Annotated in this window: 48 protein-coding genes and 4 tRNA genes; 25 read left to right on the top strand and 27 right to left on the bottom strand. The window is 48.8% G+C overall.

The window, feature by feature from the left end; translation table 11 throughout:
• Positions 1 to 61 precede the first annotated feature (61 nt).
• The 3 genes from purU to ACN0TT_RS05050 all read right to left on the bottom strand — a co-directional run bounded on the left by purU (position 62) and on the right by ACN0TT_RS05050 (position 3,097).
• The gene (gene purU, locus ACN0TT_RS05060; RefSeq protein ID WP_417761051.1) at positions 62 to 898 is read right to left on the bottom strand and encodes a formyltetrahydrofolate deformylase; all 837 of its coding nucleotides are present in this window, start codon (positions 896 to 898) and stop codon (positions 62 to 64) included.
• A gap of 304 nt (positions 899 to 1,202) precedes the next feature.
• Complete coding sequence (locus ACN0TT_RS05055; RefSeq protein WP_417761050.1) at positions 1,203 to 2,651, bottom strand: PTS transporter subunit EIIC; 1,449 nt, start codon at positions 2,649 to 2,651, stop codon at positions 1,203 to 1,205.
• Complete coding sequence (locus tag ACN0TT_RS05050; RefSeq protein ID WP_417761165.1) at positions 2,648 to 3,097, bottom strand: flavodoxin; 450 nt, start codon at positions 3,095 to 3,097, stop codon at positions 2,648 to 2,650. The genes ACN0TT_RS05055 and ACN0TT_RS05050 overlap by 4 nt, the downstream gene beginning before the upstream one ends.
• 119 nt (positions 3,098 to 3,216) lie before the next feature.
• Between ACN0TT_RS05050 and ACN0TT_RS05045 the strand changes: the two genes are divergently transcribed.
• Positions 3,217 to 3,402, top strand: coding sequence for a hypothetical protein (locus ACN0TT_RS05045; protein WP_417761049.1), 186 nt, complete (start codon positions 3,217 to 3,219; stop codon positions 3,400 to 3,402).
• Here ACN0TT_RS05045 and truC read toward each other — a convergent pair.
• Both truC and ACN0TT_RS05035 read right to left on the bottom strand, forming a co-directional pair.
• Complete coding sequence (truC, locus tag ACN0TT_RS05040) at positions 3,392 to 4,201, bottom strand: tRNA pseudouridine(65) synthase TruC (protein WP_417761048.1); 810 nt, start codon at positions 4,199 to 4,201, stop codon at positions 3,392 to 3,394. The two genes, ACN0TT_RS05045 and truC, sit on opposite strands and share 11 nt — an antisense overlap.
• Positions 4,182 to 4,496 (bottom strand): YqcC family protein, encoded by a 315-nt coding sequence (locus tag ACN0TT_RS05035; RefSeq protein ID WP_417761047.1) that lies wholly within the window; start codon positions 4,494 to 4,496, stop codon positions 4,182 to 4,184. The genes truC and ACN0TT_RS05035 overlap by 20 nt, the downstream gene beginning before the upstream one ends.
• A gap of 99 nt (positions 4,497 to 4,595) precedes the next feature.
• Between ACN0TT_RS05035 and ACN0TT_RS05030 the strand changes: the two genes are divergently transcribed.
• The 3 genes from ACN0TT_RS05030 (at position 4,596) to ACN0TT_RS05020 (ending at position 7,026) form a co-directional block, all read left to right on the top strand.
• Positions 4,596 to 5,612 carry a DUF3549 family protein gene (locus tag ACN0TT_RS05030; protein ID WP_417761046.1) on the top strand — a complete coding sequence of 339 codons (1,017 nt, stop codon included), beginning with the start codon at positions 4,596 to 4,598 and terminating at the stop codon, positions 5,610 to 5,612.
• Positions 5,609 to 5,992 (top strand): DUF3301 domain-containing protein, encoded by a 384-nt coding sequence (locus tag ACN0TT_RS05025; protein ID WP_417761045.1) that lies wholly within the window; start codon positions 5,609 to 5,611, stop codon positions 5,990 to 5,992. The genes ACN0TT_RS05030 and ACN0TT_RS05025 overlap by 4 nt, the downstream gene beginning before the upstream one ends.
• A gap of 800 nt (positions 5,993 to 6,792) precedes the next feature.
• Positions 6,793 to 7,026, top strand: a complete 234-nt coding sequence (locus ACN0TT_RS05020; RefSeq protein ID WP_417761044.1) for a DUF2789 domain-containing protein — start codon at positions 6,793 to 6,795, stop codon at positions 7,024 to 7,026.
• Positions 7,027 to 7,031: 5 nt separating this feature from the next.
• Here ACN0TT_RS05020 and ACN0TT_RS05015 read toward each other — a convergent pair whose 3' ends face one another.
• Positions 7,032 to 7,391, bottom strand: a complete 360-nt coding sequence (locus ACN0TT_RS05015; protein ID WP_417761043.1) for a DUF3192 domain-containing protein — start codon at positions 7,389 to 7,391, stop codon at positions 7,032 to 7,034.
• Positions 7,392 to 7,535: 144 nt separating this feature from the next.
• On the opposite strand from ACN0TT_RS05015, the gene ACN0TT_RS05010 reads away from it, so the two are divergent.
• Positions 7,536 to 7,868: a hypothetical protein gene (locus ACN0TT_RS05010; protein ID WP_417761042.1), complete on the top strand. Its 333-nt coding sequence runs from the start codon at positions 7,536 to 7,538 to the stop codon at positions 7,866 to 7,868.
• Positions 7,868 to 8,641: a Zn-ribbon-containing protein gene (locus ACN0TT_RS05005; RefSeq protein WP_417761041.1), complete on the top strand. Its 774-nt coding sequence runs from the start codon at positions 7,868 to 7,870 to the stop codon at positions 8,639 to 8,641. Before ACN0TT_RS05010 ends, ACN0TT_RS05005 begins: the two co-directional genes overlap by 1 nt.
• 14 nt (positions 8,642 to 8,655) lie before the next feature.
• Here ACN0TT_RS05005 and syd read toward each other — a convergent pair whose 3' ends face one another.
• Positions 8,656 to 9,294, bottom strand: coding sequence for a SecY-interacting protein (gene syd / locus ACN0TT_RS05000; protein ID WP_417761040.1), 639 nt, complete (start codon positions 9,292 to 9,294; stop codon positions 8,656 to 8,658).
• A 58-nt stretch (positions 9,295 to 9,352) separates the two neighbouring features.
• Between syd and queF the strand changes: the two genes are divergently transcribed.
• Positions 9,353 to 10,216, top strand: a complete 864-nt coding sequence (queF, locus tag ACN0TT_RS04995) for an NADPH-dependent 7-cyano-7-deazaguanine reductase QueF (protein WP_417761039.1) — start codon at positions 9,353 to 9,355, stop codon at positions 10,214 to 10,216.
• Here the strand turns inward: queF and ACN0TT_RS04990 are convergent.
• Positions 10,195 to 10,953, bottom strand: a complete 759-nt coding sequence (locus ACN0TT_RS04990; RefSeq protein ID WP_417761164.1) for a 4'-phosphopantetheinyl transferase family protein — start codon at positions 10,951 to 10,953, stop codon at positions 10,195 to 10,197. The genes queF and ACN0TT_RS04990 overlap by 22 nt on opposite strands.
• Positions 10,954 to 11,123: 170 nt before the next feature.
• Here ACN0TT_RS04990 and ACN0TT_RS04985 point away from each other — a divergent pair, with 170 nt between their 5' ends.
• Both ACN0TT_RS04985 and ACN0TT_RS04980 read left to right on the top strand, forming a co-directional pair.
• Entirely contained in the window at positions 11,124 to 12,101 is a 978-nt protein-coding gene (locus ACN0TT_RS04985) for a DUF4382 domain-containing protein (RefSeq protein WP_417761038.1), read from the top strand.
• 500 nt (positions 12,102 to 12,601) lie between these two features.
• A complete protein-coding gene (locus tag ACN0TT_RS04980) occupies positions 12,602 to 13,708 on the top strand; it encodes a patatin-like phospholipase family protein (RefSeq protein ID WP_417761163.1) in 1,107 nt (368 codons plus the stop codon).
• Here the strand turns inward: ACN0TT_RS04980 and ACN0TT_RS04975 are convergent.
• Positions 13,705 to 15,642 (bottom strand): cation:proton antiporter, encoded by a 1,938-nt coding sequence (locus tag ACN0TT_RS04975; protein WP_417761037.1) that lies wholly within the window; start codon positions 15,640 to 15,642, stop codon positions 13,705 to 13,707. The two genes, ACN0TT_RS04980 and ACN0TT_RS04975, sit on opposite strands and share 4 nt — an antisense overlap.
• Positions 15,643 to 15,808: 166 nt before the next feature.
• On the opposite strand from ACN0TT_RS04975, the gene ACN0TT_RS04970 reads away from it, so the two are divergent.
• Positions 15,809 to 16,678 (top strand): GGDEF domain-containing protein, encoded by an 870-nt coding sequence (locus ACN0TT_RS04970; RefSeq protein WP_417761036.1) that lies wholly within the window; start codon positions 15,809 to 15,811, stop codon positions 16,676 to 16,678.
• A gap of 41 nt (positions 16,679 to 16,719) precedes the next feature.
• Here the strand turns inward: ACN0TT_RS04970 and sstT are convergent, their stop codons facing one another.
• The 5 genes from sstT to ACN0TT_RS04945 all read right to left on the bottom strand — a co-directional run bounded on the left by sstT (position 16,720) and on the right by ACN0TT_RS04945 (position 21,553).
• Entirely contained in the window at positions 16,720 to 17,943 is a 1,224-nt protein-coding gene (gene sstT / locus ACN0TT_RS04965; RefSeq protein WP_417761035.1) for a serine/threonine transporter SstT, read from the bottom strand.
• A 103-nt stretch (positions 17,944 to 18,046) separates the two neighbouring features.
• Entirely contained in the window at positions 18,047 to 18,934 is an 888-nt protein-coding gene (locus tag ACN0TT_RS04960; RefSeq protein ID WP_417761034.1) for a chemotaxis protein, read from the bottom strand.
• 91 nt (positions 18,935 to 19,025) lie between these two features.
• Positions 19,026 to 19,460: a hypothetical protein gene (locus tag ACN0TT_RS04955; RefSeq protein WP_417761033.1), complete on the bottom strand. Its 435-nt coding sequence runs from the start codon at positions 19,458 to 19,460 to the stop codon at positions 19,026 to 19,028.
• 85 nt (positions 19,461 to 19,545) lie between these two features.
• Entirely contained in the window at positions 19,546 to 20,079 is a 534-nt protein-coding gene (locus ACN0TT_RS04950; RefSeq protein ID WP_417761032.1) for a methylated-DNA--[protein]-cysteine S-methyltransferase, read from the bottom strand.
• Positions 20,072 to 21,553, bottom strand: coding sequence for an AlkA N-terminal domain-containing protein (locus ACN0TT_RS04945; RefSeq protein WP_417761031.1), 1,482 nt, complete (start codon positions 21,551 to 21,553; stop codon positions 20,072 to 20,074). The genes ACN0TT_RS04950 and ACN0TT_RS04945 overlap by 8 nt, the downstream gene beginning before the upstream one ends.
• A gap of 194 nt (positions 21,554 to 21,747) precedes the next feature.
• Between ACN0TT_RS04945 and ACN0TT_RS04940 the strand changes: the two genes are divergently transcribed.
• Positions 21,748 to 23,589 carry an ABC transporter ATP-binding protein gene (locus ACN0TT_RS04940; protein WP_417761030.1) on the top strand — a complete coding sequence of 614 codons (1,842 nt, stop codon included), beginning with the start codon at positions 21,748 to 21,750 and terminating at the stop codon, positions 23,587 to 23,589.
• A 145-nt stretch (positions 23,590 to 23,734) separates the two neighbouring features.
• Here the strand turns inward: ACN0TT_RS04940 and ACN0TT_RS04935 are convergent.
• The 5 genes from ACN0TT_RS04935 to gltX form a co-directional block, all read right to left on the bottom strand.
• A tRNA-Glu gene (locus ACN0TT_RS04935) sits at positions 23,735 to 23,810 on the bottom strand.
• A gap of 64 nt (positions 23,811 to 23,874) precedes the next feature.
• A tRNA-Glu gene (locus tag ACN0TT_RS04930) sits at positions 23,875 to 23,950 on the bottom strand.
• Between the two features lie 219 nt (positions 23,951 to 24,169).
• Positions 24,170 to 24,245 (bottom strand) — tRNA-Glu (locus ACN0TT_RS04925).
• 40 nt (positions 24,246 to 24,285) lie between these two features.
• Positions 24,286 to 24,361, bottom strand: a tRNA-Ala gene (locus tag ACN0TT_RS04920).
• Between the two features lie 98 nt (positions 24,362 to 24,459).
• The gene (gene gltX / locus ACN0TT_RS04915) at positions 24,460 to 25,869 is read right to left on the bottom strand and encodes a glutamate--tRNA ligase (RefSeq protein WP_417761029.1); all 1,410 of its coding nucleotides are present in this window, start codon (positions 25,867 to 25,869) and stop codon (positions 24,460 to 24,462) included.
• 392 nt (positions 25,870 to 26,261) lie between these two features.
• Here gltX and ACN0TT_RS04910 point away from each other — a divergent pair, with 392 nt between their 5' ends.
• The 5 genes from ACN0TT_RS04910 to ACN0TT_RS04890 all read left to right on the top strand — a co-directional run bounded on the left by ACN0TT_RS04910 (position 26,262) and on the right by ACN0TT_RS04890 (position 32,621).
• Positions 26,262 to 27,290: a TRAP transporter substrate-binding protein gene (locus ACN0TT_RS04910; RefSeq protein WP_417761028.1), complete on the top strand. Its 1,029-nt coding sequence runs from the start codon at positions 26,262 to 26,264 to the stop codon at positions 27,288 to 27,290.
• 51 nt (positions 27,291 to 27,341) lie between these two features.
• Positions 27,342 to 27,983, top strand: coding sequence for a TRAP transporter small permease (locus ACN0TT_RS04905; protein WP_417761027.1), 642 nt, complete (start codon positions 27,342 to 27,344; stop codon positions 27,981 to 27,983).
• A gap of 9 nt (positions 27,984 to 27,992) precedes the next feature.
• Complete coding sequence (locus tag ACN0TT_RS04900; RefSeq protein ID WP_417761026.1) at positions 27,993 to 29,384, top strand: TRAP transporter large permease; 1,392 nt, start codon at positions 27,993 to 27,995, stop codon at positions 29,382 to 29,384.
• A 75-nt stretch (positions 29,385 to 29,459) separates the two neighbouring features.
• Positions 29,460 to 31,247 carry an ATP-binding protein gene (locus ACN0TT_RS04895; protein ID WP_417761025.1) on the top strand — a complete coding sequence of 596 codons (1,788 nt, stop codon included), beginning with the start codon at positions 29,460 to 29,462 and terminating at the stop codon, positions 31,245 to 31,247.
• A gap of 6 nt (positions 31,248 to 31,253) precedes the next feature.
• Positions 31,254 to 32,621 carry a sigma-54-dependent transcriptional regulator gene (locus tag ACN0TT_RS04890; RefSeq protein WP_417761024.1) on the top strand — a complete coding sequence of 456 codons (1,368 nt, stop codon included), beginning with the start codon at positions 31,254 to 31,256 and terminating at the stop codon, positions 32,619 to 32,621.
• Between the two features lie 42 nt (positions 32,622 to 32,663).
• Here ACN0TT_RS04890 and ACN0TT_RS04885 read toward each other — a convergent pair whose 3' ends face one another.
• Complete coding sequence (locus tag ACN0TT_RS04885; protein ID WP_417761023.1) at positions 32,664 to 33,893, bottom strand: MFS transporter; 1,230 nt, start codon at positions 33,891 to 33,893, stop codon at positions 32,664 to 32,666.
• Between the two features lie 130 nt (positions 33,894 to 34,023).
• Here ACN0TT_RS04885 and ACN0TT_RS04880 point away from each other — a divergent pair, with 130 nt between their 5' ends.
• On the top strand, positions 34,024 to 34,905 hold the full coding sequence (locus tag ACN0TT_RS04880) for a LysR family transcriptional regulator (protein WP_417761022.1): 882 nt from the start codon (positions 34,024 to 34,026) through the stop codon (positions 34,903 to 34,905).
• Between the two features lie 46 nt (positions 34,906 to 34,951).
• On the opposite strand, the gene ACN0TT_RS04875 is transcribed toward ACN0TT_RS04880, so the two are convergent.
• Positions 34,952 to 36,709 carry a M61 family metallopeptidase gene (locus tag ACN0TT_RS04875; protein ID WP_417761162.1) on the bottom strand — a complete coding sequence of 586 codons (1,758 nt, stop codon included), beginning with the start codon at positions 36,707 to 36,709 and terminating at the stop codon, positions 34,952 to 34,954.
• 186 nt (positions 36,710 to 36,895) lie between these two features.
• Between ACN0TT_RS04875 and ACN0TT_RS04870 the strand changes: the two genes are divergently transcribed.
• Both ACN0TT_RS04870 and ACN0TT_RS04865 read left to right on the top strand, forming a co-directional pair.
• Positions 36,896 to 39,052 carry a tetratricopeptide repeat protein gene (locus tag ACN0TT_RS04870; protein ID WP_417761021.1) on the top strand — a complete coding sequence of 719 codons (2,157 nt, stop codon included), beginning with the start codon at positions 36,896 to 36,898 and terminating at the stop codon, positions 39,050 to 39,052.
• Between the two features lie 373 nt (positions 39,053 to 39,425).
• Positions 39,426 to 39,869, top strand: a complete 444-nt coding sequence (locus ACN0TT_RS04865) for an OsmC family protein (protein ID WP_417761020.1) — start codon at positions 39,426 to 39,428, stop codon at positions 39,867 to 39,869.
• 72 nt (positions 39,870 to 39,941) lie between these two features.
• On the opposite strand, the gene ACN0TT_RS04860 is transcribed toward ACN0TT_RS04865, so the two are convergent.
• Positions 39,942 to 43,196 (bottom strand): S41 family peptidase, encoded by a 3,255-nt coding sequence (locus ACN0TT_RS04860; protein WP_417761019.1) that lies wholly within the window; start codon positions 43,194 to 43,196, stop codon positions 39,942 to 39,944.
• A 232-nt stretch (positions 43,197 to 43,428) separates the two neighbouring features.
• On the opposite strand from ACN0TT_RS04860, the gene dauA reads away from it, so the two are divergent.
• Positions 43,429 to 45,201: a C4-dicarboxylic acid transporter DauA gene (gene dauA, locus ACN0TT_RS04855; RefSeq protein WP_417761018.1), complete on the top strand. Its 1,773-nt coding sequence runs from the start codon at positions 43,429 to 43,431 to the stop codon at positions 45,199 to 45,201.
• Between the two features lie 98 nt (positions 45,202 to 45,299).
• Here dauA and ACN0TT_RS04850 read toward each other — a convergent pair whose 3' ends face one another.
• Positions 45,300 to 46,382 carry an alpha/beta hydrolase gene (locus ACN0TT_RS04850; RefSeq protein WP_417761017.1) on the bottom strand — a complete coding sequence of 361 codons (1,083 nt, stop codon included), beginning with the start codon at positions 46,380 to 46,382 and terminating at the stop codon, positions 45,300 to 45,302.
• 319 nt (positions 46,383 to 46,701) lie between these two features.
• Here ACN0TT_RS04850 and purE point away from each other — a divergent pair, with 319 nt between their 5' ends.
• The 3 genes from purE to ACN0TT_RS04835 are packed head-to-tail and all read left to right on the top strand — an operon-like array spanning position 46,702 to position 49,511.
• Complete coding sequence (gene purE / locus ACN0TT_RS04845; protein ID WP_417761016.1) at positions 46,702 to 47,193, top strand: 5-(carboxyamino)imidazole ribonucleotide mutase; 492 nt, start codon at positions 46,702 to 46,704, stop codon at positions 47,191 to 47,193.
• Positions 47,193 to 48,272, top strand: a complete 1,080-nt coding sequence (gene purK, locus ACN0TT_RS04840) for a 5-(carboxyamino)imidazole ribonucleotide synthase (protein ID WP_417761015.1) — start codon at positions 47,193 to 47,195, stop codon at positions 48,270 to 48,272. The genes purE and purK overlap by 1 nt, the downstream gene beginning before the upstream one ends.
• Before the next feature lie 21 nt (positions 48,273 to 48,293).
• Complete coding sequence (locus tag ACN0TT_RS04835) at positions 48,294 to 49,511, top strand: sensor domain-containing diguanylate cyclase (protein WP_417761014.1); 1,218 nt, start codon at positions 48,294 to 48,296, stop codon at positions 49,509 to 49,511.
• Here the strand turns inward: ACN0TT_RS04835 and ACN0TT_RS04830 are convergent.
• From ACN0TT_RS04830 to ACN0TT_RS04815, 4 genes are all read right to left on the bottom strand, one after another.
• Positions 49,470 to 50,066 carry a hypothetical protein gene (locus ACN0TT_RS04830; protein WP_417761161.1) on the bottom strand — a complete coding sequence of 199 codons (597 nt, stop codon included), beginning with the start codon at positions 50,064 to 50,066 and terminating at the stop codon, positions 49,470 to 49,472. The genes ACN0TT_RS04835 and ACN0TT_RS04830 overlap by 42 nt on opposite strands.
• A 141-nt stretch (positions 50,067 to 50,207) precedes the next feature.
• Positions 50,208 to 50,627: a hypothetical protein gene (locus ACN0TT_RS04825; RefSeq protein WP_417761013.1), complete on the bottom strand. Its 420-nt coding sequence runs from the start codon at positions 50,625 to 50,627 to the stop codon at positions 50,208 to 50,210.
• Positions 50,624 to 52,213, bottom strand: a complete 1,590-nt coding sequence (gshA, locus tag ACN0TT_RS04820) for a glutamate--cysteine ligase (protein ID WP_417761012.1) — start codon at positions 52,211 to 52,213, stop codon at positions 50,624 to 50,626. The genes ACN0TT_RS04825 and gshA overlap by 4 nt, the downstream gene beginning before the upstream one ends.
• Positions 52,214 to 52,407: 194 nt before the next feature.
• On the bottom strand, positions 52,408 to 55,281 hold the full coding sequence (locus tag ACN0TT_RS04815) for a M16 family metallopeptidase (RefSeq protein WP_417761011.1): 2,874 nt from the start codon (positions 55,279 to 55,281) through the stop codon (positions 52,408 to 52,410).
• 551 nt (positions 55,282 to 55,832) lie between these two features.
• On the opposite strand from ACN0TT_RS04815, the gene ACN0TT_RS04810 reads away from it, so the two are divergent.
• Positions 55,833 to 57,098, top strand: coding sequence for a dicarboxylate/amino acid:cation symporter (locus tag ACN0TT_RS04810; protein WP_417761010.1), 1,266 nt, complete (start codon positions 55,833 to 55,835; stop codon positions 57,096 to 57,098).
• Between the two features lie 172 nt (positions 57,099 to 57,270).
• A complete protein-coding gene (locus tag ACN0TT_RS04805; RefSeq protein ID WP_238894724.1) occupies positions 57,271 to 57,438 on the top strand; it encodes a hypothetical protein in 168 nt (55 codons plus the stop codon).
• The last annotated feature ends 233 nt before the right edge of the window (positions 57,439 to 57,671 follow it).

Here is a 57,671-nt window from a genome sequence, read left to right as displayed (position 1 = left end):
CTTTATCTATGTGACCAAAAAACCGCCTATTGTGGCGGTTTTTTTATTTGGCGATTACCAGTTATTTAAATACCAACGTCTTATTACCGTTAACAACCACTTGGTTATTCACCACCAACGCCAAGGCTCGAGACAGCACGCTCTTTTCGACATCCCTGCCCGCTTTCGCCATATCTTCGGCACTGTAATTATGATCAACGGGGATCACGTCCTGCTTAATGATTGGGCCTTCATCAAGGCTGTCATTAACAAAGTGCGCGGTCGCACCAATGATTTTTACCCCACGTTCCCACGCTTGGCGATAGGGATTAGCGCCAATAAAAGCGGGTAAAAATGAATGGTGAATATTGATAATGCGATTCGGGAAGCGGCTAACAAAACCACTGGTTAACACCCGCATGAACTTCGCCAATACCACGTAATCAGGCGTATAAGATTCAACAATCTTGAGGATCTCTTGCTCGTGAGCTTCGCGGCTTAAACCTTCGTGGCTGACGTAATGAAACGGTAGCTCAAACTTACCGGCCAACGGTGCGAGCACGTCATAATTGCCCACCACTGCGGCTATCTCCACATCCAAGGCACCGTAGTAGGATTTCATCAACAAATCACCCAGACAGTGCGCCTCTTTGGTCACTAAGACCACTACGCGTTTGCGACCCGCATCAACCAAACGGGTACGGTTTTGTGATGGTAACACTTCGGCAAGATCAGCGAGAAAGCGGTCGCTATCCAATGCACCATCAAATTCGGTGCGCATGAAAAAGCGTTGCTGCTGATTATCAACAAACTCGCTATTTTTGATGATATTTAATTGATGTTTGAAACAGACACCGGTGATTTTAGCAATCAACCCCGGCTCATCAGCGCAGTCTGTCAGTAAAACTTTATGTGCCATATATCCCCCAAGCAACGATATGGTTGAAGAATATGCCATAAAATAAGCCTCTAGGCTGTACAAACATCAAATTTTATTGGATTTGATTAGGGGCTGGTTATTTTTGCAGTAGACAGAGCGTGATTTAGGCAAGGCAGGTGATGTGCCGTGTAGTTATTCTCCACAAATATCACCTAACGCTGAATAAATGACGCTCTGTCACTGCCCGAAGGGTCATTTAAACGCGGTGGCACATAATCAACGAAGTCATATGATGCTTTAAGATGACGCTTCGAGTGGTGGGCACAAAAACGCGCAACAGCCGCTATATAGCATTGCCATCCATATAGGACTGCATCTGTTGGCGCATATTTTCCGCTTGTGTGCCCAGTACCACCTGCACACCGTGTCCCACCACTATCACGCCTTTAGCGCCAAGCGCCAGCAACTTAGTTTTATCAACATGATCTGGCGCATACACACTCAAACGTAAACGCGTCATACACGCTTTAAGTTGCTCAATATTAGCTGAGCCACCAAGGGCATTGATCAGCAGTGCTGGTCGCTCTGTCGCACGGGTCGGTGTATTAAAATCCTCAATACGGCCAGGCGTTTTTAAGTTAAACACCCGAATCGATGAGGTAAACAAAGCGTAATATATCAGTGCCGTCATCGGTCCAAGAATAAGGAACCAACTGCTATTGGAGGAGTTATTCCACAGTAGTACTAAATCGATAGCCCCTTGAGAGAAAGTCACGCCGTAGTGAATATTCAGCATGACACATACCATGTACGCTAGACCGCACATGAGAGCATGCACTAAGTACAGTACAGGTGCGACAAACAGAAAGGCAAACTCAATCGGCTCGGTCACCCCAGTTAACCAACTAGTGGCCGCCGCCGATAGCATCACGCCAGTAATACGATTACGTTCAGATGGCGATGCACTGCGGATCATCGCCAGTGCCGCTGCGGGTAACCCCCACATTTTGATCAAATAGCCCCCCGCTAAGTTACCCGAGGTGGGATCACCAGCGAGATAACGCGCCACTTCGCCGCGCACCGTTTCCCCTTGAGCTTGATACTGGCCAAACTCTAAGAAAAACGGTGTATTCCAAATATGATGTAAGCCAATGGGCAGTAACAAGCGCTCCACCGTACCATACAGCGCAAACGCCCATTCGGGACGCTGATATACAGCCCAGTTTGCCACTTGGTCAATCCGCTCTGCGAGACTTGGCCACACGAAGGAAAAGCCCCAAGCCACCAACATTGCTAACGGCATGATCAGTAGCAAAGCACTGCGCGTCCCCTCAAAGAAGGACAACATCTGCGGCAATTTCACAAACTGGCTCAAATACATGGCGAAACAGCTGACTACGCCCATCAGCATACCACCGGCTATGCCAGTATCGAGCACTTGGAATTCAATAATGGCGGGCACTAACGTAGAGTTTGCGTTGGTTAGTACCGTTAATGAGGAGGTAAAGACACCGAAACCTAATACCGCCGTCAGCGCCGCTGTGGCGGGTTCCTTACAAAACCCTGCACTGATAGCCACCGCAAACAACATAGGCATAATGACAAAAGCAAAGTTGCCCACTTGCCACATCAGCGCGGCTAACTGCTCGGGTAGGTAAAGTTTCAGCGAGCTGGCTAATCCCAGCATGACCCCAGCTGCGGGCAGAATTGCGATGGGCGATAACAAGGTTTGGCTCAAGTTCTGCGCGAACTTAAACCACTGGACAGACCACCAAGAAAATGTGTTTCTCATTTAATTAGTTTGCACCACTTCTTCAGCCAAGACAGCGCTTCCTTCTCAGGATCCATCGTCTCACAAGCATCGATTTCAAACACATCACCGAGCCGCTTAGCGCCCAATTCAGTCATGAGTTCATCTAGTTGGTGACCTCCACCACAGAAATTATCATAGCTAGAATCGCCCAAAGCCACCACTGCATAACTGAGATCCGGCAGGTATGGCGCTTGCTGCTTCATCGCATGAAACCACGGAAAAATATTTTCAGGCAGATCGCCTTGCCCAGTAGTGGAACAGACTAACAGCAAAATCTCTTGTTGGTTAGGAATATAGCTGCTTAATGTTTCAGGTTGATGTAATTCAACGTTAACGCCTTGTTGGCTCAAGGCTTTCGCTAAAGTACGCGCGACAGATTCTGCACTGCCGTAGACTGATCCGAACACTAAGTTGATTTTTTTCATGCTATACTCGGCACCCACAAAAGTTGGAGAAACATTTTTCAACATACTTTATCCCCTGTGCAGCCTGCAAGTAGACCAAAGCAGTCGATAAAATCCAAGCTATTCAAGGACGCAAACCAATGCGACAAAGTAGTCGACAAAAATTGCTCAGACAACACCAACGTATCACCCATGTTCGCCGCGTGTGCTACTTCCGAGCAAATCAGCAGGAAATTCACCATCACCATTATCCATTAGCGGCATATCAGCCACTGATGGATATGATGGTTCGGCTGTCAGACGACAGCGATCACGTCAGCAAATAAACGTCGACGGCTGAGTGGCTAGCACATCATCATGCCAGCCTAACTCTGCAAATACCGTGGACCACTCCGCTTCTGGTTCCGTCACAATCGACAACGGCACGCCTGTTACTGGGTGTATCAGCGTCATTTTTTGCGCGAGTAACCACAAGCGGTTAATGCCAAAGTGCTCACGGAAAAAGCGATTCTGTTTACCATCGCCGTGCGTGGTGTCACCAATAATAGGATGACGCAAGTGTGCCATATGCCGACGTAACTGATGTTTACGACCGGTTAGCGGTGACAGATGCAGCAAACAAAAACGGCTGGTAGCATAACGGCCGGAAGGATACAGGATCTCACTGTTGAGCAAGGGGGCATACTGGGTCACCGCCTCTTGGGCGTCTTTATCTTTACGTGCATGTTTATCCGCGATGTCATCCAACTCCTCTCTGAGTGGATAATCAAGCTCACCGCCCTCCGACATATTGCCTCGTACCAACGCCAGATAATGCTTATGTACATCGCGACCTTCAAACTGTTGGCACAGGGTACGCGCGACTTCACTACTTTTAGCAAACAACAACACCCCAGATGTTGGACGGTCTAATCGATGTACCGGAAACACATGACAACCGACCAAGTCCCGCGTCAACTGCATGGCAAAAAAACGTTCTTTGCGGGCCAAATAGGTTTTATGTACCAGTAATCCGGCAGGCTTATGAATGGCAACCATATGCTCATCTTCATAAAGGATCTGGATGGTAGGCGCAACTTCGCGTTCTTCGGCTTCTGGCGCTGAGTTATCGACTGAGTAAGACATCCAATTGCTCCAAAGTAAGGACTATCGGTTCACGTTCAGGCTGTGCAGCCCACACATATTGTGCCATCGGCGCGATGGCCATATTGCTTGGCAACGGCGCTTGGATGGCGATCAACTGCTGCATCTTAGGGATAAAAATAAACTGCAACCATTGCTCAAACGGCAAGGTATCACAAGCAAACGGGGCGGTACTTGCCAGCGCGGCAGCCGACGGCGCCGTTGAAGCCCATAAATTCTGAGAGATTAATTGTAATTCAAGTAATTGCAGTAATTCTTGAGTCTGTTGATAGCGCATTAACACTCTACATGCCGATTTTTAAGGGGGCGTATCATACCATCTGACGCCAGATATCCCTATAATTGCGCCCCTTAGTGAATTATGAGAAGTAGGGTCATGAGCAACATCAACACATTGGGCGAACTTTTAGCAGCAGCAAACACGCAATACCGGGTGTTTGATTTGGGCCGTCGAGTGCGACCTATCAGTAATAGCGTATTCGATGCGTTTGAAACACTTGCCGCACCCTACCCTTATCCAATTCAAGGTCACGCCCAATTTGCCATGGTGTTTGGTGAAGACCCGCAGCAACCTTTTATTTGGTTTCTGAAATTTCCCCTTGATGAACGTGGGTTACTCAATCCTGCAGCACGTAGCCAGTTTATGCAGATGTTGTCCGATGCCATTGGCCAAGACATCACTAAACCGCTGACCGAAGAAGAGCAACAGCGTATGGCGAGTCATCCATTTCACGCTAAACCGTCACAAGAGAAACTCGCCATCTTCAATGCGCAGCTGCGTAAATCCCTGCATCAACCCGCATCAAGTCAATATGAGTTTGCTTGCCAATACCTGGCAGGAAATGCCAGCGATGACCTATGGCAAACGGTCGGTTTACAAGGCTTAGCGGATATCTGCGCGCGCGCGAGTGACTTTGAACATGCGCAACTTTTGAGTAATGCACTGACGACAAGCATCGCCGAAATCCACGTCGCCACATGCCAACTGTTAGAGCACGTGGAGGCGCCCACCTCAGTGCTGCGAACCATTACTAAGCTATTTACTGATATGGATGCTGAACGACACAGTTACCTGCTGCGCGCTAGCGCGTCTTCAGAAGAGACAACAGCACAGTTACTACAACAGCTGGCAGATAAGCAACAACCACTCGATCAACAGCAGTTGATTGCCGTAGCCGCACGGTGTTGGTCGGTGCTAAAGCGCGACGCCATTCGCAAGTTTTATCTTGAGTCGCTAGCCGCTCAACCGCAGCCCTTTTTTAATCAAATCTTTGCTGATATTGTGGCGATTCCCGAGATCCGAATGCCAATGCTAAGCGAATTGCGCAATCCAGAACGAAGTGCACAACTAGCAGCAGCCATTGGTGGACTATTTAAGGCCATGAATCAATGATGACCGATTTTTTAATGATTGCGGCGCTGGTATTGGTAGCTGCGTTCTTTTGGCAACTGCGACAGATGGCAGAGATTGCCAAACGCTTTATCGAACGCGAATGTAGCCGACAGCGAGTACAATTCCTTGCGGTAGCGATGGACAGCGCGCGGCCATCATTCGCCGGTAATACCGGCATTGGCTGGCGTGCAAGCTTTATGTTTGAATTCAGCACCGACGGTATTAACCAATTTAAGGGCACCGTTAAAATGCGCGGCAATCAGGTAGAAAAAATCGAGTGGCCTATTTTTCCAGAACCCGATTGGCAACAAGCGCCATCGGCAAGCGGAAAATTTGGTGGCGGCTGTGGTAGCAGCTGCGGCTCAGGCCGCTGCCATTAATTGAACAAAGCATACTACGCGGGTAAGACATTATGGCACTCTGATTTGCTGTAAGTGATACCCAAAAGAGAAAGGGCGCGACAAGTAGTCGCGCCCTTCTATTTTTTTGCTAAGCCTTCCAGCTATAACTTGTGCTTCCCTGCACCATCCATGCGAATGAATCGATCCTTCCGGTCCCTCTCGTTCCTTGATAATCCCTGTACCTAAGTACACTTCCCTTTAACTGGAGATTCCTTCTACCAGTCTTGCCTCGTCCTGAAGCGTGTCCTTATCGTCCTTGAAATTCCTTTTCCGATTTCCTTGGTCATCCTGACATCCCAGTCCTCGGGAAACTTTCCATGCTCAGCTAACTTCCTGTTAGCTTACTTTCCATGTAACATCATCGGATTGTGTCCCTACAAGTTCATCTTCCTGATGAATCGTCTTCCTGACGAGTCCCTGTGTGTCCAATCCTTCGATGAGTCAAATATTACTCGAAAGGGGTAATAATCCAAGTAAGGCTTACAACAAAAAAATAACGTCCTACTGCTACCCAACACCTACCACAAAACAATTATTAATTTAATTTCATGAAGTTATGAAAATAATAGAGATTTAAACGACATGTTTAAACAATCAATGTCTCACATTCTTGTAAGATATGTCTCACACGACGACTGGGTAAAACGGCAGAGCTATATATACTCAAGGTAATATCGGTTGCGGTAAATTTAGCCGCGGCGCTGTTAACCCCATAGTCAGCTGCTTCGCGCTATACTGAAAGCATCTTTAACCGCGCAAAAATCAACCAAGGAGCCAGTATGGATACGGTAAACCCGGCGTTCTCGTCATTGTTTTCGCAACTTGGATTAGATAACGGTGATGAAGCGATTCAGCAATTCATTGCCAGCCACCAGCTTCCATCGAATGTCAGAATCGCTGATGCGCCATTTTGGAATGCATCACAACGTGCATTTATTGAAGAAGCCATTTTAGAAGATGCCCAATGGGCTGAAGTTATTGGGCATCTCGATAGTTCATTGCATCAAAAGTGAGTGCTTTACAGCTGGCTGTAGGGCTTATCGCCCCAGCCAGTTAATGTGTCAGCGGTAAAAATCAGTGGTGTGCATTCATCTTTTGTGGTTTTGCCATCACTGTGCTGATGCTGAGTACGATAGAATAATACCTGCACGGCCTTCCCCTGTGATTCAAACGCTTCATTAAAGCTTGGTGTTCCCATCAACGCTTGCACTTGGTCAATACTCATCCCCAATTTTAACGAAGCTAGCTTTTGTTGATTTTGCTGCTGTACTTGCTGCCAAGATTCACTATCATTGCCTGAATCTCCGTGGCCGACACTGACCACACAGCCAGTTAACGTTAAGCTAGCGATGGCGATTAAAGGTAACAACTTATTCATAACACTTCCTTTGATTGTTATTAGACATCTTCAGAGATATAACAAAAGTTGTGCCAATTTATTTTTTTGTTATTTTTCAATTAGTTAAAATTGAATCTACGCTAGTTATTTTCAAAATCCTCACTTTTTAAGGAATTTCACTACATGTCTTCGGTGATTGACCAGATTATTCATACCGCGGCTAAACTATCGCAAGCAGGGATTACCCCCTCCACGGCCACAGTCAAAGCGAAAATGGGGGGCAAGATCCCAATGCCGCAGCTGATAGAAGGAATGGCGCGCTTTAAAGCGTTATCGAGTGAAGAAGTCACCCAAGCAGCCAAGGTCATGATAGGTAGTGATGACAAGCCATCTACCGCAGCAGAAACAGCCCGAGCCGATGACATACAACAGCAATTGAATCAACTGCAGCACGCGTACAAAACCTTGAGCGAGCGCGTTGCAGCGCTGGAAGCTAAGTTGGATGGAATCGCCTGATGTACGTTACCGAAGTCAGTTTTGAATGTTTTGCCGATACCACCATCAGCGAGGCTGAACGCGCAATCAACCAACTGTTAGAAGCATGGCGCCAGAATGGGCAAGTCCTCGGCAGAGAATTTGCCGTTGCCCTGAAAGATGGCGTATTTAAGGTGCGCTTACTATTGCCCGAAGAGCAGAGCCTAGCTAATCGTTTTAACAGCCCTTGGGCTAAACAAGCGGTTGATGCTTTAAAAGACGCCAAACTGCTACATCCGCGTGAGAAACTCATCGGCTTAGATATCAATTCGGAAACCAGCAACAGCGAGCCACCTAGCTGGCAGTTGCTGTATACCAGCTATGTGCATATGTGCTCACCGCTGCGTAGTGGCGATACCTTGCAACCCATTCCGCTGTATCGCGTCCCAGCCACCTTTAATGGTGATCATAAACAGCTGATCCGTTGGCAGACCGAGTGGCAGGCATGTGATGAAATCCAGATGGCGTCGGCGTCGGCTGCTGAATTTGCCGCCGTGAATGAATTAGCCAATGTTAACAGTGATCTCTTCCGCCGCGGCTGGGATTTACGGGGACGAGTGGAGTATCTGACCAAAATCCCGACTTACTACTATCTTTACCGCATCGGGGGGCACAATAAGCAGGAAGAGCTAAACCGTTGCTGTCCCCGTTGTGGCAATGAACATTGGCTGCAAGCCGAGCCGTTATTAGATCTATTCCACTTCAAATGCGACCAGTGCCGCATTGTGTCGAATCTATCGTGGGATTTTCAATAACGGCTGGATGGCGCTTATTTACTGCCAAACAAGTTATGCCACATGCGCCTAAGTGAAGCAAAAATCCCTGGATGTGACACTGCACTCATGTCCTCTTCAACATGTTCAACTGCGGGCGCCACGCGCGGTTGAATCTGTTGCAGAAAGGCACTAATTGAAGGGGCTAACAAGGTTAATGGTTCCTTGCCGGGTTGCTCTAGCCAGACACTGCCATCTTCATCCTTGACACAAATCATCTCGTCACCGGTTTCTGTGACGCCAATAAACCAGCTGGTTGCTTGTTTGAGCTTGCGCTTCATCATCAAATGGCCGATCAAGTTTTGTTGCAGGCGAATAAAATCGTCCTCGTTCCACACTTGAAGTAGTTCGCCTACGCCCCAGGCAGCATCAAAATGCAATGACCCAGCCCAATGGCTGCCGTAAAATGCTTCAATGTCACTGTGTAGTTCTATCCCTAGCGCCTGCCGCACATTATCAAATGACCCCGATTCTGAGCGAGCCACATGACACCACTGCACAGGTTCAGATTCATCCTGTTGACGACACAAAGATGGCTCCCCGTGACTATAATAACGGGGGCATTCGTGAAGCGTTTGCTGATAACGCTGTTGGTACTGAGCTAACCACTGCGACAATGCGACTGCGCAAGACACCTGATCTTTCCTTTATTTACGATATAATCTGGCTCTATTTTGCATGGAATAACTTGAGATGTCACAAAATCCGCACACTGAACCTTATCAGCAATCGCCAGCGTTAGCCGAGTTAACCCTCGGAAAATCTGTATCTTACCAGCAGCATTACGCGCCAGAGCTGTTGCAGGCGGTTCCTCGTAAGCTTAATCGTGATGCTATTGCGTTAGCCGCGCCACTGCCGTTTCACGGTGTTGACCTATGGACCGCTTATGAGCTGTCTTGGCTCAACAGCAAAGGCAAGCCTATGGTCGCGATAGCCGAAGTGCAGTTAGATGCCAACAGTGAAAACCTGATTGAGTCCAAATCATTCAAGCTGTATTTGAATAGCTTAAACCAGAGTAAATTTGACAGCATTGAAGCGCTACAACAGACGCTAAGCCAAGACTTAGCCGACTGCGCCAATGGTGCGGCTAAGGTGACACTGATTGAGCCAAAACAGTTTGGTTTGCAGCGGATTGTTGAACTACCTGGCCACAATATTGATGAGTTAGATATTGAAGTGACCGACTATCAATTTTCTACCGCTTGGCTGGAAAACAGCACCGACGACAAACAGATAGTGGCAGAAACGCTTAACTCTAACTTACTAAAATCAAACTGTTTGATTACCTCTCAACCTGATTGGGGTAGCGTGATGATCCGCTATCAGGGGCCAAAGATAAACCGCGAGCAGTTGCTGCGTTATTTGATCTCTTTCCGCCAGCATAATGAGTTTCACGAACAGTGTGTAGAACGCATTTTTACTGACCTGAAACAGTTTTGCCAGTGCAGTAAACTTACCGTATACGCGCGCTATACTCGCCGCGGCGGCTTAGATATCAATCCATTCCGCAGCGACTTTGAGCAAATCCCCGAAAGTCATCGCTTAGCGCGCCAATAATCCGCTAACGTGCTAGATGGCACCAATTGCCATGTCACAGATGTTTGCGCGGTGGCTAAAGTCACCGCTAGCAACAGTTGTGGTGTGGGTGCCATTAGCCAACTCTGCCATACCTGTGTGCTAGATTCTGGCAAACGATGTACCGGATGCAGCGCATTTGAACCAAGCCGATGTAACTGCATATCACTAAAATCATAATCCGCCAGCGACACCGTCAACCCATAGCCTTTGGCTTTTAGCAGCGCTTCTTTTAACACCCACAGCTGATAAAACAGGCTCACTTGCGTAGAAACTGGCTGATTATTTAACAAGCGCTGCTCTTGAGCAGTAAAGTACTGTGCTGCAATCTCCCGCCAGTGACGTTGAGGTTTTATTTGCTCAATATCAATACCAACCGCATCGTGACCAGTGGCGATAGCAATCGCCAGATAATCACCGCTGTGGCTCACATTAAACTGTAGTGGCGGGCCCTGATATGCAGCGGCCAACTGCGGCTTTCCTTGAGCATCATGCACAATCGGCCACGCATGAGCTGCCAATTCGCCGTGCTGTAAACTCAGGCATTGTCTCAGCCACCAGCGGCTTTGCAGCAATTTATCCTGAACCTGTGCCGAACGAGATCGCTCGATGCGTTCACGTTCTGCCGCGTTAAGATCTGCCAGCATTGCCATGCGTAACTCATCATCCAGTGGCTCAAACTGGCGTAAATAGACCAAATAATTTGCCGTGGAACTCACCTTAGCCAAGCTAATATTCCTTCATATAAATCCTGTGGTTACCATGTATCATCACAGCGTGCTCCATACAGTAATGAAACTTAATAGCAACATTGGTAAACACGATACAGCGGCAATTCAGCTACGCTTGTTAAGGTAATGCTACAAAATGGAGCTAATGGGAGAGCCCTATGAAACGCATATATTCATTACCAAGTTTACTGCTGACTGGCGGCGCGATGCTGCTACTTAATGGCTGTGGTGGTAGCGACAGCCCACCTGAACCTGAAGTCACCATGTCTCGTGTATCTTTTGCCGTATCTGATGCCCCCGTTGATAGTGCAGAGCAAGTGGTAGTTGCTTTTGATCAGATCGAGCTACTCAGAAACGGCCAAGAGAATATTGTACTTGATGTGCGAGGTGAAAACGGTGCCACTTTTCAACAAATTGATTTGCTGCAATATCAAGGCAGCGACAGCACCCTAATGGTGAGTGAGCAACCGATCCCCGCGGGGACTTACGATAACCTGATTCTGCACGTATTGGATGAATCGTCCGGCTCAGATCTCAGTTATGTGGTTAACGACAGTGGCCAACAAATCCCGCTCAAACAACCCAGTAACCGGTTGCAACTCGGTGGCTTTACCGTTGCTGCTGACACTGTGCAGCAATTTACCATTGAGTTTAATCTGCGCCAGTCATTGGTCGAAAACCAAAACGGTCAACGCTATAATCTCAAACCGCATGGCGTCACAATCGTTAACAACGCGGAAGTGGCTAGCATCACAGGCACTGTGGATGTGAGTTTGTTTGAGACTGAGGGGTGTAGTTTCGAGCAAGGTAACTTCGTTTATCTCTATCCCGGTCATGGGCTCACCAACACGTTAGCGGATCTGTATGATCCAGAGGTCAATACCACCGAAATTTTGGTGCCAACAGTAATAGCTTATGCTTCTGCGGCCGTCGCCTATACCGAAGGAAACTTTGCCGATTACCAATTTGGTTTTATTCCCGCAGGGGATTACACCCTAGCGTTCAGTTGCTCATCAATTGAAGATAATCCCGAGCAATATGATGGCATCACAATTCCTAATCCGGTTAGCCAAGTGCATGAGATCAGCATGAGTGCCGGTCAAACTGTGACGCAAGATTTCGTTCCGGTTATCTAATCGGCGACTTAGGGCTGTTTATCTTTAGTGTTTCATTTTTGTTCAAATTAAACGTGTTATGAGCAAGGCGCAGCCAGTGACGCTTAGTCAACTAAGCAAACTCGAGGCAACAAAGTTCAGGAGGCGTTTAAATGAACCCTTCGGGCAGTGACAGAGCGCCATTTATTCAGCGTTAGGTGATATTTATGGAGAATAACTCCACGGCACATCACCAGGCTTGCCTAAATCACGCTCGGTTTACTGCAACAACAACCAGCAAAGATAAACAGCCCCTAGCAGGTAAGGCACTTCAGCGTTACCCTGCCCTTGCTGCTTACACCTCAACGCGCACAGTGTGCGGTATCATTTGCCCATCGAACACGAATTGATTGCTCAAAATATCCGCAATCGATAAGCTATGCTGCAGATTTACCACAGGTTTTCAAGCGACTTGAGCAAACTTAGCTACGCTTAGTATTATGTTAGAAAGTGAGGTTTATCAGTTGGATAGCACAGCTCTTATGTTAGGTGGCGGTGGCGCTCGAGCAGCTTATCAAGTAGGCGTGCTCAAGGCTTTAGTACAGCATTATCCACGTAACCATGCTATTCCATTCAATATCATTTGTGGCACCTCCGCTGGAGCGATTAATGGCACCGCCATGGCAACTCACGCCTCCTGCTTTCATCTCGGGGTAAAAAAACTGGAGTGGATCTGGCGCCATATTGATACCAGTCGGGTGTATCAATCTTCACTGAGCCAAGTGTTAGCGCAGCTCGCGGGCATCTTGTTAAAGAGCCTGCAAAGTGATCGCGCCAATACCAATGCAGGCTGCTTGCTAGATAATGATCCGCTGCGACACCTGTTAAATGAACTTATCAACTTTGAACGAATTGACCGCAATATTCAGCGTGGCCACCTTACGGCGCTCAGTATTGATACCTCATGCTATAACAGCTCGCACTCAGTGAGTTTTTTCCAAGCTAGCGATGAAATTGCCAACTGGAAACGTGCGCGCCGCAGCGGTGAACGTTGTCGACTTAATACTGAACATCTGATGGCCAGTGCGGCGATTCCACTGGTGTTTCCCTCAATAAAATTGGGCAAGTGGTACTACGGCGATGGCTCCGTACACCAATTGGCGCCGTTGTCTTGCCCCATTCATCTTGGGGCAAACAAGATTTTAGTGGTCAATTTAGAGAGCCCACATAAACATCGACCTAAAGAATTAGAATACCACCCGAAGACCGCAACCGTGGCAGGCCATCTGCTTGATACCATCTTTTCTGACACACTCAATAGCGATCTGGAGCGCCTAAAACGGGTCAATAGTACCTTGGCGTTAATTCCCAAGGAGGTGCAGCAATCCGCGTCATTACGGGTGATTGAAACCTTAGTGATTAAACCCAGTGAAGATTTGAGTGACTTGGCCAAACGATATTATATGGATATGCCATTTGCGATTCGGCGCTTGTTAGGGCTCATCGGCATCAATAGCCAATCAGAATCGAGTATTTTGTCCTACCTGTTATTTGAAAAGAGTTTTACGGGCGCATTGATCGACTTAGGCTATCGCGATGCACAAAGACAGATGGACGAGCTGGCAAGCTTCTTTCAATTTCCGCATTAATTGCCAGTAATAAGCCAGCGCTCTGCCTGCGCAAAATGCTCGGCAATACCACACAGCAGCAGGATATCACCCGCCTGTAAGTTTGTGTCTTGGCTGGCGTCATGCTCAATATCAGCACGGCGCCATGATACAAGCTGCACCTGCAACTCAGCCCAAGGCACAGCTGACAGTAATAAGCCCACCGCTGCCGCATTGCTCGCTAATGGCAGCGCAAACAGCTGTTCAAAGCCCAACTCATCCGCCGAAGCCGCCATACTGCCATGCAGAGAGGGATAATGATTGCGGCGCTCATTCTCAAGTAACCGCAAGATTTTACTCAGCGGCACGCCCGAATGATGCAACACGTGCGACACTAACATCAAACTGCCCTCAAACACTTCGGGGATCACCTGATCAGCGCCCGCTTGCTTGAGTTGAGTCATCTGCCGATCATCGCTGGTACGTACTAAAATTTTACTGCGTGGCGCTAATTCACGACACAGCGCTAACAGTTGTTGAATATGCGGGTGGCGATGAAAAGTAATAATGATTATCGCCACTTCACTAATGCCAGCCTGCTGCAATATCGCTTGTTTGTCAGCATCACCAAAAAACAGCGGTTCACCTGTCGCCCGCCCCTGTGTCACTCTGGCGGGATCGATATCCAACGCCAAATAATGAATACCTTCCGCTTTAAGGAAACTGGCAATCACCTGCCCTACGCGCCCAAACCCCAGCAGTAACACTTTGGCCCCACTGGGCGGCAACGTTGGGGTTAAGGCCGTTTGTAAATCCTTAGCACTAAATAGCGGCTGGTGTTGACTAAGGAGCTTCATCATCCACGGCGTGAGCGCCATAGACAACACGCCTGCAACCACAAACAGGTTGGCCCACTGCGGTGCCAATAACTGTGCATCCACACCCACGGCAATAATAACAAAAGAGAATTCGCCCATCTGCGCCAAGGCTGCGGCAGTGGCTAGCGAGGTGGCTAAGCTCTCTCCGGCTAAACGCAATAGCATGATGATCAACAGACTTTTTAGTAGCATCAGCCCTGCAGTAATAAACAGAATTTGCCACCAGAAGCCGAGCAAACTGCCTAAGTCCAACAACATGCCGATGGAGATAAAAAATACCCCCATCAACAAATCACGGAAGGGACGAATATCGGCTTCAATCTGCCGCCGATACTGACTTTCGCCCAACACCATGCCCGCTAAGAAAGCCCCCAGCGCCATCGACAAACCAAGCCAGTAGGTCGCCACACCGGTCAGTAACGCAACCACCAACGCACACAGCACGAATAGCTCGCTACTGCGGGCACGGGCAACTTCGTCAAATAGCCGTGGCAGCCCCCATTTGCCAATACCCAGCACTAACACAAATGCCACCATGCCTTTCATTAACGCCACCAGCAGTACCGGTAAAAACTCACCGGGTGTTGCTGCGCCTAACAACGGAATCACAATCAGCAGCGGCACCACCGCAATGTCTTGAAACAGCAGTACGCCAACGGCGAGCTCACCATGTCGATGCGCTAGCTGACCACTATCGTTAAGCTGTTTAAGGACGATCGCCGTCGATGATAAGGCAACAGCAAAACCAAGCACGATGGTCTGCCCGATATCATTGATAAACAGCAAACCAAATACCGTCACAGTTAGAGCACACAACACCACTTGCAAGCTACCTAAGCCAAACACCGTTCGCCGCAGCGCCCACAGTTTGCCAATGGAGAACTCTAATCCAAGAGTGAACATTAGCAGCACCACCCCGAGTTCGGCGGTTAACTGAATGGAGGATTGCGAAATCCAGTTGAACCCTGCGGGGCCGCTAATAATGCCAGTAAACAGATATGCCAATAACGCTGACACCCGCAAACGGCGTAGCAAAACAATCGCTACGATGGCGATGAGCAACATCATCAACACTTGTGTGAGTAATTGATGGCCCAAAATGCGACTCCTTCATTGACTGCCGCGGTTCTGTCAAAAAGGTGACAACAGACGAAATCATGACACCGACAAGTGCTCACTAACTGCACCAATTCAACTAATTAGCATTATCGGCACACATATTGCTAAACACTGCTCACAACTGAGAGTTAACCGGAGTATCTTTATGGATTTTTTACCAACAGCCGAAGGATACGCTGACACCTACACGTGGCAGGACACGCCCCACAGAGCCATAAAGCTCGACCAACTGCATTTATTGCAGAAATTACATGCGAGTTTAGACCCTCGGACAGTATTTGCCAGTTACGGCAAACAACTGCAGGCAGTATTGCCGCTTTATGGTGTGCAACTGCATGACAAAACCTCATCGTTACAATGGGGACGCGCTAAGGGCCAAAAGCTTAGCCGTATGTTGTCGACGGAAGATGGTCAGTATTTGCTGGATTACTATATCTCGGTGTCATTATCACCGAGTGAGAGCCACCTGTTAGATAAAGTCGAACCCTTGCTAAGCCAACCGCTAAGCAACGCCAAAAAGCATCAGAAAATTGCTCAGCAAGTATTACTGGATTCATTAACCAGTCTTGGCAATCGTTTGTGGTTCAATCGAGCGTTAACGCATAGCATTGCGCGCCATCGCCGTGGACGCTCTGAACTTAGCTTGTTGATTTTAGACTTGGATAATTTCAAACAGCTTAATGACAGTAAAGGTCATCGAGAAGGTGACCGCGCACTGATGCTGTTTGCCGATATTATTCGCAGCAGTATTCGCAGCACCGACCAAGCCTTCCGCTTAGGCGGTGATGAGTTTGTCATTATTGTTGAAGGTAATGATGAGTCGGCGCGACATATTGCTGACCGAGTATTACAGCAAGGTAGGGAGCAGCCATTTTTTAAAGAAAACAATCTGTCCTGCAGTATCGGCATCAATACACCGCCAGCTAAAACAACGGCAGAACAACTATTTGAACACGCCGATAACGCACTCTACCGCGCCAAGAGTAGCGGCCGTAACCGTTACTGCGTGGCCTAGGCTTAGGCGTATTAACGGGAAGGCGCCATGCCTTCCCACAATTACGCTTGTGTTTTTTGCTCCTCCGCGATACACGCTGCCGCGGTGAAGATCACGTCGGTTGAAGAGTTAAGCGCCGTTTCAGTTGAATCCTGTAGCACGCCAATAATCATGCCCACTGCAACAACCTGCATCGCGAACTCATTATCGATGCCAAACAAGCTACAAGCCAAAGGGATCAACAATAACGAGCCACCGGCAACACCGGATGCACCACAGGCAGAGATAGCAGCGACAATACTCAACAGCAACGCTGTTGGCCAATCCACACTATAACCTAACGTATTCACCGCTGCTAACGTTAACACCGTGATGGTGATAGCCGCCCCGCCCATATTGATAGTGGCACCAAGCGGAATAGAAACCGAATAGGTATCCTCATGCAGTTTTAAGCGTTCACACAACGCCATGTTTACGGGAATATTGGCCGCACTGGAGCGAGTAAAAAACGCTGTGACACCACTTTCTTTCAAACACATCAGCACCAAAGGATAGGGATTACGGCGAATCTTGTAGTACACCAGCGCAGGGTTGATCACTAATGCCATAAACAGCATGGTAGCAATCAACACCGCCAACAGGTGCAGGTAACTCGCCATCGACGCAAAACCTGTACTCGCAATCGAAGCCGCCACCAAGCCAAATATCCCTATCGGTGCCAGATGAATCACAAAGCGCACCATATTCGACACGCCATGGCTCATATCCCAAAACACCTTTTTGGTGGCATCAGAGCCGTGCTTTAACGTCAGCCCCAGGCCGATAGCCCACACCAGAATACCGATATAGTTGCCACTCATCAGTGCGTTAATCGGGTTATCGACCATCTTAAACAACAGCGTATGCAACACTTCACCGATACCGTCAGGCGGGGTCATAGTTTGCTCAGAAGTTTGTAAGACCAGCGTGGAGGGGAACATAAAACTCATGCTTACCGCCGACAACGCCGCAAAGAAGGTGCCCAGCAAATACAGCACAATGACGGGACGTAAGTTGGTTTGAGTATTGCGCTTTTGATTTGCAATAGAAGCGGCCACCAGCAAGAACACCAAAATTGGTGCGATGGCTTTCAACGCATCAACAAACAGCTCACCTAAAAAGGCGATCCTTTGTGCCCATTCCGGGACTAACAGTGCGAATAGAATACCGGTGATGATACCGATGAGAATTTGCAGAACCAGACTCGTGCGAGCAATACGCGCAACCCAAAGGGAAAGAAGCTTCATTATGTTGCCTATCGTTATTATCGTAATGGCGGGCGCCATGGAATAACGTTTTTATCGAAGAAGCCCGCGGATGTCCAGTATCCGCGGCGATTCCCGTAAAAAATTAGCCAGAAACTTTATTCGCACCACGCAACATGGCTTGCACCAGTTCATGGGCATCAAATTTGGTGAGCGCTTCGTTAGCGCCAACTTGATGTGCTTGGCCGACACTAATTTCACTGGATAGTGAGGTATGCAAAATAATATACGCTTTGTCTAACGCCGGGTTATCACGTACTTCAAACGCCAGTTCATAGCCATCAAGCCCTGGCATTTCAATATCACTCACCAACAGATTCACAGGCTTTCCATCCAAGGCGCCCTGCTCCATGATGTCTAACGCTGTTTTACCGTTGGAGGTCACGTCATAACTAATATTCAGCGAATCTAGCGCATCACCAAGTTGCTTACGCGCCACGCTGGAATCATCTACCAACAGAATACGCATCGTACGCAGTTTTTCGCGCTGCACGTCAGTAACACTGACTAAACTCGCATGCTGCTGCGGGAAAATCTTTGCCATCAATAACTCAAGATCCAACAGTTGGATCAGTTGGTCGTTGTAGCGCGTGACACCAGTTAACAACGCATGATGTCCGACGCTACTAGGCGGTGATTCAATATCACGCCAGTTACATTCGATAATTTTATCAATGCCGCGCACCAAAAAACCGATCACCATACGCTGGCAATCCGTTACGATGATATAGCTGTTAGTTAACTCTTCTTCGGTAATAGACCGATAGCCAATGGCTGCGGCCATATCAATGACCGGAATGGTATGACCCCGAAAGGTCACAGTGCCTTTGATAGCGGAATGCGACTTAGGCAAGTGATTGAGTGGCTTATAGGGGATCAGCTCGCGGATCTTCAGTGTCCCCATAGCAAACATCTGCCGTGCCGACAGATGAAACAACAGTAATCCCTGAGACTGGTTCGCCTTGCTTTTCATAGAGTTCTAGCTTAACAATCCTAAACAATTTGGCTAAGCATAACATAATTAAGCACAATTGCTGTCGTTCGACAGCGAACAGGTCACATGTTTACGCTTGAAGTTGGTACAGCACATCGTAAACAAATTGATCCCAGCCGTCCTCGACGAAACACTGTTCACAAGTTGCTCTAACACGGGCCACCGCATGCACCGGGGCCGCGCCTTGCTGCATCAAATGGCAAGCTAACCACACACCTAACAGGTTATGTGACGGCGAGGCGATCAACATAGGTTGTGATACATCAGGGAGCGTGATGGCGGCGATCACTTCGGCGAATGAGGCGACAGCATTATCATTCGGCTCAGTGACCGCTGGGAATAACACTACGGCACATTGACCAGTAGAAGAAGATGTTGAGGAGGCGGCGTCATCGGTTAGCCATAAGCAGTGACCAAATTGACCGTTTTGCAGCTGTTTCCCTAGCTCGGATTGTGGCACATCAGGCCAAATCGCTAAATCGTCCTCTAACCAAATCAAATTCATTCTGAGATACCGTTACGTCAATAGCGGCGCATAAGATAACCGTCTCGGCACATAAAAACCATGATAACTCGCATAAATCTGCAGGTTAACTACGTTCAATATCGATAAGTTGTTGTTTCATGGTCAAACCCCAAGCATAGCCAGTAAGCGCACCTTGCTTACCAATCACGCGATGGCACGGAATAATAATTGCGATGCGATTGGCGCCATTGGCGGCACCAACGGCCCTTGCCGCCTTTGGATTGCCGATACGCTGCGCCAAATCGCCGTAGCAAGCGATGTTACCAAATGGGATTAACAGTAATTGCTGCCACACTTGCTGTTGAAACACCGTGCCGGTTGGCGCTAGCGGTACAGTGAACTGGCGCCGTGTTTTTGTAAAGTATTCATCCAGTTGCTGCTGTGCGACCACCAAGATGTTCTCGGCGGCAATTATGACATCATCTGCCACACGCGCGCGCCGCCGTTCATCCAGCATGGAGGGTTCCGGCGCCACTGGCCGTAACGAGCATAAACCGAGCTCGCTGGCAGTTAACCACAGTGGTCCAACAGGGGATGCAATTTCAAGGTAAGCAATTGCACTGGGGTTAGTCCCCGCTATCAAATAGTTGTCACTCATGGGGAGCCTCATTAACGTTCGGCACTGCCGCACTCGCGGTACGCCATAGAATAAAGGTGAGATAACTGCCCCAAGGGGCAACTAACTGCGCCAGCGTGGACAGCGCCTTGGCGTCATTTATGCCATAAGCAATCAGTTGTTTTTTAATGACTAAATCACTGCTGAGTAAGACATCCGGCCAACCTTCGCCACGCAATTGCGCATAAGCCACTGTCCACGGGCCAATCCCTTTTAGCTGCAGCCACTGTTCGGCCGGGCTATCAGGCTGCTGGTGATTGAAGTGAGCCAGATTATCGATAGTTTGCTGCCGCGATTTGGGCATCGCGAGCTGACACGGTTGAGCCGCCAGTTGCGATGCGGAAGGGAAAAACAGCCGCTGCTGTCCAGCAATCTCCCGCCATGTTCCCGTCTGTTGCACCAGTTGGTTAAGCAGTTTAATTGCTTGGGTAACACTCACCTGCTGACCAAGCACCGCGCGGATCCCTGCCTCAAAACGACTTGCTACGCCAGCAATGCGCGTGCCCAAATACGGTTCACTGATGTTTGCTAACGCTGGGATGTGGTTAAGCGCTGCGCGGATAATGTGTGGCTCTGCTTCTAAATCAAACATGCGCCGCAACTGCTTTACCAGTTGTGGCAGCAGCCGCATATCCGCACCCGCCGCCAAACTGATGGTGATACGCAGTTGGTGCCGCTGCGGCTCATCCACTGCAAATATCGCCGCCTCCAGCTGGCTTTGATGAGCACTGAGTGACAGCGTGCGACCATAACCCGCTTGGCCATCTTGTTCAAACCACTCCATCCCCGCCACTGCACGCATGCGATAGAACGCTAGCATCGCTTGCCAATCATAAGGCGGGCGATAGCTTTGGGTCAGCTGTAACGTGCCAGAAAAACCCGTGTCAGCATGGCGGCGCAGTGATGATGGCGACAACTGCAACGCCGACTGAAACACCTCATTAAAACGCCGTACGCTGTGAAAGCCAGCGGCAAATGCCACATCGGTAATGGGTAACTGCGTTTGATGCAATAACTGCTTGGCAAACATCAGTCGACAATAATTCACATAAGCGATTGGTGTGGTGCCCATCTTGTTGGCAAATAACCGTCTTAACCAGCGGGAGGAGATGCCAAGACGCGCACTGATCTGTTCAATATTCAACGGTTGCTGACTATCTAGTGCGGCCTGTTCAATAAGCGTTAACGCTCGTTGCATGGTGGTGTCGGTACCAAGCCAAGGATGAGATCCCGGCGCACTTTCAGGGCGACAACGCAAACAAGGCCGCAGTCCAGCGGCGGCTGCGGCACTGGCGCTCGAAAAATAGCGGACATTTTTCTCCTGCGGTGCAACTGCTGGACAGATCGGCCGACAGTAAATCCCTGTAGACAACACGCCGACGAAAAACACCCCATCAAAGCGCGCATCACGACTTAATCGCGCTTGGCGATATAGCTGATTGAATTGCGTATTCATTCATCAGGCTCACGTCAGTTATCAATTGCAGAGCAGAGTATCTAACTCACTGGCATACAACCAGCGGAATTCGGCACTGTACCGATGAAAAAATACCTGCGAGAAAATCGCAGGCTTTATCCAGTAATTTGCGCTGCAAAGCAGCAGTAACATTGGTTATGCTTAGCGGGATATTTATTACTCTAGAGTTTTACATGGTACACCGATTACTCACACTATTTGAATCTTGGACAAGCCCCCTGCCCGACATTGAACCGAGCACGCCACCTAAAGGGTTGTTAGCCTTCTGTCGTCATTACACCAAAGGGTTTGAAAAGCCGCTTATTATCATGTCGATACTCACCGCAACATTAGCGGTGTTGGAAGTCTCGCTGTTCGGTTTTATGGGGCAGTTAGTTGACTGGCTGGTGAGTAAAAATCCGGACACTCTGCTAGCAGAGGAAGGGACCACACTGTTGTGGATGAGCTTGATGGTGTTAGTGCTAATCCCCTTGCTCACCTTGCTGCATGCGTTGATTGTCTATCAGAGCCTACTCGGTAACTACCCGATGGCGATCCGCTGGTTAGCACACAAGTATCTACTCAAGCAAAGCATCTCATTTTATCAAAATGAATTTGCCGGACGGGTGGCAACTAAAGTGATGCAAACTTCGCTGGCCGTTCGCGAAACCGTGATGAAACTACTCGATGTACTGATGTACATTCTGGTGTATTTCACTTCTATGGTGGTGATGATGGCCAAGGCCGACTGGCGGTTGGTATTACCGATGGCCACTTGGTTACTGATCTACATCGGCTTGCAGTGGTATTTCATTCCTCGCCTCAAAAGTGTGTCGAGCGAACAAGCAGATGCGCGCTCTACCATGACCGGCCGTATTGTCGACAGCTATTCCAATATATCTACCGTCAAGTTATTTGCCCATACTCAGCAAGAAGCACAATATGCTCGCAGTAGCATGCGTGAGTTTCTGACGACAGTGCATAAGCAGATGCGCTTAGTCACAGGGATTAACGTCAGTGTGCAAGTGCTTAACTATCTATTAGCGTTTTCGGTGGCAGCGTTGTCTATTTGGTTGTGGATGGGCAGTGCTATCAGCGTCGGAGCCATTGCAATCGCCGTGAGTTTGGCGCTGCGCCTTAACGGCATGTCACAGTGGATTATGTGGGAAATCAGCGCGTTATTCGAAAATTTAGGTACGGTATCTGACGGTATGAACACCCTGTCTCAACCGACCAATATTGAAGATGCCGCAAATGCTAAACCGCTGGCGATTCCCCACGGTGGCATCCATTTCAATAATGTCAGTTTTGATTACGGCGAGAACAATGGCGTATTGCAACAGCTAGAACTCGATATCAAACCTGGCGAAAAGATTGGTCTGGTTGGCCGCTCTGGTGCAGGCAAGTCCACCTTAGTGAATCTGTTAATGCGGTTTTACGATATTGAGCACGGAGCAATACTCATCGACGGCGAAGATATCCGTAGCGTGATGCAAGATTCATTGCGCAGCAATATCGGCATGGTGACGCAAGATACCTCCCTGCTCCACCGTTCTATCAGAGAGAATATTCTATACGGCCGCCCTGATGCGACGGAAGCCGAGATGTTAGCTGCAATCAAAAAAGCCCAAGCTGATGACTTTATCGAACAGTTAACCGACCCACACGGAAATTGTGGTTTAGCTGCTCAAGTTGGCGAACGTGGTGTCAAACTTTCTGGTGGACAACGACAACGCATTGCTATCGCGCGAGTATTGCTCAAAGACGCGCCGATATTAGTGCTGGACGAAGCCACCTCAGCGCTCGACTCTGAAGTAGAAGCAGCCATTCAAGAAAGTTTATATCAGCTGATGGAAGGCAAAACGGTGATTGCTATCGCCCACAGGCTGTCCACCATTGCTGCTATGGATCGCCTGATTGTTTTAGACCAAGGCAAGATCGTTGAGCAAGGCTCTCACCAACAACTGATCAACCAAGGTGGCATCTATGCTCATCTGTGGCAACGTCAGACTGGCGGGTTCTTAGGGTTGGATTAATCCACCCTACCGTTTCCGCACAAGCAGGCTTGCGCCTGCTTTTTTACGTCAAGATAATTGCACAACTAGGTATTTGCGCCCAGTTGTAGCTTATCCGCAAATTTCAGGCATAAAAAAACCGCCCTGATAAGCGGTTAATTTAATGTGGCATCCCCTAGGGGATTCGAACCCCTGTTACCGCCGTGAAAGGGCGGTGTCCTAGGCCTCTAGACGAAGGGGACCCATGGACTGTGTTTCACTTCGCTGCCGAAGAACTTAACTTTATACTCTGCTCAGTTAAAGAGTTGGCATCCCCTAGGGGATTCGAACCCCTGTTACCGCCGTGAAAGGGCGGTGTCCTAGGCCTCTAGACGAAGGGGACCCATGGACCGTGTTTCACTTCGCTGCCGAAGAACTTAACTTTAGACTCTGCTTAGTTAAAGAGTTGCCATCCCCTAGGGGATTCGAACCTCTGTTACCGCCGACTCTTTATTAAAAGAAAGTGGGCGGTGTCCTAAGCTTCTAAACGAACGGAAGCAATGGACCGTGTTTCACTTCGCTGCCGAAGAACTTAACTTTAGACTCTGCTTAGTTAAAGAGTTGGCATCCCCTAGGGGATTCGAACCCCTGTTACCGCCGTGAAAGGGCGGTGTCCTAGGCCTCTAGACGAAGGGGACCCATGGACGTCACTTTTTATCGAAAAGTGATAAACGAATTTGGTGGAGCTAGACGGGATCGAACCGTCGACCTCTTGCATGCCATGCAAGCGCTCTCCCAGCTGAGCTATAGCCCCGTAGTCGCTTCACACTCAGAAACTGCTAGTTTTCACTGCCACGTCCCTGAGTGCGAGGCGCATTCTATGCAGCACACCCAAATGTGTCAACGCATTTTTTAGGAATTTATTCTGCTTGCTACAAATTCAACCGCTTGGGATATTCTTTGTTCACAACGGGCTTTTCCGATGAGAAACAGCGTGATATCCAATGACGGTGATTGACCTGCACCAGTTACCGCTACACGCAGAGGCATACCTACCTTGCCCATGCCAACTTCCAACTCAGCAGCGGTTGCTTCAATAGCATCGTGTATTGCTTCAGGCGTCCACTCAGTCAGTGCCGCAACTTTTTGCTGCACTAATTTCAATGGTTCTAATGCCACGCCACGCAGATGCTTTTTAGCCGCAGCTTCATCAAACTCGGTGAAGTCTTCATAAAAGTAGCGACTAGCCGCAGCCAACTCTTTCAGAGTTTTGGCACGCTCAGCCAAAGCAGAGACCACCTCTTTTAAAACCGGGCCATTGCTGGTGTCGATGTTTTGATCTTTCATGTGCCATGCAAGGTGAGATGCCACATATTCAGGATCCAGCGACTTAATATAGTGTTGGTTCAACCACTGCAGTTTTTCAGTGTTGAATGCAGAAGCCGCTTTATTGATGTCGTCGAGTTTGAAGTACTGCACCATTTCATCAAGCGAGAAGATCTCTTGGTCGCCATGAGACCAGCCCAAACGAACCAAATAGTTCAGCAACGCTTCTGGCAGGTAACCGTCATCACGGTATTGCATTACGCTTACGGCGCCATGACGTTTTGATAGCTTGGCACCATCATCGCCCAGAATCATAGCGACGTGCGCATATTCAGGGATAGGTGCGCCCAACGCGCGCAGAATGTTAATCTGTTTTGGCGTGTTGTTGATATGGTCTTCACCACGGATCACGCAAGTGATACCCATATCCCAGTCATCAACTACCACACAGAAGTTATAGGTTGGCGTAGTATCACTTCGGGCGATGATCAAATCATCCAGCTCTTCGTTAGAGATTTCGATACGACCGCGGACGTGGTCGTCAAACACCACACTGCCAGATGTTGGGTTTTTGAAACGCACCACATAAGGTTCATCAGTATCACGTGGCGCATGGTCACGACAGCAACCATCATATTTCTGACGCTCACCTTTGGCGGCTTGCTCTTCACGCAGTTTCTCTAAACGCTCTTTTGAGCAATAGCATTTATAAGCCGTGCCCTCTTCCAACATTTTGGCGATCAACTCTTTATAGCGATCGAAACGTTTAGTTTGGTAATACGGGCCTTCATCCCAATTCAGTCCCAACCATTCCATACCTTCCAGAATAGCATCGACCGCTTCCTGAGTTGAACGCTCCAAGTCCGTATCTTCAATACGCAATACAAACTCACCGTCATTAGCACGAGCATGTAGCCAAGAATAAAGAGCTGTGCGAGCACCGCCCACGTGAAGATAGCCGGTAGGGCTAGGAGCAAAACGCGTCTTGATGGTCATAATTGACTTTAAACCTTGAATTAATAAGAAGCCTACGTAGAGGCAAGTGATAAGGCGGATATTCTATCAGCCCTTAGCAGAAAAGGGCAAAATTCGACTGCAATAAGATCTACATCACACTAAGCCTTTGATGCCGTCACTTTTATGAGTGGATTTCCACCCATTTCATAAAAAACAGTGATTCACTTATCACACAAAAAACAAATAAGTGTGACACCCATCAAATAGCCTACACTTTAATAACCAATGAGTTACACCATGTTAAACAAATTGGCCTATTACTTGCCTTTATCGGTTTAACCATTGGGAAATTAAGCTGTTTTCCCGGGTGAGATGCGTTGTTATGGGGCACGTATCTAAACAACTTAAAAAGTGTCAGAAGGATATCCAAGATGACTATAAGAAATACCAAGCACATCAGTTTGTTCTCGCAACCTCTGAAAACGTTGGCAATGGCAGCTTTCGCTGCCGGGGCGATGGCCACCAGTTTTCTCGCAGCCGCTGAACCGGTAGAGATTAAGTTTTCGCACGTGGTCGCAGAAAATACTCCAAAAGGCCAAGCTGCGTTGAAGTTTAAAGAGTTGGTCGAACAACGTCTTCCTGGGGAATATAAAGTAAGTGTATTCCCCAACTCACAACTGTTTGGTGACAACAACGAACTGGCAGCATTGTTGCTGAACGATGTTCAATTTGTGGCGCCTTCCCTCTCCAAATTTGAGCGTTACACCAAACGTCTACAACTGTTTGACCTGCCATTCCTGTTTAAAGATATGGATGCAGTTGAAAAATTCCAGATGAGCGATGCCGGCCAATCGCTGCTGGGTTCAATGAAACGTAAGGGTATCGTTGGTCTTGGCTATCTGCATAACGGTATGAAACAGTTTTCTGCTAACGATCCGTTGAAGTTACCTAAAGATGCTTCAGGCAAGAAATTCCGTGTGATGGCGTCTGATGTATTGGCAGCACAGTTTGATGCAGTTAACGCAATGGCAGTGAAAAAGCCATTCTCTGAAGTGTTTACCCTGCTACAAACTCGCGCCATTGATGGCCAAGAAAATACTTGGTCTAACACCTACTCGCAAAAATTCTATGAGGTACAGTCTTACATCACCGAAAGTAACCACGGTGTATTGGATTACATGGTCGTGACCTCAGACACCTTCTGGAAAAGCCTGCCAGCCGACAAACGTAAAGTGCTGCAAGCGTGTATGTCCGAAGCGATCGCCTACGGTAATAGCTTGGCCAACGAGCAAAATATGAAAGACCGTCAATTGATCATTGACTCAAAAATGTCGCAAGTGGTGCAACTGACCGCTGATGAGCGCCAAGCATGGGTTGATGCCATGAAACCTGTTTGGGGCAAATTCGAAGATCAAATCGGTAAAGACATGATTGATGCTGCGGTAGCGGCCAATAACTAATCAAGAAGCATTTGGGGGCCACCGGCCCCCATTTCCGACTAGGATTACATTATGTTCTCTCGTATTTTCGCTTATGTGGAAGAGGGTGTACTCAACCTCGCCATTTCCCTTATGACGATCTTAGTGTTTGTTGAGGTTATTGCGCGCTTCTTCTTTAATACCGGCTTTTTGTGGATCCAAGAGTTAACCCTCACTATCGCTGGCTGGTTTGTGCTGTTCGGCATGTCCTATGGAGTCAAAGTCGGCGCCCATATCGGGGTGGACGCGTTTGTGACTAAACTGCCACGTAAGGGCCGTAAAGTTGCCGCACTGATAGCCGCAGCCATCTGTATTTTCTACTGTTTACTGTTTTTAAAAGGCAGTTGGGACTACTTGTCACAGATGTACAAGATTGGTGTGCCAATGGAAGATATTCACTTCCCACACTTCATCGTCTCGCAACTCGACCCAGACCAAGCATGGGAAATCTTACGTCTCGACGTAGAAGACCCTGCCGTGCCGTTGTGGATATCTCAAAGCATTTTATTGATAGGTTTCGCCCTACTTACTTGGCGGTTTATTGAGTTAACCATTGCCATTATTACCAACAAAGCCGTTGGTTTTAGCTTTCATGACGAAGCTAAAGAAAGCATGCATTTGGCTGATGAAGTCAAAGGTTCTGATAACGACGTCCAAAACAAACAGGATCAATAGGGTACTATCATGACCATTGCCACTCTTTTTATTGTGCTGTTGTTATGCATGCTATTGGGGATGCCGATCGCGATTGCCCTTGGTTTTTCCAGCATGTTGACCATTTTGCTATTTTCTAACGATTCGTTAGCTTCTATTGCGCTGAAACTTTATGAATCATCTTCCGAACACTACACACTATTAGCCATTCCGTTCTTTATTCTTTCATCTGCCTTCTTATCTACAGGTGGTGTTGCGCGCCGTATTATTGATTTTGCGATGGACAGTGTTGGCCACATTAAAGGTGGTCTCGCCATGGCGTCTGTCATGGCGTGTATGCTGTTTGCCGCGGTGTCAGGTTCATCCCCAGCGACGGTTGCCGCTATCGGTTCAATCGTTATTATCGGTATGGTGAAAGCGGGTTACCCAGAGAAATTTGCCGCTGGCGTTATTACCACCTCTGGCACACTGGGCATTTTGATCCCACCATCAATTGTGATGCTGGTATACGCCGCCGCGACCGAAGTCTCTGCTGCGCGTATGTTTATGGCGGGTCTTATCCCCGGTTTGATGATGGGCGGCTTATTGATGCTTGCTATCTACATCACCGCGCGAATTAAAGGCTTGCCATCACGGCCATTCCCCGGTGTTAAACAACTGGGTCTCTCTAGCGCCAAAGCGATTGGCGGCTTGATGCTGATTGTGATCGTGCTAGGTTCCATTTACGGCGGTGTCGCCTCGCCTACCGAGGCTGCGGCGGTTGCCTGTGTTTACGCTTATTTAGTTGCTGTATTTGGCTATCGTGATATTGGCCCTTTAAAAAACGTTGCTTGGCGTAATGAAGGTGAATCATTGCCTGCTGCTGTCGGCCGCAACCTGTTCCACGTAGTGTTAGGCTTGCTCAAAACGCCAGCGGATAAAGAGATCCGTAACGTGGTACGCGACGGCGCCAAAGTCAGCATTATGCTGCTATTCATCATCGCCAACGCCATGTTGTTCGCGCACGTACTGACCACGGAGCGTATCCCACATATCATCGCCGAAACGATTGTAGGCTGGGGCTTACCACCTTGGGCATTCTTAATCGTGGTGAACTTGCTGTTGTTAGCTGCAGGTAACTTTATGGAACCGTCGGCAATTCTGCTGATCATGGCACCGATCCTGTTCCCTATTGCGGTGAAGCTGGGCATTGACCCAATCCACTTAGGTATCATCATGGTGGTCAACATGGAGATCGGTATGTTGACGCCGCCGGTGGGGCTTAACTTGTTCGTGACAGCGGGGATCACCAATAAGAGTATTGGTTGGGTGATCAAAGCGTGTCTGCCGTGGCTATTGCTGCTGCTGACCTTCTTGATACTGATCACTTACATTCCGGCAATCTCCCTGGCATTGCCAGAATATCTCGACAGCCTACGCTGATCATAAGCCTTGAAAAGCAAACAACTTTCGGCGAGTCTACATCAGACTCGCCGTTTTTCAGGGCTACCGTTGGACATGCACTCTCCCACTTCTGAACGTAAACGTTGGTTTATCGGCTTACTGACACTACTTGGTTTAGCGCTCACGCTAGCCCTGTCCTACTGGCATCACCTTGAACAGGGGTTCGCCCGCGTTCAACCATTGGCGAATCGGCAGCTATCTGAAGTCATCAACTTTATCGATGGCGCATTGATCCGCTATGAAAGTATTCCGCATGTACTGTCGACCAACCCTATGCTTGCGCGCGCATTGGAACACAGCGGCAACACGGCAGAGATCGCCGCAATCAATCGCTACATTGAAGAGATCCAGCACGTCACCGAAGCATCAGATATCTACATTCTCAATAACCAAGGTACAGCAATCGCCGCTAGCAACTGGCAAAAGCCCTACTCTTTTGTTGGTCAAAACTATGCGTTTCGCCCCTACTTCAATGAAGCCATCGCTGGGAGATTAGGCCGCTACTATGCCGTGGGCACGGCGTCCAACGCTCGCGGGTTTTACTTCTCCTATCCCGTGGTTGATGCAGGTAAAATTCGCGGCATCATCGTGGTGAAAGTCGATATTAGTGATATTGAAGATCAGCTCACGGGCCTAGCAAAAGCCGGGCAATATGAACTCGCCATTAGCGGCAACGATAATGTGATTTTTCTTGCCAGCATGGCGAGCTGGCGCCTGAAATCGTTGACGCCACTGACAGCCGCTGACCAACAAGCCATCGTTCAGAGTCGCCGTTATGCCACACGAGAGGTTGGTTCATTAACGATCAGGCCACCGTATGATGTTGTGGCACAACCAGCGCGAGCGCTTTATAGCATCAGCCACGACGATGGCAGCGAGCAATTTCTCGACACCCAAAGCAGTATGATTAAAGCGGGCTGGCAAGTGCATATTCTCACCCCAACCAAACCGTTATATGCCTCGTTACCTGTGGTAATGCTGCTCTCCGCCAGTGTTTATCTGCTGCTAGCTTTGGCGTTGCTGTTTAGTTTAGAGCGCCGCAAAAATATGCTGCGCATGCAACAAACACATGAATTGTTGGAACTACGGGTCAAAGAACGCACTCAAGCGTTAGAAGACACCAACCATAAACTGCAAGAAACCCAAGATGAACTGATCCAAGCCGCCAAACTAACGGTGATCGGCAGTCTATCCGCCAGCATTAATCATGAAATCAATCAGCCTTTAGCCGCATTGCGCAGCTACGCCCAAAACACGCAAACTTTATTACAACGTAATATGCTGGATAAGGCGAACGACAACCTCGGCACCATAGTGTCGCTGGCTGACCGACTTGCAGAAATTGTGGCGCAGTTTAAAAGTTTTACCCGCAAGAGTCCGGGGCAAGATAAAGTAAATTCACTCAATGAGACGTTAGATGAAACGCTCACCATCGTGAAGCCAGAAATCGACAAGCAGCAGATCCGTTTAGTACTCGCACTACCGCAACAGCCGGTAAAATTTTTGGGCGATAAAGTTCGCTTGCAGCAAGTGTTAGTCAATTTATGCAGCAATGCCATTGTCGCAATGCAACAGGTAGAACAGCGCCAGCTCACCATCAGCGTTAGCGTGGCTGACAGCATATGTATTCAAATTAAAGACTCTGGTTCGGGCGTCAATGAGAGCCAGATGGAAAAGATTTTTGAACCCTATTTCACTACCAGCCAACGCCAAGGACTTGGATTAGGGCTTTCAATTTCGCGCCGTATCATCCAATCGATGAACGGCAGCATTAGCGTAGCCAATGCTGCCGAAGGCGGGGCGGAATTTAACATTTTACTGCCGTTGTGCTCCGAGGAATAAGCGCACATGATTGATGCTCCATACACAGTGCTCATCCTTGATGATGAGCCACACATTGGTACTGTGCTAACTCAACTGTTTGAGTTAGAAGGCATTGCCGCCAAAGCCAGTACCAATGCAGCGGATATTTTGCGCTTAGTAAAACCAAACTGGCTTGGCGTTATTATCACCGATGTCAACATGCCTTATCAGAATGGCATTCAGGTAATGCAACAAGTATTACAGATAGATGCCAATATTCCGGTCATCCTATTGACCGGTTTCGGCGACATTGCCACCGCCGTCAGTGCGGTCAAGCAAGGGGCGTATGATTTCCTCGAAAAACCGTTCAACAACGAACATATTCTCGATGTCGTGAAACGCGCCTTAGAAAATCGAGCGCTAACATTGGAAAACCGTAAACTCAAGCGAGAACTGGAATCACAAAGCTCGCCAGGGCCACGCATTTTAGGTAACAGCCCAGGTATGCAGCAGATGCGGCATTTACTGCATCAAGTGTTAGATACCCCCGCGGACGTATTGGTTGAAGGTGAAACTGGCACGGGTAAAGAGTTAGTCGCTCGCTATCTGCATGACCACAGCCCCCGTGGCAACGCCAACTTTGTCGCGATTAACTGTGGTGCCATTCCCGAAACCATCATCGAAAGCGAGTTGTTTGGTGCTGAAGCCGGGGCATTCACTGGCGCCGATAAAACCCGCGTGGGTAAGTTTGAATTTGCCAACGGCGGCACGATTTTTCTCGATGAGATTGAAAGCACGCCGATGTCATTGCAAGTCAAACTGCTGCGGGTGCTGGAAGACCGCAAAGTGGTACGCCTCGGTTCTAACAAGAGTATCGACCTAGATATTCGCGTGATAGCCGCCACCAAAGTCAATCTCAAGGACTTATGTGATCGTGGCGAATTCCGCCACGATCTGTACTATCGCCTCAACTTGGTCACCGTGGCCATCCCGCCACTGCGCGAGCGCCGCGAAGATATTGCCTTATTGTTCTTACACTTTGCCCGCGTTGCCTCAGCTCGCTATCACAAAGAGTTAATAGCGTTAGACAGTGAGCACCGCGCCATACTGAGTACCTACGAGTGGCCGGGTAACGTGCGCGAATTGCGCAATTTAGCTGAACGCTACGTCTTATTGGGGGAAGATGCTGCCTTTGCTGGCGCCATTGGCAATAACAGCAAACTACACAGTGGGATGTCGCTGACACAGCGAGTGGAGTTTTTTGAGCGGCTGCTGATCGAAGATGCACTGAACCACAATAAAGGCTCCATTAAAAACACAATGGAGCAACTGGAACTGCCACGCAAAACCTTGTACGACAAGATGCGTAAATATGGCTTAGAACGTAAAGACTACCTCAACGACGAACTGTAGCCACCGCGTGACCGCACTATTCTCAGGGAGACGCCACAACCTTTATGCAGGTTGTGGCAATGTAGCTTGCCGCTGACGAAAGCCCAAACGCAACACGCCGACAAAGATAATCGCTAGCAACAACATTGAACCTAAAATCACCCCTTGCCACTCCGCTTGATGCCAGAACAGCATTAAGTAAGGCCCGCCCAGCGCCGCACCAAGGTAGTAGCAACACAAATACAATGATGTAGCTTTAGCTCGATGACTGGTCGCACGCACCGCCACAAACGAATTGCAGCAACTGTGGGTGACGAAGAAGCCACAAGAACTCAGCAGGAAACCTGCACAAATTGCCACTTGCGTATCCAACAGCGTCAGCAACGAACCACTAAACATCAACACCAATGAGACAGTAAACAATGGCAACTGGCCATAGCGTTTAATCCATCGCGCGGAGAAGTAAGAAGCAATGGTGCCACTGGAGTAACACAGGAAAATCAAGGTCGCTTGAAAGCGGCTCCACTCAAACACATCCATCAAATGCAGTTGGATAAAGCTATATTGATTCACCATCATCATAAAGGTCACACCGCCAATCAAATAGGCGAGTCGCATCTGGCTGTCACGCAAATGGTGCACAAACCCCAGCATATCGGCGGCAAAATCACGCTTCAGTGACCAACGCCGTTCATTGCGCTCACGTTTCACCGCGTCACGTGTTTTGGGCAACAAGTAGTGGCTGATAGCCACGCAGATAACACTGAATACCAAGCTTGCGAGCATTGCCGTCTGCCAATCAAATAATTGCGCCATAACCCCACCAAGCAAGCGCCCCACAATACCGCCAAAACTATTGGCCGCAATATATACCGCCGCCGCGGTCAGCATGGTTTGCGGCTTTAACTGCTCTTTGAAATACGCCATGGCAATGGCAGGCAATGAAGCTAACAACACGCCCTGTAGTAAGCGCAACGCCATCAAGGTGTGGAAATCATGGATAAACATCAGCGGCACATTGGATAGCGCGAGTGCCCACAAGCTGATAACAATCGGACGGTGACGACCGATACGGTCAGACACAACGGCGTAAATCAACAGACTAAACGCCAAGGTAAAGCTGGTAACAGACAATACTAAGGTTGCCCGAGCGCTAGTCACCGCAAAGTGCTCCGCAATCAGCGGCAACATGCCCTGCATCATGTACAGATTGATGTAAATCACCAACGAGGCAATACACAGCGCCAAAATCAACCGTCGGTCACGCACTTGGCGCTTTGCCGCCATATTCATTAGTAACACCTGAAAAACCGAGTTACAGCAAGCTTAGCAGTGAATTCTGCATAACTATAATAGATAAAAAATATCAAACTGATTGATTTTTGTTATAGTTAAAAACTCACCACTCAAAGGTAATCTGCTGATGGAACTGCGCCAACTCAAGCACTTCTGCGCCCTGCTGCAATATGGCAGCTTTACCCGCGCCGCTGCCAAGCTGAATATTGCGCAGCCCGCGCTCAGCCAAAGCATCAAGCGTTTAGAAACTTCGCTAGGTGTCACCTTGGTGCAACGCCAAGCCCGCAAACAAACCTCCGCAATTACGCCTACCGCCGAAGGCAAAGTATTGCTGCAACATGCCGATTTGATCTTAAAACAGGTGACTCAGGCACAACATCACCTGAGAGAAATGGCTGCGTTAAGCCGCGGTGAAGTGCGGGTAGCGGTTCCCGGCATGCTAGGGTCATTTTATTTGCCCACGCGGTTAATGGCGTTTCGCCATCAATACGCAGATCTCAAACTGAGTTTGTTTGAAGGTGGCACCCGTGACGCATTACGGATGTTAGAGCAGCAAGAGGTCGACATCGCCATTATTACTAAGTCAGATCTCAAACCGGAGTTTGACTCCTGCTTGCTCGTGAATGAGGAAATTGTTGTTGCCGCCGCACACGACCATCCGCTATCGTCGCTGCCACAGGTGAGCTTATCGGAGTTTTTCGCCCATGAATTGGTGATGTTTAAACCCGGCTACTATCACCGTGAATGGATGCTGTCGCGCGCCAACGCGCTCGGACTCACGCCCAAAATTGCCTTTGAAACCAATCTAATTAACCTGATTAAGCAAGTGGTACAACAAGGTTTTGCCGTGGCAACCTTACTAAAAATGGTGATTCAACCCAACGACAACATCAATACCATTTCTCTCGAACCACCGGTATTTGTCGAACTGCACATTGCTTGGAAAAAGCATCGACCGCTCAGCCCAGCTGACCAAGCCTTTGTCGATTTTCTACTGCGAAATCGCTAACAAAAAAGAGCGATACTATCGCTCCTTTTTTGTTGAACTGTAGCCGTTACTTCTCAAACTCGCCATCTTTGGTAAACGGCCAATCAATGCCTAACCACGCTTTAAAGAACGCTTTTTGCGCCCGTGATGGTTTATCCACCGGCTTAAGCGCCAATTTGTCTTTGGCGGTAGCTGCCACCGTCAGTTGCTTGGTCTGCAGCGTGTTATTGACGAATAGACTGACATTGACCTCATCGCCCACGTTGAAGTCCTGCACCCGCTTGGCAAAACTCTTCGGTGTCACTTTAATGCCATCAATAGCCACTAGCTCATCGCCCGCAGCAATGCCGGCTTGCCATGCTGCGCCATTACGCGCAACCCACGACAGCTTGAGTGAATCACCCGCCAGTTGCATGCCAAAATCAGCCTGCTGTTTGTCACCTGAATCGGTGCGCAGCCCTGCATTCGCTAACAATTTATCGAAGTCATAGCTGATAGGTGTCTCAACGTTGGTCTGCCACCAAGCACGGTAATCTTTACCACTCAGCTTTTGCAGCAAACCACGCACATCGGCAGCGTTATAGCCTTTGGGTAAACTGAAATTTTGATACAGCGATTGCTGCAGATCGCGATAAGACGACTTGAGTTTGGTATCGCTCAGCAGTTGATAATCCAGCGCCATTGAGACTAGATACCCCTCAGAGTAAATATTAACGCTATGGTTACGGGCATAGTCACCACCACCAGCCACCCACTCATTTAAGCTGGTTTCAGCAACGGATTGTTGTTCACGCCCCGGGGTCTGCTGGTTACGGTCGATACGCTTGGCCACATCTTCCAAAAACTCTTTCGGCGTCATAATGCCCGCACGTAACAGCAATTGGTTTTGGAAATAACTGGTGGAACCTTCTGCCATCCACAGCAGATCGCTCATATTTTCGTGTTGGAAATCGTATGGTACTAAGCCCTGTGGACGATACGCCTTCACGTTCCACGTATGCACAAACTCATGAGCCGCAGTACTGATGAAACGCAAATAATCTTCGCGTTCACGGAAGTTAAACCGTGGCAATTGGATAATTGTGGAGTTGATATGTTCCGTAGCACCTCGCGCTCCGCTGGTGGCGTGCACGATAAACAGATAACGTTCAAACGGATAACCGTTCCAAATCTGTTGTGATGTTTGTGTGACTTTGTTTAAGTCAGTAACCATCTGCTCTAGGTCATAGTTACCCTCACCCCATACCACTAAATCATACTGCTTACCGTCAGCCTTAAAACTGCGATGGTGGCTAATGCCGGTTTCAATGGGCGAGTCAATCAACACATCGTAATTGGCGGCCGTAAAGCTGTGAGCACTATCACCCGCAGCCATACCTGAGTAACTCTGCCATCCATTCGGCACCTGCAAGGCCACTTGCACAGGTTCATCACGGAACATCGGGCTATACATCATCACGCCACTGGCATCCAAATATGCGTGAGTGCCGTCAATATGCCGCACCCGCTGTCCTAATTCATTGGCATACAACTGGTAAGTCACCGTCACCTTGGTGGGGGCAGTTAACGCCACTTGCCACTCACCGCTTGCTGTACGCTGCCAATGCAGCGGCTGACCTTGTTCATCTTTAGCAACAAAATTGCGCACGCCATCGGCCAAAGGCAATACTGCATATTTGCCAGTACGCCAGACAGGCAGATTCACATTCAGCTGAGACACATTGGTTTGTGGAAAACTGACGCTGACCTTAGCGAGATGATGTTCTGGCTGATCAATATCGATTTTGTAGATAACATCAGCAAATGCCGATGTAGAAGCAACCATGAGGGTTAAAAAGGTGGCACATCGTTTTGAAAAAGTGCTGATTTTCACACAAAATCCTTGCTAAATCATTGTTGTAAAGATGAATCCGGAGTATAACAAGTCCCGAGTGTCATCTCACCCGAATCACATATTCGTTAACAAATAAAACGTTAATAACGACATAAATAACGACGTGGAAGAAGATTAATGCGCTTGTTGATACGCCTGATGTTATGTACGACTGCCTTGATACATCAATGGGCAGCTGCAGCAGAACCTAATGAACTCGAAGTGGACTACCGTGAACAACCTCAACAGCTGTATCAGCAGCTCAATGAGGCGCTGCCACCCAGCCACCTATTTGTTAGCTATGAAGAGTATGAGCAAACCATCAGTAGCGCCAAACTTGATGCCGATGAGCTATTCCAGTCGCTCTATTATTTAGCACGTCTGAATCTTGAAGTGCGCGTGTCGCAGAATATGTCCCATAACGAAGCCAAAGCGCTACGGGACACACTGCAAGTCATTGCACGAACCGATTATCAACGCGCCGCCGCCCTCAACGTTGAAGGGCGTTACGCAGGCTTGATTGAGCAGCATCTGTCAGACACTGTGAGTCTCAATGAGCAAGCACTCAACTTCATTCGCAACAGCCACACGCCGGAATCACTCACACTAAAATTTGTGATTTATGATGACATGGGGGTGGTGAATTTAATGACCAAACGCCCCGAAGCCGCACTCAACAATTTCAAGCAAATGCGTGATGTAGCCAACTCATTGCGTGACCCCTACCTCAGTGCAGAAGCTGAGACGCGCTTGGCCAAGTATTATCGAGAAACCGATCAGTTAGCCAAGGCGCTACAACACTACAACGAAGCTTACCGGTACTCCGCCAAACATGACTCGCCCTACCAAAAAGCGCTGTTGGAATTGAGCCTAGCTAAGTTATATCGCGACATGCAGCAGTGGGATAACGCGCTGATCCATGTGCACAAATCCATTGAGTTATTCCGCGCCCAAGGCATTGATAAATACCTATCCAGTGCCATGACAGTCATTGCCATGGTTTATGCTGAGCAAGGCGAGTGGAATCGCGCCATTGATTACTACCTCAACGCCCAGCAATTTGATGCGCAGAATAAGAGTCTGATCGCGCAAGCGCTTAATTTTCACAACTTAGGTGAAGCCTATTTCCATATTGAAAATCATGCCAAAGCGCAGGAATACCTACTGCAAGCCAATCGCATATTCCAGGACCACAAAAGTCGCCACTATCTGGTATACAACGACTTGCTGGTGACCCAAGTTGCACTGGCGAGCAAGCAAACAGATATGGCACAAGCCTATGCGCAAGAAGCGCTTGAGTTCGCTACACAGTTGGGCTTAAAGGCGGAGCAAGTTGAAGCGTTACAGTATCTGGTGACGATTCAAGAAAAAGTGGGCGATCTCACCACCGCTTACGCCACCCAAAAACGGATTATAGATCTGAAAGATCAAATTCAATCCGAGGCAAAAGCGGAGCAAAAACCCAATGAAGATGTGGCGCTTAATGAGCAAAACATGATGCTGAAGATTCAGCAACAACATGGCAATCTGCAAAAGCTGCAACAGAGTTTGTTATACCGCAACATCTTTGCCGGCTTATTGCTGATTGCACTGCTGGCAACAATCGTGGCAATAGTGCTGTTAAGAAAACAGCTGCAACGTGATAAACAACAGTGCCAAGCGCTGGAACACACCAGTCTGCTCGATCCACTATTTGGCTTGCCTGGCTACCGAGACTTTCATCGCAGTGTGACAGTAAAATCTAAAGGGTTGCTGTTGCTGGAATATCCAGAACTGGCAGACATGATGCTGACCCGCGGCTACCATAGTGCCAAGCAGTTACAACAATCGCTGCAGCAAAAGTTGACCTACTTGCTTGATACCAAAGTTTACAGCATCACCCCTGCACTGTTTGCGGTGCAGACTCATCGAGAACACAGTGCTGACGAGTTACACCAATTGCTCAGCACCATCAATATCGATAGCTCCCCACTGAAACTCAACCTAGCGCTGATCAATCTGCCACTACTCGCTGACAAAGAGGTATTGCTACCAGCCGAGGTGTTATTTGAAACCTTGCAATGGCTGCTAGCCGGCGCTCGAACGGTCGAGACCACTAAAGGCTGTTATTTAGCGCTCCGCGTCTTGGAATTTACCCCTTCAACCGTATTTTCTCAGCCACTCTATCTGCAACTGGGACAAAGTATTCGACGCGGATTTATTCGCATTGAAAGCAATGTTGATAAAGAATTGATCAACTGGCCTGAGTTTCAAAGTGTCGACACGTCAGATTTTACTCGGGCCGCTGACCTATAGTGTTTGCTGTTTATGCAGATTAATCCTGTTATGGACGAAGCCGACAGCTAAACTTAATCAACTAAGTAAGCTCGACGCAGCAACGCTCACTAGGGGCTGTTTATCTTTGCTGGTTGTTTTTGCAGCAGGCAGCGCGTGATTTAGGCAAGGCAGGTGATGTGCCGTGTAGTTATTCTCCACCAACAGCGCCTAACGCTGAATAAATTGCGCGCTGTCGCTGCCCGAAGGGTTCATTTAAACGCCTCCTGAACTTTGTTGCGCCCAGCTTGCTTAGTTGACTAAGCGTCGCAGGTCTCGCCTCGTTCATAACGCGTTTAATTTGAACAAAAATTAAACACTAAAGATAAACAGCCCCTAGCACTGGAGCAGTATTATGAGTTTTCAAGTCACCGTTACGTGGCAAGGCTCCCCAGCCCCCGAAGGAGAGTTTAATCGCGATCACCAAGTCCAATTTGGTAGTGGCCAACAAGTAGGTGCATCAGCGGCGCCGGAATACAAAGGCAACGGCGAGCTAGTCAATCCTGAAGAAAGTTTGTTAGCGGCATTATCTTCCTGCCACATGCTGACCTTTCTTACCATTGCGCACTTAAAACGCCTCACCGTGGCGCAATATGTCGATAATCCGATTGCAGAAATCGGCAAGAAAGATTCGGGTAAGATTGCCATTACCCATATCAAACTCAAGCCCGAAGTTACTTTTGCTGACGGCATTGAGGTTGACCGCGAAACCCTAGAAAAAATCCACGAAAAGGCACACGCCAACTGTTTTATCGCTAACTCGTTAGCTGACGACACTGTAGTGGAAATTGAGTTCTAGCAGCACGAGTTAGTTCGCTTTACATATAAAAAAGCTCTGGATTATCCAGAGCTTTTTTTTATTCGCAGTATGTTACGGACGAATATCTTGTGCTTCACCCTTTGGTGGCATCGGCTGTGCTTTTAATGGTTTCACAGGTTGCTGCTTGAGTTCATCTTTGAGGTAACTGATGGCACGGGTTAACTGCGCATCTTTGCCTTCAAAGGTGGCAAACGGCAAGTTGTCGACTTCGATATCTGGGCTGATACCGCGGCCTTCCACTACCCAACGTCCATCCATCGCATACTGTGGATACTCCGCTACGCGCGACATACCGTTATCGGTTAAGCGGTTACGGCCAGATAACCACACGCCAGCACCAGCGGTACGCTTACCAATCAATGGCGCGACACCCAGCGCTTTAATGCCGGCGGAGAAGGTTTCCCCATCGGAATAGGTTAACTCATCGGTTAGTACCACTAAGTGACCACGGAAACTCTGCTGCATGTTGCTGTAGGGGGTGCCATGGGTTGGCTGCCAGAACATCCACGCTTTGCGCAGCAGTTTCTCAATAATCCAACTGTCGATATTGCCACCACGGTTACGGCGAACGTCGATAATCAGCCCCTCTTTTTCATAATTGGCATAAAACTCACGGGCAAAGTTACTGATGTCACTAGCGCCCATAGCATACAGATGCAAGTAACCGATTTTCCCTTCGCTGGCTTTAGCAACTTTTACAGCGTTGTTGTTTACCCAATCGAGATAACGCAGTTGGTTATTTTCGCCCAATGACACCGGCATAACCACGGTTTTTAGTTGCTTACCACCACGTTTTAACGTCAGCAGTACCTGCTTGTCCGCTTGGTTACTCAGTTGCTCTGTCACATCCGCAATACTGCTAACCTTACGGCCATTGATGCCCACGATGATATCGCCATTGCCGGCATCCACACCCGGCTTATCCAATGGGGCGGCGCGTTGCGGCAGCTCAGGGTCGTTACGATAAATATGGCTGATCACCACACCGCCCGCCGTTTGTGTGAGCTTCGCCCCCAGTGCAGATGGTGAGGGTTGTTCACTATCTTGCGCAAAATCGCCACCGCGTACTTGCGAGTGCAGCGCATCGAGCTCGCCCATCATCTGCGTGAAGATATCCGCCAGTTCATGGCGATCAGTGACCCGTGCCAACAACGGCAGATATTTTTTCTTGGTGGCTTGCCAGTCAAGCCCGCGCATTTTCTTATCGAAAAATGATTCGCGATGCATTAACCACGCATCCTCAAACATCTGCCGCCACTCTTGCTGTGGTTGAATGGCAAGCTTCCAGCCATCAAAACGCACAGTGGCATCGCTGACATCCTTCGGTGCACTGTCACCCGCTTTGACAATCTGCATCTGCCCCGGCCGCACACCTTTAAACAAGAAAATCTGTTTGCCATCTTGCGAGACTTGGAAACCGCGCACATCACTGGCAAAGGTTTTCACTTCAGCCTTACGATTATCATAGGCGATGTATTTCACATCTCCTTTCAGGCTGAGATACAAACCACTGTCGTTCAACTGCAGACTGCTGTAGTCGTCCGCGCTTACCGGCACTTGCCACAAACGTTGTGCGAGGCCAGCCCAATCGATATTGAGCTGTAATTCTTTGTCCTCTTCGCTGGACGCTTTGTCCGCTTGTTTGGCGGTTAACTCATTGGCCTGCTCAAACGGGAACTTGGCGTCTTTGTTAAGCGCTAACGCATAAATATCGGTGCGCTTATCAAATACGGGCCCTAAGTTACGGTCGCCCCACGGTGAGCTTGGCGTGCTGTTAAAAGTACGGTTAGACAAGAAATACAACCAGTTGCCATCGCTACTGAACGCTGGTGAGAAAGACTCATACTTGTCAGATGTCAGCACTTCGCTACGCGCGCCATCAAATGTCATCAATACAATTTGCGGCCGTGGCGAACCGATGTCAGTTTTAGTCAACGCCAAATAACGGCTGTCCGGTGACCAAACAATATCTTGATAAGGTGCAAGACCTTCGTTGTTACTAGCAATTTTACGGTTGCTGCCTTGTTGCAGGTCAAGCAGCCACAGGTTGCCTTCGTAGTCATCGCTGGCAAGATAACGACCATTAGGTGATAGCACCATGCTCATACGCATGCTTTTGCCGTCATGGGTCAGCTGTTTAGCGCCCTCTGAACCATCAGCAGGATATTGCCAAATTTCCTGCTCGCCCGATTTATCTGAAATCAGGTAGACCCATTTGCCATCATGAGACATCACGGCATTGCGCATACGGAAGCTACCATCAGATGGCAGTTCGACCATACGGCGATTATCCGTGCCAGCAATCGCCACATGGCTACGAGCGGTTAACACCACTTTGTCACCCTTGGGCGACAAATTAAAATCGTTGGCATACTGCAACGGGTCATTGAGCCAGCGTTGATGTTTTTCAGGAAAGTCTGAGGTCAACTCAATCGCTTCGACTTGGTCTTTACCACTGGCGATATCGAGCAGATGAATATCCGCGCCGAGCTGAAATACGATACGTCCTTTGTCAAGCGACGGTGAGCGCACTTCATAATCTTGGTAATGGGTCAGCTGCTGTGGGTCTTTGCCATCGAGGCTCATCGACCAGATATTGGCATTGCCGTCTTGATCAGACACAAAGTAGACACGGTTTTGCCACAACATCGGTGAACGTATGGAGCCTTCATGCGCGGCACTCAAACGCTCAGCTTCTTTGTCCTGCCCCAATTGATAGCGCCACAGTTCGCCTTTAGCACCACCTCGATAAACCCGCGCGTTATCGCCGGTCACCTGCAAACCAAAGCGCACAAAGTAGATATATTCGCCAGCGTCATCCACCACGCCTTGCACCGCATCGGCCAAAGGAATGTCATGCGTTACCAAAGAATTTGGCTCAACGGTTTTTAGCACCCAAAAATTAGCGGGGCCATCAGCACTATCAGTTGAGTAAAGAATCTCACCTTTTGCGGTCCAACCTTGAATACGCACGCGGCTGTTTTCAAAGCTGACGCGTTTGGCGCTGCCCCCTGCGAGTGGAATGGTATATACCTCGTCAGTGCCATCGTAGTTGGCGACAAAGGCCAAGGTTTTACCCTCAGGCGAAATTTTACCGTTAAGTTCTTCCGCGGGCAGACTGGTTAACCGCGCTGCCGCCGCTTGCCCCAGTTGTTGCGTCCACAAGTCGCCTTCGGCGGTAAAGACTAAGGTGTTATCGTGCAAATTTGGCGCTCGGTAGTATCCCACGGCTGCTTGAGCGGCACTGACGGTCATGCCTAACCCCAGAGCAAGCAGACAGCTGGTCACTGACTGACGAAGTTTCATGAGCTTATTTCCTAATCCATTGTTTGAATTGTTATTGAAGAGACAAATTAGCAAAGTCAGCGGCAAGATTCAGTAACGGGTATAATGAATAAGTTTTAGCAAATGTGTCGCTTAACATTGCAAACGGCACCTTAACGCCACAGCACACAGATATTCACGGGTTACATCACACACTCGTAACCAACCAAGCCCTAGAATATGCGCCCTTTTAATCATGTAGCAGGAGCCACAGGTGCCTAATAGTTCCGGTTTTCGCCAGCAGTTATTTTCTCTCAAGTTCGGTTATGCGCTGCGTGATGTGTTGTTTCGCCAAGGCTATCAACGCCACCAGTTGCTACAGGATTTGATTGCCGGAATTACCGTAGGGATTATCGCTATTCCGCTAGCCATGGCACTCGCCATTGCCAGTGGCGTACCGCCACAGTATGGCTTATATACCTCCATTATTGGTGGCTTCGTTATCGCCGTTTGTGGCGGCTCACGCTACTCAATTTCAGGGCCAACAGCCGCCTTTGTGGTGCTGCTTTATCCTATTGCTCAACAGTATGGTTTAGCGGGTTTGCTGATGGCGACGTTGATGTCAGGGCTTATCTTAGTGGCCATGGCGCTGCTGCGGTTGGGACGGTTGATTCAATATATTCCACAACCAGTTACTCTCGGTTTTACCGGCGGCATCGGTATTGTAATTGCGGTGCTACAACTGAAAGATTTCTTTGGTCTGCAACTCAGTGCCATGCCAGAACATTTCCTCGACAAACTGTTCTTATTGGTGCACAGCCTACCGCAACTTGACCTACCAAGCGCGGCGGTGGCACTGATCACGCTGACGACTATGCTACTCTGGCCCAAGCTGAAATTACCCATTCCCGCTCATCTGCCGGCCTTGATCATTGGTACGTTACTGGCGTTATTGCTGGCCTACAGCGGCCACGAGGTAGATACCATCGGCAGTCGTTTTCATTATCTATTGCCAGATGGCAGCCAAGGCGCAGGGATCCCGCCGGTATTACCGCATTTTGAATGGCCGTGGCTGCGCACAGGGGCTGATGGTCAAACGTTAACGCTGAGTTGGCAAACCATTCAAACCTTGGCACCGGCAGCGTTTGCCATTGCGATGCTTGGCGCCATCGAATCCCTGCTATGTGCGGTGGTGCTTGATGGCATGACCAACACTCGCCACAGTGCTAACAGTGAGTTACTCGGCCAAGGTATTGGTAACATTGTGGCACCGCTGTTTGGTGGGATAACCGCTACCGCTGCGATTGCCCGCAGTGCTGCCAACGTGCGAACAGGCGGACAAAGTCCCATCTCTGCCATGGTACACAGCATAGTGGTGTTGCTGGCACTGATTGCGCTGGCGGGCATATTGTCCTACGTGCCAATGCCCGCCATGGCGGCATTACTGATGGTGGTGGCGTGGAATATGAGCGAAGCGCCCAAGGCGGTCGAACTCATCAAAAAAGCGCCGCGCAGTGATATTTGGGTATTTGCCAGCTGTTTGTTGTTAACGGTGGTATTTGACATGGTGGTCGCTATCTCATTCGGCATCATGCTGGCGGCACTGCTGTTCGTTAAAGAGATAGCTGACATGACCAAACTGCATGACATCAGCAGCAACCGCCGCTATGTTGACCGCGATATTCCTACCGATTGGGTCATTTTAAAAATTAACGGCCCACTATTTTTTGCGGCTGCGGAACAGGTATTTGGCGATATCGCCACGCTGACCAAAGACAAGCAAGTAGTGGTGTTGGATTGGGACGGTGTATCACTGCTGGATGCTGGGGGCTTAGCGGCGCTGAATAAATTGGTCAAACAGTGTCAGCAACATCACAGCTATCTACTGATCAGCGATCTGCAATTTCAACCGATTCGCACCTTAGCTAAAGCGGGAATTAAACCGATTGATGGGGTGTTGAAGTTCTATCCTTCGCTAAAAGAATTGCTCAATGAGCAGTTGCCGTTGGCAGTTGATGACCAGGCACTGAGCAGTGATAGCCAGTAATAGCCAGTAATAGCCAGTAATAGCCAGTAATAGCCAGTAATAGCCAGTAATAGCTAACCAAAACAGTCAGCCCCAATCGCCATGATTGGGGCTTAAACTTACAGACCTAACACTTGTTCCACATATTTGGGGAATTTCGCTGGCCAGTCGGCGTCGAAGAAGTGACCGCCTTTATGGGTATGCTGCTCAAACTGGTTATCTTTGCTGAAGTAACTCGCCAGTTTTTTATCTAACGCCTGATTACCCTCGCGTTCAGCCTCGCCATACGACAACACCACGCGTTTGCCCTTCGGTGCTGCAGCAGTCATGGCGGTTTGCATTCCCCCAGCGGAGACAATGAGCGCCCCACAATAATCATCTGGGTGTTCGGCCAACAGATGTGCACTGTGTAAAGCCCCTTGGGAGAACCCCATTAACGCAACGCGCTTTTTATCTAACTTGGCAGATTTTGCCGCCAACGCTAAGGCTTGCTGTACTGCTTGTTGCGTCGACTCGGTATCGGTACGCGCCCACCGGAAACGATGATCATCCAGCTTTTCAGTGCCGTTGATGCCAATAAAAATGGCTTTATCAGCGGTTAAGACCTCGGCTAAATCTTTACTATCACTGCCTTCAGTACCGTATCCTGCTAACCACACCAACACCGGCCAACCATCGGCTGGCGCCGTGCCTTTGGGTAAATGAATATAGGCTTTGCCAACATCTTGCGCATGCTGTGGATAGCGTAGTTTGGCGTTGGTCAATAATGTGTTGTAGGCGCTAGACTCAGTAATTTCGGCCAGTTCATCATCCTCTTCCATGGTGATGTACTGCCAGAAACCACGCTGGTCGGCCAATTGCAAATAAGTGTCAGCCTGATCCGGCACGCGTAGATACGCCAGTGCGGCCGCCGCTTGGTACGGTGCCCAACTGCTGTATGGGTCACGTTCAGTGGCCATCAAGTAATAGGCCAACGCTCCAGCATAGTTATTCCAGCGTGACTTCTCTTCATCGCCCTGCGCCATAAATTCGCTAGCAGGCGCATTATCTAAGTACAAATTGGCCACTGGGCTGAGTGTTTGCCAACGTACGTCGGCCTCTGATGGCGGTGCAGAAGTTTCAGTGTCGGCCACTGCCGCAGCAGAAACGGCCATCGTTATCGCCACAAGCAGTGGCTTAACTGACAGATGTCTTAAGTCCATTTATCGATCCAATTAACAGTAAGAGATGAGTCGCCAAAGACAGAAAGATGAAAAAGGGGCGGCCCCCTGCATCTTCCTATGTGCGAAGCCATATTTTAGCAAGACCTTGGGCCACTACCAATGGGTTTTCAGCAAACGATACCAGCAAATGCGAACACTGCGTTTTGCACAATAGACTGCCATCGCTCAGCTAAAAGGCAGCACATTCAGAAGGGACATGTTATGATCGCGCCACTTTTTAGCGGCCAAGTTCAACGGTGGCTGCTGATAACAACTATCTACCCTACATTGATAAAAACATCCGTTTTAAGGAGTGATCATGCAAGCCCTCGTTGCCGTTGTTATGGGGTCAAAAAGCGATTGGCCAACAATGGAAGCCGCCGCTGAAATCATGGATACCCTCAAAGTGCCTTATCACGTTGAAGTGGTAAGTGCCCACCGCACCCCAGATAAACTGATTGAGTTCGCAGCAACTGCCGCTGACAAAGGTTACCAAGTGATCATCGGCGGAGCTGGTGGCGCGGCGCATCTGCCAGGCATGCTGGCCTCAAAAACCCGCTTACCTGTGCTCGGTGTCCCGGTACAAAGCAAGGCGCTTAACGGCATGGACAGCTTGCTCTCCATCGTACAGATGCCCAAAGGCATTGCCGTAGGTACCTTGGCTATCGGTGCTGCGGGTGCATACAACGCGGGGTTGCTGGCTTGCCAAATTTTGGCAACGCATGATGCCGAGCTAGCCAAACGTCTTGAGGCATTCCGCGAAGCACAAACGCGTTCTGTGTTAGAAAACCCAGATCCGCGGGAGGCATAATGGCAAACGCTATTTGGGTATTGGGTAATGGTCAACTGGGCGCCATGCTTGCCCATGCAGGTAAGCCGTTAGCCTTAGATGTTAACCCCATCGATATTATGGCACCGACGGATGCACAGCTACCGATGCAAGCGAGTGACATTGTCACCGCTGAGCGTGAACAGTGGCCGGAGTCAGCGCTCAGCCTGCAATTGTCACAACACCCGCAGTTTATCAATAGCTCAGTGTTTGGTCGTTTAGCGGATCGCTTTACCCAAAAAAGTTTGCTGGATGAGCTCAACGTTGCCACGGCACCATGGCAATTAGTCGATAGCGATGTCAACGAGCCCACACTGCACCAACACTATGGTGAACGGGTGCTGCTCAAACGTCGCACAGGCGGCTACGATGGTCGCGGCCAGCATTGGTTGAAACAAGCCGAAGCCACGACTATTCCTGCCGATTGGCGCAACGAAGCGATTGCCGAGCAAGCCATTAACTTTGATGAAGAAGTGTCGTTGGTTGGCGCGCGTACCCATGATGGCCGCTGTGTGTTTTATCCACTGACGCTGAACCTGCATCAAGATGGTATTTTGATGGCATCAATTGCACCTCTGCCCCGCTTGGTGCAATATCAAGCAGCGGCGGAACAGATGCTAACCACCATCATGGACGGCTTAGAATATGTCGGTGTGATGGCCATGGAATGTTTCCGTGTTGGCGACAAGCTCTTGGTCAACGAGTTGGCACCGCGGGTACACAACTCTGGCCACTGGACCCAAGCGGGCTGCCATATTGACCAATTCCAGCTACACCTGCGGGCACTGGCAGATTTGGCAGTTATGACACCACAAGTGAATTTCCAATGCGTGATGGTGAACCTTATTGGGGTAGACTATGATGCCCGTTGGCTGGCACTGCCAAATGCCGAGCTGTTCTGGTACAACAAAGAAGTGCGCCCAGGCCGTAAAGTGGGGCACCTTAACTTGTCGGTGACCGAACCGCAGCTTTTGGCTGATAGCATTGCCAAACTGCAGCAATGGATGCCAAGCCAATATCAGGCGCCGTTAGCGTGGATTTTAAAGCATTATCAAGGTTGATAATGCCAAAGGAGTAGTGAATTGGATTTTACCCACAGCAGCAAACTGAACGATGCCAAAGTTTCAACTAGCCAACATATTTTACTGTTGCTGGTACCAATGCTGCTGTTTTCACTGCTTTGTTGGATGTTCAGTGGCCCGGGTAAATACCCGTGGCTACTGCTCTGCGGCGTTAGCATCATCTACTATCTCGCCTACAGCTTAGGTTTTTTTCTGTACTTCAACGTACTCAGCCACCAGCACGATAAGCTACAGCAGCTGACCAACATCAATGACGCGGCGATGGAACTGCTTAACCTGCATCGCTACTGCAGCAGTGAACATGAGTTTCTTAGTGCCCTGCTCTCTAAAGCGATGAGTTTGATTCCCGGTGCGGAATTTGGCTCCGTGATTAAAGTCGATCCCTCAAGCAAGAAACTGCAATTTGAAGCGGCCGTAGGGTTGGATATCAAAAAGCTGCAAGGGCTTAGCATGCAGCTGCATCAAACCTTTCAGTACAAAATGACCGGTGGCCGTTGTGACCGCGCAATATTACTGAACGAAACCGATGGTGGCTGTGCCGCTGATGCCCACGGCGCCGAGCAGATCGCCGATAACCGTATTCATTCCACCCTGTCTTGCCCAATTCATCTCGACGACAAACTGTATGCCTTGTTAAACCTTGATAGTGAACAGCCCGGCAGTTTTAGCGATTACGATGTATCCATTGCCACGATCTTGAGTAATGCCGCGGCCAATGCCTTGGCACTTTATCACCAAGCACAATTGATTGATGAACTACGTCATTATGATGCACTAACTGGCTTAGCGAACCGTGAGTTTTTTGAAGAGCAAGCGGTGCAATGGCCGCTGCGCGATAATATTGATACTAGCTTGATCCTGATTGATATCGATAACTTGAAAGAGATTAACCAACAGCAAGGGCTGGAAGCGGGGGATGAAGCACTGCGCCAGCTAGGGCTAGCGCTCAAACAATGCTGGCCAGCAAAAGCCTTACTGTGCCGATTTCGCGGTGATAAATTCGCCATTTTAACGTACGGTGATAGCAGCCAAATCAGCGCTTGGCTCGGCGATGTCAACTTAGAACTAAGCCGCCATCTACCAGGTATTCGCTTTACGGTGGGTAACGCATTGTTCAATGGCAACCTGCCGGAAACCATTGAACTCGCTGAGCATGCGGTGAGCTCTCGTCAGCGCCTACTTGCCAAAAAAGAAACGCCACAACCAGGAGGAATCTAACTCCTTTTGGCAACTATGATACTGCGCCGCATATTTGCGTGAACGGGCATCCACTTTTTTAGCGACTCGTACTAACCATTTTTTCTTCCAGTAGCTGCCTCTTTTGTAGCCGCCCCACCCTTCGTGATAATTCAGGTATTGGTTTTTCGCATCCCACTTGGAGACGCCATTAATTTTATGGGTCTTCCAAATAAACCACCCCATAAAATCCATCGCGTCATCAAAGTCACTGCGGCTTGACCAACTATTGCCTGTTTCACGCACGTAGTCGTCCCATGTCATGGTTTTTGCTTGCGCATAACCGTAAGCATCGCTAGCACGGCCAATCGGAATAAATCCGAGAAAATATTCCATGGGCGGTTGGGCATTGTGTTTAAACGAGCTTTCCTGATACATCATGGCAATCGGCACATGTACTGGTACACCCCATTTATCGCGAGCATCGACCGCAGCTTCATACCAGTCGTGGTTTTCCCGAAAGATTTCACAAATATTGTCAGGATTTTTGGGAGGTGGCGTGGCACAGCCAGCTAACAATGTGGCAGCGACAACAATTAGCGCACAGTTACGCGCGCTACGTAAGCAATGAGGGAGGTAACTTTTTTGAAGAGACTGCTGCAAACCTAACTACCGGAATTGAATCTAGTTATTGCCATTGAGCCCGACTCGCCGACAAATATCAACCCACAATTGCAGTTAATCCTCCGCCAGCTCACATTCGTGATACGCCTGCGAGCGGATAACGGGTTGCCAAAAAGTTTGATCGTTGCCGCGATACTGCTTATCAACATTGAACTGCGCCATCAGCTGATAACGCATATCGGCTACCACATCGACCGTAATCGTTTTAGGCACCCGCGCCGCTAAGCGTACTTGAAGTGTCTCATCATTAATCAGTTCCGAGACGGTAAAAGTATGCTCACCGACGGGCAATAGATAATTAGGCTTAGAGATCACTGCCTTGCCGTCCACGCTGGTGACCACTAACGGAAAATAGTGTTCAGCCGGCGCGGCGGGCAGATAGGTACTCACTATACCACAGCTTACCTCTTCCTCTGGTGCTGAGGCGCAGGCAGATAATAGGGCTACGGCGACAAAGACTAACGAATATTTCAATGTACTGGTTCGTCCATCGATTGTTTGTTACCAAAATAAGCTGCGAGATACTCATCAAAGGTCAAGGTATCCGCTTGCTCTATCCGCAACTGTTGCGCCAACGAGGCGGCGGTTTCTGCATCGAACGACGCAGTCACAGCATCTGATAACGGCTGTTGCTTAAGTTGTTGGTAGTATTGTTCTGACAGTTGGCGCATCCAAGTACCGTGATCCAACCCGGTATCGGCCAAGGTTTGCCAAATGCGGCCTGACAGCGTCATTTCTGGATCTACCACCGCTTGCTGCCAGTAATCTAACGCTTGTAGGTATTCCTTACCATCTCCATCGATTAAAGCCGCAATGCGGCGCATGCCAGCAAATACGTCACCCAGCCATTGCTGCAAGGTGATTGCTTGTTGGTTATGGTTTAAGGTTAACTGTGGCTTACGTCCTTCCATGACGACCGCTTTTAAGTTGGCCGCCAACTCTTTCTCACCCACATCATCAATGATGGGTGAAGGCGTAAACAAACAATACAGTAAGAACAGATCAAGGAAGCGTACCTGACAGGCATTGATACCAATCGGACTGAATGGGTTTACGTCTAAGGCGCGCACTTCTATGTATTGCACCCCAGCGCGGCTTAGCGCTTCTGAAGGTTTTTCACCTCGTTTTACCACCCGTTTAGCACGGATCGGCGCGTAGAATTCGTTCTCAATCTGCAAAATATTGGCATTGAGTTGACGATATTCGCCATCCACTTCCACACCGATATCGGCAAATTTTTTCGATGGCATTTTTATCGCCGCTTTAATGCCACTGAGATATTCATTGAGCGAGTTGTAGTTGATCGACAACGTTTCCTGCTCTTTGTTGGTATAACCTAAGTCGCTCATACGCAGTGAAGTGGCATACGGCAAATAGAGCGTACCTTGACCATGCTGCAGGAATTTCAAATCAGTCTGCTGCTCTTTTAAGAAAGAACGGCACAACGCCGGTGAGGCGCCAAACAGATATGGCAACACCCAAACCAAACGGCGGTAGTTACGGATCAGATCAAAATAACGCTCGGAGATAAAATCGGTCAGCGGCAACTGTTTATCGCTGTGCTGATATAACCGCTGCCAAACGGCATCATCAACAGAAAAGTTAAAGTGCACGCCAGCAATAATTTGCATCAACGCACCATAGCGATAAGTTAAGCCTTTGCGGTAGGTACGTTTCAACGTACCGGTATTTGACGTGCCATACCAAGAGATAGGAATATCGCGCTCATCGCCAACATAACACGGCATGCTCACTGGCCACAGTTTTTCACCATCTAGATGCTGCACCGCGTAAGCATGAGTCTCAGTCAGTCCGGTGAGCATCTGATTGATATCCTCATACACCGGAGTAATAAACTCCATTAAGGATTCACTGTAATCGGTGGTGATGCGAGAGTGAGTCAGCGCAGCGCCGAGTGCCGGTGGATGAGGCGTTGTTGCCAACTTGCCATCTGGTGCGATGCGCAGTGCTTCCCGTTCGATACCGCGATGCATGGTACGTAATGCTTGGCGGCTATTTTCATCGGCGAATAATGCCAACGTCTCATCAAATGACTTCAAGTTTAGATCTCTGTAATTTAGCTCAACTGCCGCCACCTTAACTCCTACCTAGCGGGTAGTGTCAAGTTTTACATAGCGAATAAAAAAGCAGGAGATGGCGGTTAAACGTAATAAGGTGACGAAATCACTTTCGTCACCTTAGTCTGATATGAGCTAAGTGGCTCGTCCCCTCATTATGGGGACGATTTTAACTATTACAAGTTCATGTCGACCACTTTGTAGCCAAGAGCTTCCAAGCTCGGTTTAAGCGATGCTTTATCACCAACAATCAAAATGCCCATTGATTGCGGATCGAGCCATTTTTTCGCGAGTTGATTGAGCTGATCCACCTTGGCATTGGCCAAAATTTTATCTTGTTGCTCAATGTAGTCGGCTGGTAAATCATAGCGTTGGATATCACGGATAAACTCCGCTTTGTCACTTGGGCTTTCGTACTTCAACGCCTGACTTTGGCTGAGCGACTGCTGGGTAAATTGTAGCTCTTCCGCCGTCATTCCAGTTTGGTAATATTGGGAAATCTCCTTCATCACCTCTGCTAATGCTTTATCAGTCACATCGGCTCGAACATCGGCCATGACCACAAACATCCCTTGCTGACGATCACCGAAAAACATCGAACGTGCGCCATAGGTATAACCTTTATCTTCACGCAAGTTGAGGTTGATACGGCTGTTAAAAGCCTTGCCTAACGGGTAATTCATGATATTGGTTTGGTAATATTCACCAGTTGCATCAAACGGTAACGCGAGCTTACCCACACGGATAGCAGACTGCGCAGCGCCTGGCTTATCCACTAAATAAACGGTGTTACTTTTGACCATGGTTGCTGGCGCTTGCTCAATTAATTGACTTGCCGCGCCAGTTAACGCAGTGATAGGTGCCAATTTCTGCAGCAATTCAGCCTGAGGTAGATCGGATACAGCGACAATTTTGGCATTACCTGCGGTATATTGCTGTTGGTAAAACGCCTTAACATCGGCCATGGTCAACGTCGGAACTGTCTGCAACGTCCCCTTGGTTGGTACGCCCATAAACATCTGGTCACCAAACAGCATCTTGCTCAATCCCTTATTTGCCAATGCCGTTGGCTCAGCACTTTGTTGTTGCAACATCTGCAGTATCTGCTGTTTGCTGCGATCAAAGTCGGCACTGACAAACCCTGGCTGCAACAGTTTCTCTGCCAACAAAGCCACGGTCTGGTCGAGATTTTCAGTCAAAGCACTAACACGCACGGTACTTTGCACCGCCCCAGCGTCAAAACTGATACGCGCACCTAACAGCTCCAACTCATGAGCCAGCTCTTCTGTGGTGTGCTTCGCGGTAGACTCATTCAACACTTGCGCAGTTAAATTAGCTAGGCCAGCTTTCGCAAGTGGCTCTAACTGGTGCCCACCATTAAAGTACAACACAATATTAGTAGTTGGTGTTTCGGTGCTTTGGGTACCCATCACCTCTACATCGTTGCTAAGTTTACTTTGCCATAAGCTAGGCACATGTAGGGACACAGCGCCTGCAGTTGCTGGCTCAACATTGCGATCAAAACTCGTTTTTGCCGTAGCGATATTTTTAGGTAAGCCTTCCACCGCTTGCGCGGCCACAGGAGGATTAGTTGGGGTAAAGTTATCAGCCGCAGCGACTAACGCCTTGCCCCCGTGCGGTACCACACTCAATACTACGCTGGGTTTGCCCTTGATGTACTGGTTGTACACCCGCATCACATCGGCTTTAGTCACCGCACTATAGCGTTCAAGGTCAGCGTCAACTTGGTTTGGCTCACCCGTGAAAGTTTGGTTGTAGGCTAAGTTAGACACTTTGCCGCGCACACTCTGCAATGCAAAAATCTGTTGCGAGCGGATCTGCATCTTCACTTTCGCAATATCATCATCAGTAACCCCACGGCTTTCAAACTCCGCAATGGAGCCACGGATCTTCGCTTCAATCGGTGCTAATGCGCCACCTTGGGCTGGGTTTGCTACTGCGTAAATGCTCATCTGGCACGCCAATTCAGAGCAACCATGGCTAGTACCTGTCTGCACAGCTAGGCCATCTTTTACCAGATTTTTATACAAAATCGAACTTTTACCGCCGCCCAAAATATTGGCTAACACGTCTAACGGTGCTTCATCGGCGTGGCGCGCATAAACAGTTGGGAAGCCGATTTGAATTAATGGCAGATGGATATTGTCCTCAAACGAGACATAACGGGTTTTATCTAAGGTAACTAATGGCTTGGCCAACGGAGTAACTTCTGGGCCGCGAGGGATCTCACCAAAATACTTATTTACCCAGGCAAGGGTTTGCGCTTCATCAAGATCACCACCGATGGTCAACGTCGCGTTATTAGGACCATACCAGCGGCTGAAAAAGTCACGCACATCTTGGCTCGTGGCGCGGTTTAAATCCGCAGGCCAACCAATCACTGGCCAAGAATAGGGATGCCCGGGCGGATAAAACGCTTGGTCGAAAACTTCATTTGTGCGGCCATAAGGACGGTTATCAATACGTTGACCCCGCTCATTTTTCACGGTAGCTCGCTGTACTTCAAACTTTTCATCCGTTAACGCTGGCAGCAAAAAGCCCATGCGATCAGACTCCAGCCAAAGCATTTTCTCTAACTGATTGCTGGGCACGGTTTCAAAGTAGTTGGTACGGTCGCTGTTAGTCGTACCGTTCATGGAACCACCGGCTGCAGTCACCGTTTTGATATGTTGCTCATCTGCCACATGCTCAGAACCTTGGAACATCATATGTTCAAACAAGTGCGCAAAACCTGTACGTCCATAGCGTTCGCGATCAGAGCCAACATGATATGTCACATCCACATGCACCAACGGATCAGAGTGGTCTTGGTGCAGAATGACTGTGAGACCGTTAGCCAATTGGTATTTGTTGAATGGTATACCGATTTCCCCCGCTTTAGGGGTATATGACTCCACCAATTTAATGCCTGCAGGCAAACTAACAGCGGCTTGTGTTTGCGCTGTTGGACTCGCCGTATCGGCGACCTCTGCCGTACAACCTGAAAGCGTAGCTGCTACAGCAACCGCCACTAACCAACCGTTTTTCATCTGTGACTCCTTCACCTACTTATCTCTAATGGCTTCTAACACTAGGATTTAAATCGCTAAAATGCTATTGCTACTTTGTGATAAAACATTTCTTTTAGGAACTATTGACCGATAGCGTTTTATTTTCCTGCAAACCTAAACACGTTATGCGCATGCCGTAACCATTGATGTTAATGAAGTAAGTAAGCTGGATGGAGGGTGTTCAATATTCTGTGTCAGCGTAGTCACAGATCTATATGAGCGCTGGATGCAGTTGAATTCAAAAGACGTTTAAATGTCCCCTTCTCCTAACTTTACTACCAGCTTCATCGTACTGAAAACCTGCGCTAGTTAACATTATGTAGTTCTTTAAAATCATGAGAACAATCTTTAATATGGCCATAAGCTATAAGAAAACGATGTTTTGCCGCCAAAGCTGGCGAATTACAATAGTCTAAAGTAGCAAAGGAACGATCTCGGCGCGCCGTTATTGGTTCTAACACTAGATTTACCGCCCCGTTTCGGGACATAACTATAACAATGCAGGCCATTGGCACTGCTTCGGATGACACATGATTTGGCAGACTGTTACTAAGCTCCCCTTTTGGCAGAAGGTTGTCGCTGGTTTTTTACTTGGCGTATTAGTTGGCGTAATTTTTGGCGAAAAGGCCACACTGGTTGCTCCTCTGGGCGATCTGTTCATTTACGCGATCAAAATGCTAGTTGCCCCATTGGTATTCTGCGCCATTGTTACCAGTGTTACCGCCATGTCTGGCGATGGCGTTAACCTTAAACGCCTCAGTATAAAAACGCTGGGTATGTTCATGCTGACTGGCTTACTTGCCTCGTTGATCGGTCTCGCTGTTGGTTCATCTATTGATATGGGTGGCACTATGCAACTGGCAAGCACCGAGGTACGCGACCGCAATATTCCCGGTTTCGCACAAGTGCTACTGGACATGATCCCGCAAAACCCATTTGCCTCGCTGGCGAATGGTGAAGTGCTACAAATTATTGTGTTTGCGGCACTGATTGGTATTGCAATCAATATGGCCGGTGAAAAAGCCACCCCGCTGAAGAATGTCATTAACGCTGGTGCTGAAGTGATGTTCCAATTGACTCGCTTGGTACTCAAACTGACGCCTATAGGGGTGTTTGGTTTGATGGCCAGTGTGATTGGTGAATACGGAGTGGGCACACTGGAACATTTAGCGTGGTTTATCCTTGCTATCTATATTGGTGTGATACTGCACATTCTGTTGGTATACGGCGGCATGATTAAGCTGGTCGCACGTTTACCATTGCTGCAATTTTTCCGTAAAGCGTTACCAGCACAGATCGTGGCCTTTACCACGTCATCTAGCTATGGAACCCTGCCAGTGACAACCCGTTGTTCATTGAATATGGGCGTGTCAAAGCGCTATTCCGCCTTCGTGCTACCGTTAGGTGCCACCATGAACATGGACGGCTGTGGTGGAATTTATCCAGCTATTGCTTCTATCTTCATCGCACAGATTTATGGTATCCCGCTAGAACTTAGTGATTACATCATGATCGTCGTGACTGCCACGGTTGCCTCGGTAGGTACCGCTGGCGTGCCAGGCAGCGCAATGGTCATGCTGACTGTGACTCTGAGTGCGGTCGGTTTACCATTAGAAGGCATCGGCTTTATCGCTGCCATCGATCGTGTCATCGATATGGCACGTACCTGCACCAACATTACTGGCGATATGATGACATCTGTGGTGGTCGGTAAATCTGAAGGCGAGTTTGATGAGGCGCAATTCTACGCCGATACCACTGATGCGCCTGAGCACACTGAAGCGCAAGCAAGCTAAACACCCACATCTCAAAGCTAAAGAAGGTCGCAATTGCGGCCTTTTTTGTTTTTCGGCGTCAGACACTTATATACTAAGAACAGCATCACTCGCCATTGCAGCGCGAGCGTAGTCGATGCCATAGTAAATCGCCAATATATCCGCCGACCCAACCCGATGATGAGGAGTAACTATGGGCCGTATGTTGTTTGTTCCCATTATTCTGTGTCTGTTATGGATTTTATTTTTGCGCTTCTTTGGCATTCCGCTGAAGAAAGGTAAGCAAGGGTTTATCTGGATTATTGGGGTGAGCAGCTTATTGATTGTGATGCTAACAATCGCCCTCTGGTTGACTCGCTAGCGTAATAAATGGAAAGCTAGCTCGCAGTCTCGCAGTCTCGCAGTCTCGCAGTCTCGCAGTCTCGCAGTCTCGCAGTCTCGCAGTCTCGCAGTCTCGCAGTCTACTAAATAATATTTGGGGAATTTTTACTAAGAATTTTTAGCGTGGAAGTATCTGAAATGGCGGAGAAGGAGGGATTCGAACCCTCGATGGGAGATAAAGCCCATACTCCCTTAGCAGGGGAGCGCCTTCGG

It is taken from the genome of Shewanella sp., from assembly GCF_048265805.1.
Lineage (GTDB): Bacteria > Pseudomonadota > Gammaproteobacteria > Enterobacterales > Shewanellaceae > Shewanella.
This window is presented reverse-complemented; position numbering and strand designations above follow the sequence as displayed.

Coding starts and splice junctions, on each gene's coding strand:
- purU (WP_417761051.1), bottom strand. CDS start 898: ATGGCACATAAAGTTTTACTGACAGACTGCGCTGATGAGCCGGGGTTG.
- ACN0TT_RS05055 (WP_417761050.1), bottom strand. CDS start 2,651: ATGAGAAACACATTTTCTTGGTGGTCTGTCCAGTGGTTTAAGTTCGCG.
- ACN0TT_RS05050 (WP_417761165.1), bottom strand. CDS start 3,097: ATGAAAAAAATCAACTTAGTGTTCGGATCAGTCTACGGCAGTGCAGAA.
- ACN0TT_RS05045 (WP_417761049.1), top strand. CDS start 3,217: ATGCGACAAAGTAGTCGACAAAAATTGCTCAGACAACACCAACGTATC.
- truC (WP_417761048.1), bottom strand. CDS start 4,201: ATGTCTTACTCAGTCGATAACTCAGCGCCAGAAGCCGAAGAACGCGAA.
- ACN0TT_RS05035 (WP_417761047.1), bottom strand. CDS start 4,496: ATGCGCTATCAACAGACTCAAGAATTACTGCAATTACTTGAATTACAA.
- ACN0TT_RS05030 (WP_417761046.1), top strand. CDS start 4,596: ATGAGCAACATCAACACATTGGGCGAACTTTTAGCAGCAGCAAACACG.
- ACN0TT_RS05025 (WP_417761045.1), top strand. CDS start 5,609: ATGATGACCGATTTTTTAATGATTGCGGCGCTGGTATTGGTAGCTGCG.
- ACN0TT_RS05020 (WP_417761044.1), top strand. CDS start 6,793: ATGGATACGGTAAACCCGGCGTTCTCGTCATTGTTTTCGCAACTTGGA.
- ACN0TT_RS05015 (WP_417761043.1), bottom strand. CDS start 7,391: ATGAATAAGTTGTTACCTTTAATCGCCATCGCTAGCTTAACGTTAACT.
- ACN0TT_RS05010 (WP_417761042.1), top strand. CDS start 7,536: ATGTCTTCGGTGATTGACCAGATTATTCATACCGCGGCTAAACTATCG.
- ACN0TT_RS05005 (WP_417761041.1), top strand. CDS start 7,868: ATGTACGTTACCGAAGTCAGTTTTGAATGTTTTGCCGATACCACCATC.
- queF (WP_417761039.1), top strand. CDS start 9,353: ATGTCACAAAATCCGCACACTGAACCTTATCAGCAATCGCCAGCGTTA.
- ACN0TT_RS04985 (WP_417761038.1), top strand. CDS start 11,124: ATGAAACGCATATATTCATTACCAAGTTTACTGCTGACTGGCGGCGCG.
- ACN0TT_RS04980 (WP_417761163.1), top strand. CDS start 12,602: ATGTTAGGTGGCGGTGGCGCTCGAGCAGCTTATCAAGTAGGCGTGCTC.
- ACN0TT_RS04970 (WP_417761036.1), top strand. CDS start 15,809: ATGGATTTTTTACCAACAGCCGAAGGATACGCTGACACCTACACGTGG.
- sstT (WP_417761035.1), bottom strand. CDS start 17,943: ATGAAGCTTCTTTCCCTTTGGGTTGCGCGTATTGCTCGCACGAGTCTG.
- ACN0TT_RS04960 (WP_417761034.1), bottom strand. CDS start 18,934: ATGAAAAGCAAGGCGAACCAGTCTCAGGGATTACTGTTGTTTCATCTG.
- ACN0TT_RS04955 (WP_417761033.1), bottom strand. CDS start 19,460: ATGAATTTGATTTGGTTAGAGGACGATTTAGCGATTTGGCCTGATGTG.
- ACN0TT_RS04950 (WP_417761032.1), bottom strand. CDS start 20,079: ATGAGTGACAACTATTTGATAGCGGGGACTAACCCCAGTGCAATTGCT.
- ACN0TT_RS04945 (WP_417761031.1), bottom strand. CDS start 21,553: ATGAATACGCAATTCAATCAGCTATATCGCCAAGCGCGATTAAGTCGT.
- ACN0TT_RS04940 (WP_417761030.1), top strand. CDS start 21,748: ATGGTACACCGATTACTCACACTATTTGAATCTTGGACAAGCCCCCTG.
- gltX (WP_417761029.1), bottom strand. CDS start 25,869: ATGACCATCAAGACGCGTTTTGCTCCTAGCCCTACCGGCTATCTTCAC.
- ACN0TT_RS04910 (WP_417761028.1), top strand. CDS start 26,262: ATGACTATAAGAAATACCAAGCACATCAGTTTGTTCTCGCAACCTCTG.
- ACN0TT_RS04905 (WP_417761027.1), top strand. CDS start 27,342: ATGTTCTCTCGTATTTTCGCTTATGTGGAAGAGGGTGTACTCAACCTC.
- ACN0TT_RS04900 (WP_417761026.1), top strand. CDS start 27,993: ATGACCATTGCCACTCTTTTTATTGTGCTGTTGTTATGCATGCTATTG.
- ACN0TT_RS04895 (WP_417761025.1), top strand. CDS start 29,460: ATGCACTCTCCCACTTCTGAACGTAAACGTTGGTTTATCGGCTTACTG.
- ACN0TT_RS04890 (WP_417761024.1), top strand. CDS start 31,254: ATGATTGATGCTCCATACACAGTGCTCATCCTTGATGATGAGCCACAC.
- ACN0TT_RS04885 (WP_417761023.1), bottom strand. CDS start 33,893: ATGAATATGGCGGCAAAGCGCCAAGTGCGTGACCGACGGTTGATTTTG.
- ACN0TT_RS04880 (WP_417761022.1), top strand. CDS start 34,024: ATGGAACTGCGCCAACTCAAGCACTTCTGCGCCCTGCTGCAATATGGC.
- ACN0TT_RS04875 (WP_417761162.1), bottom strand. CDS start 36,709: ATGGTTGCTTCTACATCGGCATTTGCTGATGTTATCTACAAAATCGAT.
- ACN0TT_RS04870 (WP_417761021.1), top strand. CDS start 36,896: ATGCGCTTGTTGATACGCCTGATGTTATGTACGACTGCCTTGATACAT.
- ACN0TT_RS04865 (WP_417761020.1), top strand. CDS start 39,426: ATGAGTTTTCAAGTCACCGTTACGTGGCAAGGCTCCCCAGCCCCCGAA.
- ACN0TT_RS04860 (WP_417761019.1), bottom strand. CDS start 43,196: ATGAAACTTCGTCAGTCAGTGACCAGCTGTCTGCTTGCTCTGGGGTTA.
- ACN0TT_RS04850 (WP_417761017.1), bottom strand. CDS start 46,382: ATGGACTTAAGACATCTGTCAGTTAAGCCACTGCTTGTGGCGATAACG.
- purE (WP_417761016.1), top strand. CDS start 46,702: ATGCAAGCCCTCGTTGCCGTTGTTATGGGGTCAAAAAGCGATTGGCCA.
- purK (WP_417761015.1), top strand. CDS start 47,193: ATGGCAAACGCTATTTGGGTATTGGGTAATGGTCAACTGGGCGCCATG.
- ACN0TT_RS04815 (WP_417761011.1), bottom strand. CDS start 55,281: ATGAAAAACGGTTGGTTAGTGGCGGTTGCTGTAGCAGCTACGCTTTCA.
- ACN0TT_RS04810 (WP_417761010.1), top strand. CDS start 55,833: ATGATTTGGCAGACTGTTACTAAGCTCCCCTTTTGGCAGAAGGTTGTC.
- ACN0TT_RS04805 (WP_238894724.1), top strand. CDS start 57,271: ATGGGCCGTATGTTGTTTGTTCCCATTATTCTGTGTCTGTTATGGATT.